The organism is Mesorhizobium sp. C277A (assembly GCF_040324395.1).
In the GTDB taxonomy this organism is placed as follows: domain Bacteria; phylum Pseudomonadota; class Alphaproteobacteria; order Rhizobiales; family Rhizobiaceae; genus Mesorhizobium.
In genome coordinates, this window is sequence record NZ_JAMYVW010000002.1 from 2,694,468 (window position 1) to 2,750,244 (window position 55,777).

Consider the following 55,777-nt stretch of genomic DNA (forward strand, 5'->3'; position numbering starts at 1 on the left):
CGGCGGCGGAAGAGGTCGTGCGCGGCTATATGCAGTCACATGGCGACTGGCCGCGTTCTCTGGTCATCGACCTCTGGGGCTCGGCCTCGCTGCGCACCGGGGGCGAGGAGATCGCGCAAGGCCTGGCGCTGATGGGCTGCCGGCCGCAATGGGACAGTGCCACCGGCCGCATCACCGGCATCGAGGTGCTGCCGCCGGCCACGCTCGGCCGTCCGCGCATCGATGTCACCTGGCGGATTTCGGGCCTGTTCCGCGACATGTTCCCGACCCAGATCGCGCTGATCGACGCCGCTGCCAACGCCGTTGCCGCGCGCGACGAGGACGATTCGGAAAACCCGCTCGCCGCCAGAACCCGTGCCGATGGCAAGATCGGCCCGCGCATCTTCGGCACCTCGCCCGGCACCTATGGCGCCGGCGTCGAGGACCTGTTGTCGAGTGGCGACTGGGCCGCGCGCGAAGAAATCGGCCGCGCCTATCTCGATGCGACATCGCATGCCTATGGCGGCGCCGAGGGCGAAGGCATTGCCTCCCCCGGCGCTTTCGAGACCCGCATCGCCGAGGCCGATCTGCTCGTCCACACCGGCGACGATCCCGGCCGCGATATTCTCGAGGGCTCCGCCGATGTCGCCTTCATCGGCGGCTTTTCGGCCGCCCTTGCGGCATTGGGCCGAAATGCCGACGTCATCGTGCTCGACACCACCGACCCGCAAAAGCCGAAGCCGCGCTCGGTCGGCGAGGCTGTGTCGCGGGTTGTGCGGGCGCGAGCCGTCAATGCGCGTTTCATCGCCGGCCAGATGCGGCACGGCCCGCGCGGCGCATCGGAATTCGCCGAGACGGTCGATCGCCTCATCGGCTTTGCCGAAACCACGCACGCCATTTCAGGCGCGCTGATCGAGGCCGTGCATGATGCCTATGTCGGTGCTCCCGATGCCCGCGCCTTCATCCTGCGCGAAAACCCGGCCGCAGCCAAAGTCATCGCCGAACGCTTCCTGTCGGCGCGCCGGCGTGGGCTGTGGCATCCCTTGCGCAACTCGATCGACGACGATCTCGCGGCGTTGATCGCCGAGGCCGAGGCGCTCGGGGTCGCGGTATGAACGCCTTCTCGCGCCGCGGCGCCTGTCCGGCTTTGTCGGCGCCGATGCAGACCGGCGACGGCCTGCTGGTGAGGCTCAACCCGGTTGCTGGAGGGCTTTCCCCCAAGTCGCTGATCGGACTCTGCGAATCCGCCTTGCGCCACGGCAACGGCATCATGGAAGTGACCGCGCGCGGCAGCCTGCAGATACGCGGGCTGACAGCGGAGAGTGCGGTGCTGTTGGCGGCGGAGGTCGATGCACTGGGGATTGCAGTGCGTACCGGCGTGCCGGTCGAGACCGGGCCGCTGGCCGGCATCGATCCGCGGGAGATTGCCGATCCGCGAGCTTTGGCTGAGCGGATCAGGGCTGCGGTCGAGGAAGCTGGGCTGACGCCAAGGCTCGGACCGAAGGTTTCGGTGGTTGTCGATGGCGGCGGGCAGTTGACGATGGATGGGGTGACGGCTGATGTCAGGCTGAAGGCGGTGCGGGTGGGCGGCAACGTTATGTGGTCTTTGTCTGTTGCCGGCGACGGTCAAAGCGCGAGGCCGCTTGCGACGGCCGATGAGGATGCGGCGCGCGATATTGCGGTTGCTGTGCTGAGGATGACCGCGGAGAAAGGCCGGGAGGCACATGCGAGGGATTTGTCGGAGAGGCAGCTAGCGTCTCTCGCAGGTTGGCATTCCTTCGCGCCCCCCTCTGTCCTGCCGGACATCTCCCCCACAAGGGGGGAGATCAGCAGGGTCGCCGGCGGCTCTCCACTTTCGACGCTGAAAATTGGCGAAATCGCCCACGAAGACGCAATCTCCCCCCTTGAGGGGGAGATGTCCGGCAGGACAGAGGGGGGTGTGCAGGATCGCTGGCCTATCGGTCTTTTCCCCTTATCCAACGACACCACCGCTCTCGGCATAGCCCTCCCCTATGGCAGCATGCCGGCCGAAAAACTCATCGCCCTCGCCCAAAGCGCCCTGTCCCTCGGCGTCGCCGAAATCCGCCTCGCCCCCGGCCGCGCCTTGCTTTTCCTCGGCCAACCATCGTCCGCAAACCACCTCCTGCAAGCCACCGCCACCGCGCTCGGCTTCGTCACCACCGCCGCCGACCCGCGCACCCGCATCGCCGCCTGCCCCGGCACCCCTGCGTGTGCCTCCGGCCGCATCGCCACGCGCGACATCGCCGAGACAATCGCCGCCGAAATGACCGATAGTCTCGACTTCACACTGCACATTTCCGGCTGCGCCAAGGGCTGCGCGCACCCCGGTCCGGCGGCGCTGACATTGGTCGGCGGCGAAAACGGAGCCGGACTTGTCGTGAACGCGACGGCAAAGGCCCTTCCTGCGGGCTACAGGCCGGGCTATGACGCCGCACGCGGCGTCAGTCGCGTCGCGGCGATGGTCCGCAGCGCACGATTTCAGGGCGAAACCGCCGCCGCTTGCCTGACAAGGCTCGGGCCGGCGGCAATCGCCGAAAGCTACCGACAGGAATAAGCATGGCCGCCTACGACTACATCCATGACGGCAACGCCATCTATGAGCGCTCCTTCGCCATCATCCGCGCCGAGGCCGATCTGTCGCGCTTTTCGGAAGCCGAGGCCGATGTCGCCATCCGCATGATCCATGCCTGCGGCCAGGTCGAAGCATCAAGTCATTTTGTTTTCTCCAGCGATTTCGTCGCCGCCGCCCGCAGCGCCTTGGCGGCCGGCGCGCCGATCTTCTGCGATGCCGAAATGGTCTCGCATGGCGTCACCCGCGCCAGGCTGCCGGCCGGCAATGAGGTGATCTGCACCTTGCGCGACCCGCGCACGCACGACATCGCCAAGGAGATCGGCAACACCCGCTCGGCCGCCGCGATCGACCTCTGGGGCGAGCGCATGGCCGGTTCGGTGGTCGCCATAGGCAATGCGCCGACGGCACTGTTCTATCTCCTGGAAAAGTTGCGCGACGGCGCGCCGAAGCCGGCAGCCATCATCGGCATGCCGGTCGGCTTCGTCGGTGCCGCCGAATCCAAGGATGCGCTGGCCGAGAATTCCTATGGCGTACCCTACGCCATCGTGCGCGGCAGGCTTGGCGGCAGCGCCATGACTGCAGCCGCCCTCAATTCGCTGGCGAGGCCCGGCCTGTGAACGCAGCCGTCAAAGAAGATCTGGCAAAAGGCCGTCTTGTCGGCGTCGGCACGGGGCCTGGCGACCCCGAGCTGCTGACGCTGAAGGCCGCGCGCGTTCTGGCCGAGGCCGATGTCGTCGCCTATTTCGCCAAGCGCGGCAACAACAGCAATGCGCGCGCCATCGTCGAGGCGCGTTTCCGGCCGGATATGCTGGAACTGCCCCTGCTCTACCCCGTCACCACCGAGATCGACAAGGATCACGACGACTACCGTTCGCAGATCACCGATTTCTACGAGGAGTCGGCCGAGAAGGTCGCAGAACACCTCGAAGCCGGCCGCATGGTCGCCGTGCTCTCCGAAGGCGACCCGCTGTTCTACGGCTCCTACATGCACCTGCATGTCCGCCTCGCCCATCGCTTCCAGACCGAGGTCATCCCCGGCGTCACCGCCATGTCCGGCTGCTGGTCGCAGACCGGCGTGCCGATCGTCCAGGGCGACGATGTCCTGACGGTTTTGCCCGGCACGATGAGCGAGTTCGAGCTGACGCGCCGTCTCGCCGACACGGATGCCGCCGTCATCATGAAGGTCGGCCGCAATCTGCCCAAGATCAGGCGGGCGCTGGAGGCCACCGGCAAGCTCGCCCGCGCCGTTTATGTCGAGCGCGGCACCATGGCCGGCAGCATCTCGATGAAGCTTGCCGACAAGCCGGACGACAAGGCCCCCTATTTCGCCATCGTGCTGGTCGCCGGCTGGTCCGGCCGGCCTGGCGTTATGGGAGCCAAGCCATGAGCGGCCGCCTCACCGTCATCGGCCTTGGGCCCGGCAATGCCGATCAGGTGACGCCGCAAGCCAGCCGCGCCGTCGCCGAGGCAAAGTTCTTCTATGGCTACAAGCCTTATCTCGACCGGCTGGAGCTGCGCCCGGACCAGACCCGCGTCGCCTCGGATAATCGCGAGGAACTCGCCCGCTCCAAGGACGCGCTGGTCAAGGCCGCCGAGGGCCATGACGTCGCCGTCGTTTCCGGCGGCGATCCCGGCGTCTTTGCCATGGCCGCCGCGGTCTGTGAGGCGATCGAGGCCGGTCCGGCCGAGTGGCGCGCGGTCGATGTCGCCGTCGTGCCGGGCATCACTGCGATGCTGGCTGTCGCCGCCCGCATCGGCGCCCCGCTCGGCCATGATTTCTGCGCCATCTCGCTATCCGACAATCTCAAACCGTGGGAGCTGATCGAACTGCGCCTGCTCGCTGCCGCCGGCGCCGGCTTCGTCATCGCGCTCTACAATCCGATCAGCAAGGCGCGCCCTTGGCAGCTCGGCCGTGCCTTCGAATGCCTGCGCGCCATCCTGCCCGGCACCACGCCGGTCATCTTCGGCCGCGCCGCCGGCCGCCCGGACGAGCGCATCGAGGTTTTTCTGTTGGCCGATGTCGAGGCGGAAAGGGCCGACATGGCGACCTGCATCATCATCGGCTCGCCGGAGACAAGGATCATCAAGCGCGGTGACAAACCGGCGCTGGTCTACACACCGCGTTCCGCGACGGGGTCGAGACCATGATCGATCATCGCGGCCAATGCTTCGACAGTTTCGGCCGACGGCACCTCCGGCAGGATGGGCCTGCGCACCATCACCACCTCGATACCGAGCGCCCGCGCCGCCGCGATCTTGCCGTAGGTGGCCTCGCCGCCGCTGTTCTTGGATACGACGACATCGATGCGGTGCTCCTCGAGCAGCGCGCGTTCATCCGCCTCGCGAAACGGCCCACGCGCCAGCAGGTAGGTCGCATCAGGCACCGCCAGTTTCGGCTCGACCGGATCGACGCTGCGGACAAGGTAATGATGCTGCGGCGCCGCCTCGAAAGCCGCGACCTCCTGCCGGCCGAGCGCCAGGAAGGCACGGCGCGGCGGCGACCCAAGCGCGTGCACCGCATCGCCTGTCGTATCGATCTGCGTCCAGCGGTCGCCATCTATTGGCTCCCAGCCAGGGCGGCGCAAAGCAAGGATCGGCACAACCGAAGTGCGCGCGGCTTGCGCCGCATTGGCGGAAATTCGCGCGGCATAGGGATGCGTCGCGTCGATCAGCAGATCGGTTCGCGTCTCCTTGAGATAGGCCGCCAGCCCGTCGGCGCCGCCAAAGCCGCCGCTGCGCACCGGCACGCCTTGCGCGACCGGGCTTTCGGTACGGCCGGCCAGCGACAGAGTGACGAGGAAATCTTCCACCAGTTTTCCGGCCAATTGGCGCGCTTCTGTCGTGCCGCCAAGGATCAGAATCTTCTTCATGAGCACCATGTTGAACAGCGTCTGCGCTGCCCCTCACCCCTACCCTCTCCCCCTGAAGAACGGGGAGAGGGAGGCGTCAGCGCCGGAGCGTCTCCCTTCTCCCCGTCACTACACGGGGAGAAGGTGCCGGCAGGCGGATGAGGGGCGCCGCGACATGTCAAAAAAACAGCCCACGCCAAAATGGCTTACAATCGTCGGCATCGGCGAGGACGGTTTAGCGAGTCTCGGCGACGAGGCCAAGCGGCAGATCGCTGACGCCGAGACCGTCTTCGGCGGCAAGCGGCATCTGGCGCTGGTGGCTTCGCTCATCAAGGGTGAGCAGCGCCCATGGCCGGTGCCATTCGATGCCGGCATGGCAGACGTGCTGGCGCTGGCCGGCCGGCGCGTCTGCGTGCTCGCCTCCGGTGATCCATTCTTCCACGGGGTCGGCGCCACCCTTGCCCGCAAGGTCAAGCCTGAAGAGATGCATGTCATCCCCGCGCCATCGGCGATTTCGCTGGCTGCCGCCCGGCTCGGCTGGGCGTTGCAGGACATCGAGACGATCTCGCTGCATGGAAGGCCGCTCGACCTGATCCGGCCGCTGCTGCATCCCAGGGCGCGCATCCTGGCGCTGACATCGGACGGCGACGCACCAGCGACAATAGCGCGCCTGCTTGTAGAGCTCGACTTCGGCGGTTCGCGGCTGACCGTTCTGGAAGCGCTGGGCGGACCGAACGAGAAGCTTCGCTCGGCACGTGCCGACGCTTTCGATCTCAGAGACATCAATCCGCTCAACGTGCTGGCGCTTGAGCTTGAATCGACACAAGAGGCCCGCATCCTGCCGCTGACCGTTGGCCGCGCCGACCATCTGTTCGAGCACGACGGCCAGATCACCAAGCACGACATCCGCGCCATCACGCTTGCGGCGCTGGCGCCGAGGCGTGGCGAATTGCTGTGGGACATCGGCGCCGGTTCCGGCTCCATCGGCATCGAATGGATGCTCGCTCACCCCTCGATGCGCGCCATCGCCATCGAGGCCAACAGCGACCGCGCCGCCCGCATCGTCCGCAACGCCGCGCATTGCGGCGTGCCCGGTCTTGTCGTGGTGGAAGGGTCGGCGCCCAAGGCACTGGCCGGGCTGGACACGCCGGATGCGATCTTCATCGGCGGAGGTGGCAGCGACGCCGGCGTACTGAACGCCGCCATCAAGGCGCTGCCATCCCGTGGCCGTCTCGTTGCCAATGCGGTGACGCTGGAGATGGAGGCGCTGCTTCTCGCGGAGCACATCAAGCGCGGCGGCGACCTTACCCGCATCACCATTTCCCGCGCTTCTCCTGTCGGTTCGATGCAGGCCTGGCGCCCGGCCATGCCGGTCACCCAGTGGAGCTGGGTGAAGCCATGATGGTGGCGGGCATCGGCAGCCGGAAGGGCGTGAGCGTCGAAGACGTGCTCGCGGCGATCGAAACCGCCCTCGAAGCGCACGGGCTGGCGATAACGGCGCTGTCGGCCTTGGCGACCGCCGCGCTCAAGAAAGACGAAGAAGCGATCTCTGCCGCTGGCCGCACGCTCAACCTTCCCGTCATCATCGTTGATGACGCAGCACTTCAGGCCGTCTCGTCGGAGGCACTCAGCAAATCCGATCTCTCGCAGGATCTCGCCGGCACACCCTCCGTCTCAGAAGCCTCCGCCCTTACCGTTGCCGGCCCCGGTGCAAAGCTGCTTGGTCCACGCACCGTGCTCGGCCCGGTCACCTGCGCCATCGCCATCAGCGGAGACGCGCCATGACCGTGCATTTCATCGGCGCCGGTCCCGGCGCCGCCGACCTCATCACACTGCGCGGCGCCAAGCTGCTGGCAAGCTGCCCGGTCTGTCTGCATGCCGGCTCGATCGTCGCGCCGGAATTGCTGCAACACTGCGCACCGGGGACCAAACTGATCGATACGGCGCCGATGTCACTCGACGAAATCGAGGTCGAATATGTGACAGCCCACCAGGCCGGCCACGATGTCGCCCGCCTGCATTCCGGCGACCTCTCGGTGTGGAGCGCCGTGGCCGAGCAGATCCGCCGGCTGGAAAAACACGGCATTCCTTACACGCTGACGCCGGGCGTTCCCTCTTTCGCCGCCGCAGCCGCAGCCCTTCGCCGCGAACTGACCATTCCCGAGGTGGCGCAAAGCCTGGTGCTGACCCGCGTCTCCGGCCGCGCCTCGAAAATGCCGCCGGGCGAAACGCTGGCCGGCTTCGGCCGCACCGGCGCCACACTGGCCATTCATCTCGCCATCCACGCCATCGACCGAGTCGTCGCCGAATTGTCGCCGCATTATGGCGGCGATTGCCCGGTGGCGATCGTCTTTCGCGCTTCATGGCCGGACGAGCACGTGCTGACCGGCACGCTCGCCACGATCGAGGCACTGCTCGCCGCCGACCCGATGGAGCGCACGGCGATCATCTTCGTCGGCCGCTCGCTGGCAGCGGAAGGTTTTGGCGAGAGTTCATTGTACGACGCCCACTACCAGCGGCGTTTCCGGGGACGGGACGGATTGTGAGCGGCAAGACCAAAAGCGAAAACACCACGCTCGAACAGGCCCTTGCCCGGCTGAACTTCAAGCCGCGCCGGCTTGAGCCGGGCCATGTCTGGCTGGCCGGCGCCGGCCCCGGCGATCCCGGCTGCCTGACGCTGGAAGTGCTGGCGGCATTGGCCGAGGCCGACGCTGTGGTCTATGACGCGCTGGTCTCCTCTGACGTTGTCGCCGTTGCGGACAATGCCCAGCTGTTCTTTGCAGGAAAACGCGGCGGCAAACCGTCCATGAGGCAGGACGATATCACCGCTTTGCTGGTGCGGCTGGCACGCGAGGGCCGCCGCGTCGTCCGGCTGAAGGGCGGCGATCCCTATATTTTCGGCCGCGGCGGCGAAGAGGCGCTGGCGCTGGCGCGCGAAAAAATCCCTTTCCGCGTCATGCCCGGCCTGACATCGGGGCTGAGCGCGCTGGCCGCCACCGGCATTCCCGCAACCATGCGCGGCATCAACAAGGCGATCATCCTGGCGACAGGTCATGCCGCCGGCACAGATGACGATCTCGACTGGGGCGCGATCGCCCGCACCGGCCAGCCGGTGGTCATCTATATGGGCATGGCCAATCTGCCTGTTATCGCCGCGTCGCTGCTCGAAGGCGGGCTGGCGCCGTCGACGCCGGCGGCTGTCGTCGTTTCGGCGACGACACCGCAGGAGCGGACCGTCGTCGCGACACTCGCCACCATTTCCGAAGCGGCCGCCGCGGCGGAATTGGCCTCGCCGGCCCTCATTGTCGTCGGCGGCATCGTCGCCATGCGCGCGGCACTGGCGGGTAACGCATGACCCGCGCCATCATCATCGGCGCGCCGCGTTCCGGCTCCGGCAAGACCAGCGTCACCATCGGCATTTTGCGCGCACTCGCCCGGCGCGGCATCAAGGTGCGCGGCGCCAAGTCCGGCCCCGACTATATCGATCCGGGTTTTCATACCGCCGCCACCGGCCTGTCCGGCGTCAACCTGGACAGCTGGGCGATGTCGCCTGACCTGCTCAACGCGTTGGCCGGCAATGCCACCGAGGACGCCGATTTTATCTTCCTCGAAAGCGCCATGGGCCTGTTCGACGGCATCCCGGCCGGACAAGGCCGCACCGGCTCGGCCGCCGATCTGGCGCGGCTCTACCACCTGCCGGTGCTTTTGGTGCTCGACGTCTCGGGACAGTCGACGACGGCGGCCGCCGTCGCCAAGGGCTTTGCCACCTATGATCCCGATGTGCGCATGGCCGGAATCGTGCTCAACCGCCTCGGCAGCGAGCGCCACCGCAAGCTGTGCAGCGAGGCGATCGAAGCGCTCGGCCTGCCGGTCGTCGGCGCCATCCTGCGCGATCCCACGCTCAATTTGCCGGAGCGCCATCTCGGCCTCGTCCAAGCCGGCGAATATGCCGACCTGATGACGCATCTCGACCGCCTCGCCGACATGGTCGAGAAATCCCTCGACCTTGACGCCATCATGGCGCTGGCCGCGCCGTTTTCGCCGTCACCGGGCAGTTTCGAAAATGCCTTGCAGCCGCCCGGCCAGCGCATCGCACTCGCCGAAGATGCCGCTTTCACCTTCCTCTATCCGCACGTTGCCGCCCACTGGCGTCAGGCCGGCGCCGAGATCGTGCCGTTCTCGCCGCTCGCCGACGAAGCACCGGCGCAGGATTGCGATGTCTGCTGGCTGCCCGGCGGCTATCCCGAGCTTCACGCCGGCCGCCTCGCGGCGGCGACCAATTTCCGAGCTGTCATGGCAAGGTTTGCCGAGACCAAACCCATCCATGGCGAGTGCGGCGGCTTCATGGTGCTGGGCGAAGCGCTGGAGGACGCGGCCGGCGAGACGCACGCCATGCTTGGCCTGCTCGGCCATTCCACCAGCTTTGCCAAGCGCAAGATGAACCTCGGCTACCGCGAGGCACGCCTGCGCGCCGCCTGTCCGCTGGGGCCGCAAGGCGCGCTGATCCGTGGCCATGAATTCCACTATGCGCAGATGATCGCCACCGGCAATGACGAGCCGCTGGCCGACCTAGCCGATGGCCAGGGCAATCCGCTCGGCGCCTCCGGCTATCGCCGCGGCCTTGTCAGCGGCACCTTCTTCCACGCCATTGCGAGGAGTGCATGACCGCCGTGCCCTCACCCCGGCAAGCGCTCGACGACGTCGCGCTTTGCCTCGTCTTCTTCACCCGGCTGCCGCTGCCGGTCTTCGACTTTCGTGGCCGCAGCCTGGCCGATGCGATCTGGGCGGCGCCTGCCGCCGGCCTCGCGGTCGCTTTGGTCGGCGCCGTCGTCTACGCCATCGGGGTAAAGCTCGGTCTCGCCGCTGGGCCGGCGGCCGCACTTGCGCTTGCAGCAACCCTGCTCGCCACCGGCTGCCTGCATGAGGATGGGCTGTCGGATGTCGCAGATGGCTTTGGCGGCGGCAAGACGCGCGATAAAAAACTCGAGATCATGCGCGACAGCCGTATCGGCGCCTATGGCGCTTCGGCGCTTGGCCTGTCGATGCTCATTCGCTGGAGCGCGCTGTCGCAACTGGCCGATCCGACAAGCGTTCTCTTCGCGCTGATCGCCGCCCATGCCGCCTCGCGAGGCCTGCTCGGCGCGTTCATGCATCTGGCGCCGGCGGCGCGCAGTGACGGCCTGTCTGCCGGCGCCGGGACCGTCTCGACCCAGACAGCTGTTCTCGGCGCCGTGCTCGGGGCCATCCCGCTTCTGACTCTGGGGCTCGGCGGCGCCTTTGCCGCACTGATCCTGCTCGCTCTCGTGTTCAGCGCCTTGCGCGCGCTCTGCCTCAACCAGATTGGCGGCCACACCGGTGACACGATCGGCGCCCTGCAGCAGCTGGGCGAGATCACTGTCCTGCTCGTCGCTTCCGTTTCCCTGTCCTGATTCTTCCCCGGAGATTCCTTCCCCATGCCATTCAAATCATTCGACGAACTGCGCGCCGCCTGTCTCGATCTGCCTGCCGGCAGCGATACCGCCGCCAACGCCGTCGCCCGCCGCCAGGACACGCTGACCAAGCCTCAAGGCAGCCTGGGCCGGCTGGAAACTCTCGCCGCCTGGCTGGGGCGCTGGCAGGGTCGCGACATGCCGAAACTCGACCGCGTCAAAGTCTTCGTGTTCGCCGGCAACCACGGTGTGACGGCGCAAGGCGTTTCAGCCTTTCCCTCGGAAGTGACGGTGCAGATGGTGGCGAATTTCGCCGGCGGCGGCGCCGCCATCAACCAGCTTGCCCGCATCGCCGGCGCGGAACTCGACGTCATCCCGCTCGATCTCGATCATCCGACCGGCGACTTCACTGACGTGCCGGCAATGGACGAAAAAAACTTCCTCGCCGCCGTCTCGGCTGGCTATGACGCGGTGACGAAAGACCTGGACCTCGTCTGTTTCGGCGAGATGGGCATCGGCAACACCACGCCGGCGGCCGCCATCTCGACCGCCCTGTTCGGCGGCGGCGCTGAAAAATGGACCGGGCGCGGCACCGGCGTCGACGATGCCGGGCTGAAGCGCAAGGTCATCGCCATTGAATCCGGCCTCAAGCGCCATGCCGACGCGCTGTCCGACCCGCTGAAGATCGCCGCCGCCCTTGGCGGACGAGAACTCGCCGCCACCTTCGGCGCCACGCTCGCCGCCCGCCGCAACAATGTCCCGGTGCTGCTCGATGGCTTCGTCTGCACGGCGGCGGCAGCGCCCTTGGCGCGGCTGCACCCGTCTGGCCTCGCCCACACCATCGCCGCCCATGTCTCGGCCGAATCCGGCCACCGCCGCCTGCTCGAAGTGCTCGGCCTGCCGCCGCTACTCGACCTCGGCATGCGGCTCGGCGAAGGCTCCGGCGCCTGCCTAGCCGTCAACATCGTCCGCTCGGCGCTGGAGTGCCACACGGGCATGGCGAGCTTTGCCGAGGCTGGTGTTTCGGAGAAGTAGCTAGAGCGATTTGACGGGAGGGCGCCGGCCCGAACCTTCACTGACCATCGTCGGGCCGATCACTGGCATTCCGGGCTGGTGGCTCGAACAGCACGGCCGCTGAAAGATTCCCCACCTGGGGGTTGGCCCGCTGCTTCTGTGGTGGGCTCTTTTTACTGGCACTATTCGCCGCCGTTGCCGACAAAATGTGATTGACGTAACGGTGACCAGGCGCAATCATTACGGATTGGGCAGGGTGAGGGCGTTTTCAATGAAACTCGTTGTCTTTGGCGTAGCAATAGTATTGGCCGCTACCGGAGCAGCTGCTGCGAAAGAGAAGAAAAAGGTGGCCACCGCTCAGGCTACAACCTCGTGTTCTACAGCTCATAAGAAGGCTGGCAGCAAGCCGACCGCGAAACCGGATTGCAAATCGACAGGCACCGTGGTTGCGCGACCGTCAAATAGGGCCGAAAACTTCCTGGATCATTATAATCCGCGCTTAGGGTATGACACCAGTCCGTGGTTTCAAACTGGCTTTAATTGATGGCGGCTTCGGCTTCCGGGCTTTTCTTAATCCAGCGCGGCCTTCACTCCTTCGCCAAATAGCGCACCGGCTTACCGGCCGCCGAGTTTAAGGCAAACCTGCCCCAGCATGTCGAGGCGCGTCAACGCGTCCGGCATTCCAAGGTCTTCCACCAACTCTTCTAGAAATTTGGTGGGTGCGCACAGGATTGAACTGTGGACCCGCTGATTAAGAGTCAGCTGCTCTACCAACTGAGCTACGCACCCACTCGACCGGTAAAACCGGCGTTGGCGGGCATATAGCCGCCGATACCGGTCCTGTCCAGCCCTGCCGGAATCATTTCCCGACAAATCGCTGAACTGCCGCAGGCGGTCACACGAACAGCCTGCCTTCCGCCACCTTGATGGCATGGCCGCCGATGCGCGCGGAGGCCAGTTTTCCGCCTTCGACAGTGAGTTCCAAGCGGATACGTGACGGGCGGCCCATCTCCAGCCCCTGCTCGATCCACAGCTGCGAAATGCCGTCGGTGGGCGCATCGAAATGCATGATGGCGCCGGCAAAGGCCGCCGCCGCCGACCCGGTCGCCGGGTCTTCATAGGACGGCGTGCCCGGCACGATCATGCGGACATGGAAAGCGCTGTCATGGTTCACCGTCTGGCGGCAATAGACATACGGGCTGGCGAAGGCCCATTCGCTCTTGCGCGGCGCCAGTTCCGACCAGGCCTGGTTGTCGAGCTTGATCCGGCCGGCAGCCTCCAGATTGGCAACCGGAATGGTGACGTAAGGCACGCCTGCCGACCAGAACGACACCAGGTGATTCTCGAAGCCGATCTCGTGCGGCGCCAGCCCGAGGGCGGCGCCGATCGCCTCCGGGTCGGCATCGAGCTTCAGCGGCTCCGGCAGCTTCGCCAGGTCGAACTCGGCAAAGGTGGCGCCATCGTGCCGGCTGACGGCGCAGCGCACCGGGCCGATATTCTCCTCCAGCACGAAGATGCCGGCTTCGCCCTCGCCTGTCAGTTCGGCCAGCGCGATCGCGGCGCCAACTGTCGGATGTCCGGCGAACGGCATCTCATAGTCGGGCGTGAAAATGCGGATGCGGTTGCGATGTTTTGGATTGTCCGGCGGCAGTACGAAGACCGATTCGGACAGGTTGAACTCGCGCGCAATGGCCTGCATGGCGGCTGTATCCAGCCCTTGGCTGTCGAGCACGACAGCCAGCGGATTGCCGGCCAGCCGCTCCGTCGTAAACACATCGTAGAGCAAGTAATTGCGGGTCTGCATCTTGAAAAACCTTCCGCCTCAATCCGAACATGGCCGAAATTTAATTTGATATTCGAACCACCAAGCCTGATCTGTGCACAACTAGGGACATTACGCTTTCATAGGGGTCCGGCGTGGACCAGCTTGTCAATCTGCCAAAGACGGAATCGGATTCCGCCATCGAGGCGGCGCTTGGGCTTGACCAGAGTGGTGTGCGCAAGACGCGCCGTCGTGGCTGGCTTTACGCGCTGCTGGCGCTGATCGCACTTGCCGCCGGGTTGGCTGGCTACCAGTGGTTTGCCGGCTCCCCGGCCAAGATCGACTACACCACCACGCCGGCTACCATTGCCGACCTCACCGTCGCGGTTTCGGCGACCGGCACGCTGCAGCCCCTCACCCAGGTCGACATTTCAAGCGAGCTGTCCGGTATCATCCGCTCGGTCTCGGCCGAAGAGAACCAGCAGGTCAAGAAGGGCGACGTGCTGGGGACGCTCGACACGGTGAAACTCGAGGTCCAGATCGAACGCGCCGAAGCCTCGGCCAAGGCCGCTGCCGCCAATGTCGAGGACGCCACGGTAACCCTGAAGGAGAACGAAAGCGCCCTCACCCGCGCGGCCGAACTGACCAGGCGTGGCATGGCGACCGATCAGTCGCTCGAGGCGGCGACTGCCACGCGCGACCGCTCCAAGGCGGCGCTCGATAGTGCGCAGGCCAATCTCGCCATCGCCCAGGCCGATCTCAAGGCGCAGCAGACCGACCTTGCCAAGAGCACCATCTATGCGCCGATCGACGGCATCGTCTTGACGCGTTCCGTCGACCCCGGCCAGACGGTCGCCTCCTCGCTGCAGGCGCCGGTTCTGTTCATCATCGCCGCCGATTTGAGGAACATGGAATTGGTGGCGGCGGTCGACGAGGCCGATATCGGCGCGGTCAAACCAGGCCAGCATGCACGCTTCACCGTCGATGCCTTTCCCGAGCGGCCGTTCGACGCCGAGATCCGCGACATCTCCTACGCCTCGGTCACCACCGACGGCGTCGTCACCTACAATGCACGGTTGGAAGTCAACAATAACGAGCTTTTGCTGCGGCCCGGCATGACCGCCACGGTTTCGGTCGTCACCAGGCAGGCCAAGAGCGTGCTCACCGTGCCTTCAACAGCGTTTCGCTATCGGCCATCGGCACCTGCTGCCCGCGCGTGGAGCCTCAGCGATCTGTTCACCGGCCGCATGGGCCGTGGCGGCAACCGCCGCCAGCCGGTGAAGGCGCCCACCGACGGCTCACGCACGCTCTATGTGCTGGAGAACGGCCGGCCGCACCCGGTCAACGTGAAGATCGGCTCCACCGACGGCGAACTGACCGAGATCACCTCCGGGCTGGATGCAGGTGCAGAGGTTATCACGACCTCGCAGCTGCGGAGCTGACGCCATGGCCGCGGGCCTCATCGGTTTCGACACGGTCTGGAAGAGCTATGGCCAGGGCGAAGCCAAGGTCCATGCGCTGGCCGGCGTCGACCTCGCCATCCAGCGTGGCGAATTCGTCGCCATCATGGGCCCGTCCGGTTCGGGCAAATCGACCGCGATGAACATCATCGGTTGCCTCGACACGCCGACGGCCGGAACCTACTCCTTCATGGGCATCGACGCCGGGCGGCTCGACCGCAACCGCCGGGCGCTTCTGCGCAATCTCTATATCGGCTTCGTCTTCCAGGGTTACAATCTGTTGCCGCGCACCACGGCGGCGGAAAATGTCGAGCTGCCGCTGATCTATCGCGGCGCGCCGGCCCGCGAGCGCCGCGATCTTGCCATGCAGGCGCTGGCGGAGGTCGGCCTGGTCGGGCGCGAACACCACACGCCGGCCGAACTCTCCGGCGGCCAGCAGCAGCGCGTGGCGATCGCGCGCGCCATCGTCACCAGGCCTACGCTGCTCGTCGCCGACGAGCCGACCGGCAATCTCGACACCGCCCGCACGCATGAGATCATGGAGTTGTTGACGCGGCTGAACCGGGAGCTCGGCTTGACCATCGCCATGGTCACCCACGAGGCCGATGTCGCCGATTATGCCGAGCGCACCATCCGCTTCCTCGACGGCCACGTCGCGTCCGACACGGCCAAGTCGGAGTTGGCGTCATGATCTGGGAAACCGTCCGCCTCTCTCTGCGCTCCATCCGCCGCAATGTGCTGCGCTCGTTCCTGACGCTGCTCGGCATCGTCATCGGTGTCGCCGCCGTCATCGCCATGCTGACCATCGGTTCGGGCACCACGGCCAAGGTCAAGTCGGACATCGCCAAGCTCGGCTCGAACCTGCTCGTCGTCCGTTCCGGCCGCCCGGCAGGCACCGGCGGACCAGGCGGGCTCGACCAGGCGGTACGGCCTCTGGCCGACAAGGATGTAGCCGCCCTCGTAGCCCACCTGACCGGAGCGCGCGCCATTGCGCCGGCGTCGCAGAAACAAGTCCGCGTCATTTTCGGCACCGAGAGCTTGACCTCGGGCGTCACCGGCACCGACAGCGCCTATCTCGACGCCCGCGACTGGAAGCTGGTGTCGGGCCGCCCGTTCTCGGATTCGGAAACACGCTCCGGCACCGGCGTCTGCCTGATCGGCGAAACGGTGCGCCAGCAATTCTTCGGCGCCGGCGAACCCGAGGGCGAGATCATCCGCGTCAACCGCACCTCGTGCAAGATCATCGGCCTGCTCGAACCCAAGGGCTATACCGGCTTCGGCCAGGACCAGGACAATGTCGTCTTGATGCCGCTTGCCGCCTATCAGCGCCGCATCGCCGGCAACCGCGACATCGACAACATCTACGTCGCCGCCGACGACCGCACCCCGACCACCGAATTGCAGCCGCGAGTCGAGGACATTTTGCGCGACACCCGCCGCATCACGCCGGACCGCGAAGACGATTTCTCGATCCGCGACATGACCCAGATCGCCGACGCCATGGCCAGCGCCACCACCACCATGACCGGCATGCTGGGCGCCGTCGCGGGCGTCAGCCTGCTGGTCGGCGGCATCGGGATCATGAACATCATGCTGGTCTCGGTCACTGAGCGCACCCGCGAGATCGGCATCAGGCTCGCCATCGGCGCGCATGAAAAGCACATCCTCATCCAGTTCCTGGTCGAGGCGACGGTGCTGTCGCTGCTCGGCGGCATTATCGGTATCCTGATCGGCCTGGCGCTGGCCGGCCTCGCCTCGGCAACGCTGGCCATACCGTTTGCGCCGAGCCCGGCGGTCATCCTGCTCGCCGTCGGTTTTTCGGCGCTGATCGGCATGGTGTTCGGCTTCTTCCCGGCGCTGCGCGGCGCCAGGCTCGACCCGATCGACGCGCTGCGCCACGAATAAGCGCCAGATCAGCTCCACCGCAACCAACCGCTATCCACAAGGATGGGTGCTTGTCGACATCGGCAATACTTGTTGTCGTCCGGTCTGCGATGCTAATTTTAGAGCAAAGCATCTGGTCAAGGAGTGGCAATGAGCAAGAAGGCGCGGCTGATTCTGACGATGGTGATCATCGAAGGCGCCCTTGCAGGACTTTGGTGGTATCTCGCCCGCTACGGCATGGCCAATCCCGATCGTGTCACCGCCGATTTTCAGGCAGTCGTCGGCCAGACGATGGGCATGGTCATGGGTGGATTGCTGGGCATCGGCGTTATCCTGTTCCTCGTCGCCGCCCGCAACGACCGCAAGGCGGCGCAGAACAGCCCCCGCCACCGCCAAAATGCCACTCGACCAGCGGCTTCATATGCGGTGCCAGCCCTTCCGGCAGGTCGGCGGCGTGGCGGATGATCACCGGCCCCTCGATCTCCGGCTCGGTCTCGGTCGCGACGAAGGCGCCGATGCGCCGCGCAATCTCGTCGGCCGGCGCATCGACGTGGTAGCGGCGGAAGAGGACCGTGCCGGTCGAAGTCGACAGCGCATGGTAGCGCTTGCCGCGCGCAGCGCCTGTCAGGTCAAGCCCGGTCTCCTCGCGCACTTCACGGATCATGTTGAAATCGACATCGACGCGGCCATCGCGAAAATCGATCGGCTCGAACGAGCCGGCAGCGAAGTAGACACTGCCGGCCGGGACCGTGTGCGCGCCCATGCGGATCGCCACCAGGGCGTTGTCGCCGGCGACCAGCATGGCGTGACCATAGGCATGCTCGGCGCCCGTCCCCTGCCGGTTCTTTCGCCACAGCAGGAAGGTAGAGTACTTCACCGCGTGACAACGCCCGACGATCCGGTTGTCGCGCCAGGCGAGCGCCGAGAGCAGCACCACCGTGCCGTCGAACAGCGCCGGATTGGCCGTAACCTCACGCCGCCAGTTGTCAGTGATCGCCTGCGCGTTGTCGCGCTCGAACGGATGCGGGCCGGGGTCGAGCCGGACGTCGATTTCGTCGACGGGCAGGATGACGTTGCGCGGCAGGTCGAAGCTCACCGTGCTCAAGCCATGTCCAGGGTAATTGCGACGGGACAATGGTCCGACGCCTTCGGCCGGTCCCAGCCGGCGCGCGGAAAGCGCTCCACCGCCTGTCCCGCCGGAAAGATGGTGCGCCAGGGCTGGCCGTTGCGGATGATGTCGGGAACCGCCGTCGCATTCTTCGCCGCCAGCCCTTTCGACAGCAGGATGTAGTCGAGCTGGCACAGATGCCGCTCCTTCGGCCCGCGCGTGTGGTAGAAACTCCAGCGGTCCATCTCCGGCCGCCGCTCGACGACATTCTCGCAAAAGCCGCCGGCGGTGAGCACATCGATACAGGACTGGCTCTCGTCGATCACCTGGAAGCGGTAGCCGTCGATAGCGTCGCCCTCGATCTTCACCCGCTGGCGGTAGTCGTTCATGTCGCCGCAGATCGCCCAGTTTTTATCGGCTGCGTGCTCTTTGCCGAAGCGCTCCTCGATGATGCGGCGCACGGCTTGCGCCTCGGCGATGCGCACCGGCATCGTCGCCTCGCGGCCGTCGAGCCCATTGCGCGGCGAGCCCATCGATTTGAAATGGACGAGGTAAAGCGTCAGCGGCACGCCGCCGACCTTGATGTCGACCTCCAGGCAATCGCGCCGGAAGATGCGTTCATTGGCCAGGTTGCCGAGCGCCTCGAGTTCAGGCGTGTGCAATCCGAACTGCTCGAACGTGACATAGGCATGGCTGGTCATGCGCACGAATTCGATCGGCTGACCTTGCGCTGTCTCGTTGCGCATCATCAGGGCAACGTCGATGCCGCGCGAATCATTGCCGGCGGTGGTGTATTTCTGCCGGTAACCCTCGCCCACCATCTTGAAGAGATAGCCATACTCGAACGCCTTCAGCGCCTCGATGTTGTCAACCTCCTGCATGCAGATGATGTCGGCGCGGGTGGCGGCGATGGCGAGCGCGGTCAACTGGCGCGTATCGTCGGACTGTGCGATGGCGCGCGCCTGCTCCAGCATCCGGTATTCGGCTTCGCTCTGGATGCCGAAAAGCGCCAGCGTGCGGTCTTCGTTGAGCTGGTTGCGGAAGCCCGAGAAATCGAACCTGTTCATCAGGTTTTCGACATTGAAAGTGGCGAGGCGCAGCGACATGGACTGACCTTTGCCTGCAAGCGCCAATGAAAACAAGGGCTGCTCGTCATGGCTGATGGAACCTTTCTGTTCATCCTCCGTTCAGACGCCAAGGTCCATCAATAGGCCACTTCCCTGGGGTATCCGGGCGTGGGGCCTGTATCACTTGGAGAGTGCAATGAGCTCGCTCTTTTCGTCCACAGTCAAATCCGGGCTGTTAGCGCTCGGTCTTTTCTCGGGTCTCACGGCGCCATCCGCCGCGGGCCCGATCCTGCAGCCGGACTTGTCGGTGCCGGCAAGCACCGCATTGTCTGACATCACACCGGTTCGCGACAGCTGGGCGGGCGGCAATGACCGCCGCTCCTTCAACGATTGGCAGTGGCGCCGCCACGACGGCCGTCGCTTTGCCCGGTCAGGCAACTGGAATGGCGGCAACTGGAACGGCGGCGACAACTGGCGCTGGCGCCATCACCGCCACCATCGCGGCCGTGATTTTGACACCGGCGCCGCAGCAGTTCTCGGCCTCGGCCTGGGTCTCGGCCTCGGCAGCATCTACAACAACGGCTACTACAACAACGGCTATTACAATGACGGCTATTACGTGCAGCCGGCGCCCCGCCGCTATTACCGCACGCAGCGTCTGTCCAGCGCCCATGTACAGTGGTGCTACGACCGCTATCGGTCCTACCGGGCCTGGGACAACACGTTCCAGCCCTATGGTGGCCCGCGCCAGCAATGCTGGTCGCCCTACAGCTGAACTATAAACGACAATACACGACGGCGCCGCCCCAACGCGGCGCCGTTTTCATTTGGGAAAGACGGCTGGTCTCGGTCACCGCTAACCATATGTTTATCGGCTCAGCCTATCCGTGATATCGTGCCCCATCTGACGATCGCGCCGATCCGGTCGCGAAGGACGTGCCGTCATGGCCGACAACGAATTGCGAAACAAACACCGGCAGCGCGTGCTGAAAGGCGCGACGATTCTGACCGGCCTCACCAATTCCGAGGTCAAGTGCACGGTGCGCAACATGCACGCCGGCGGCGCCGAGCTGAAAGTGTCTATAGACGCGCGCGTGCCGGACGAGTTCCTGCTCTATGTGCCGGTCGACGGCATCGGCTACAAGGCCATCGTGCGCTGGCGCCGCGACGACCGCATCGGCGTCGAGTTCACCGGCACCGAGCCGAAGCCGCATTGGCACTATGGCTGAGTATCCTGATCGATAAACCGGCATGAAAAAGCCGGCGGATCGCTCCGCCGGCTCTTTGCTCCCAATCCCGACGACTGCGGGTTAGTTCTTGGCCTTGTCGACCAGCTTGTTCTTGGAAATCCAGGGCATCATGGCGCGCAGCTTGGCGCCGACTTCCTCGATCTGGTGGCTGTCATTGTTGCGGCGGATGCCCTTGAAGCGCGACATGCCGGCGCGGTATTCCTGCATCCACTCCGAGGTGAATTTTCCGGTCTGGATGTCCTTCAGCACGCGCTTCATCTCGGCCTTGGTCTCGGCGGTGATAATGCGCGGGCCAGAGACATATTCGCCCCATTCGGCCGTGTTCGAGATCGAGTAGTTCATGTTGGCGATGCCCCCTTCATAGATCAGGTCGACGATCAGCTTGACCTCGTGCAGGCACTCGAAATAGGCCATTTCGGGCGCATAGCCGGCTTCCACCAGCGTCTCAAAACCGGCGCGGATCAGTTCGACCAGGCCGCCGCAGAGCACGACCTGCTCGCCGAACAGATCGGTCTCGCATTCCTCGCGGAAATTGGTCTCGATGATGCCCGAACGGCCGCCGCCGACGCCGCAGGCGTAGGACAGAGCGAGATCGAGCGCGTTGCCGGAAGCATCCTGGTTGACGGCGACCAGGCACGGCACGCCGCCGCCCTTCTGGTATTCGCCGCGCACCGTGTGGCCGGGGCCTTTCGGCGCGATCATGACGACATCGACGGTCGACTTCGGCTCGATGAGGCCGAAATGCACGTTGAGGCCGTGCGCGAAGGCAATCGCGGCGCCGTCACGAATGTTTGGCGCGATTTCGTTTTTGTAGATGTCGGCCTGCAATTCGTCAGGCGTCGCCATCATCATCAAATCGGCCCATTTGGCAGCGTCCGCCACGCTCATCACCTTGAGCCCGTCGGCCTCGACCTTCTTGGCCGTCGCCGATCCCGCCTTGAGGCCGATGGCGATTTCCTTGGCGCCCGAATCCTTGAGGTTGAGCGCATGCGCCCGGCCTTGGCTGCCATAGCCGATGATGGCGACCTTCTTGCCCTTGATCAGATTGAGATCGGCGTCGCGATCGTAATAGACACGCATCTTTTGCTTCCTTCCCGTAGAGATTAGAGGCCTTGCGGCCCGGTTTTTGCTCCATAAAGAGCGAGAAACTGCTGCGTTGCCCGGACGGCATCGCCGCCGATCGCCGCTTCAGTCAATTCCAGCCTGTCGCCGAGCAGGAGACGGATCTGCACGTCGCGGGCGACCAGCCCGAAAAAGGTCCGGAACGCCATTTCGGCATCCGTAAAGTCGAGCAGCCCGGCCTGCTTGCCGGCAAGCAGCACCGGCTTCAGCCGTCTGGCCAGCGCGAAACGGCCATTCTCCAGCACGATGGCGCCGAGATCGTCCTTTCCGGATCCGGCATGGCCGACCGCGACGCGGTTCAGCGCGATCGAGGTATCGCTCGAAATCACCTTCAGCCAGTCCGAGGCGAAGCCTTCCAGGCTTGCCGTCAGCGAGGCAAGATCGAGCCGCTCACCGTCGACCGGCACCACGCGCACTTTCGATGCCTGCCACTGCACGGTCGCCGTCAGCAGTCCGTCGCGGTCGCCGAACCATTTGTAGAGCGTTTCCTTCGAGCAGCTGGCGCGGCGCGCCACCGCCGTCATGGTCAGATTGTCGCCCTCCTCGACCAGCAGCCGCAAAGCCGCGTCCAGGACGGCCTTTTGCCGCTCTGTCAGCACTTCGCTGGTATCGATGTCGGCGCTTGCCTGCAACAATTTCCGCCCATTCGATGAGGTCGCCGGGTCGCCTCAAACGGCGTACCGTACGTTACGGTTCGGCATATTGCGCAATCCTATGCTCGACGCAAGGGGCCAGTTAGAAAAATCGTCGACGTGAGAGCCGCCGAGCAAACCACGAGATTCTGACGGATCAATCATCGGCGGGCGGATGGCGCAACTCTCCAAGCAGGCTCGCCAGTATCTTCAGCTCCTCAGCGGAGAGTTTTGCGCCGACCAATTCCGCAATCGACCGTCCATAGACAGCCCACATCCATCGCCGCGTCTGACGGCCCTTGGCCGAGATGCGGATGGTCTGGCCGCGGCCGTCATCGGCAGCCCTGAGCTTCTCGACCAGTCCGTCTGCCTCGAGGCGCGCCAGAAGCCGCGAGATGTTATACTGCGCAAACAGTGTGCGCTCGGTCAGCTGGAATGGCCGCAGCCCGCCCTCACCCGCCTCGGCGAGTTCATGCAGCACGTCATACCAGTCGAGCGGCGGCAAGCCGCTAGTCTTCAAAGCCTCTTCCGCCTTTTCGATGAGCTGGCGCGAAACCCGCATCAGGCGGGCCCAGGCCTTGACGGCTTCGGGCGAAGGCGTGGTTGTTTTGGTCATGACCCATCCTAGGCGGTAGATGCAGTTGCATCAAGCTTGACGGTCAATGCATATGCATCTATATGCATGCAATTGCATCAATCTGGGAAAAATCCATGAAACACGAAATCTGCAAAGTCGCCGACGTCCCGCAGACGGGCAGCCTGATCGCACCGTTCTTCGGCCGCGAGGTCCATGTCTGGCGCAGCGGCGAGCGTGTCCGTGCCGCCGCCAATGTCTGCCTGCATTTCGGCGGGCCGCTCGACTGCAAGGACGGCAAGCTGGTCTGCCAATGGCACGGTGCCGCCTTCGATATGGAAAGCGGCGATCGGCTTGAAGGTCCGGCGCCAAAAGCGTCGCGACTGATGTTCCTGTCGACGCGCGTAGAGGACGGCGCGTTGAACTATGTCTGGGGAGAGTGACATGCCTGAGAAGAATGAAATGACTGGCAAGCTCATTCTGGTCAGCCATCATCTGTGCCCCTATGTCCAGCGCGCCGCGATCTCGCTGACTGAGAAGGGCGTGCCGTTCGAACGCGTCACCATCGACCTCGCCAACAAGCCGGACTGGTTCAAGGCGATCTCGCCGCTGGGCAAGGTGCCGCTGCTGATCGTCCAGGCAAATGGCGAGGAGACGGTGATCTTCGAATCCGCCGTCATTCTCGAATTCCTCGAGGAGACGCAAGCCAATCCTCTGCATCCGGCCGACGCCTACGCCCGTGCCCGGCATCGCGCCTGGATCGAGTTCGGCTCGGCGACATTGAACACCATCGGCCGGTTCTACTCGGCTTCGACGGAGGCCGCCTTCCTGGCAGAGTCCACGGCACTTTCGGCCATGTTCGATCGTCTGGAGGACGAACTGGCCGACCAGGCCGGACCGTGGTTCAGCGGCCAGCGCTTTTGCCTCGTCGATGCCGTCTACGGCCCGGTCTTCCGCTATCTCGACGCCTTCGACCGGATCGGCAATTTCGGCATTCTGGACGGCAAGCCATTGGTCCAGGCCTGGCGCAAGGCGTTGAGCGAACGCGCCTCGATCAAGGGTGCCGTGGCGCCGGACTATCCGCAGCGGCTGCGTCTATTCCTGCGTGCGAGAAATTCGTTTCTCTCGACCCTGATCTCGCCGGATGATCTGGCCAGTGCACCTCCTCTAGCCCGATCCGCCTGAACGGATCGATCAAAGTGCCGGCCACCATCGAGGCGAGCACGCTTGGCAGTGGCGGCACCTTTGCGATGGTTGCCACCAGCCTGTCGCGGAAGAAGGGCAGCATCGTGCCGTCCGACTGGTAGAACGGCGTCAGCGCCAGCGACAGCAGCTGGAAGATTCGGACATGCCATCGCCGCGCCCGGGCGTAGCTTTCCAGCGCTGCCTCGACGTTGCCCGTTTGTGCCAAGGCATGGCTGAGTGCTGCCGCGTCGAGCAGCGCCATGTTGGCGCCTTGCCCGAGCTGCGGGCTGGTCGAATGCGCGGCATCGCCGATGACGGCCAGCCTGCGGCCGGCCGGCAGCTTCATCGTGTGGTGGCCGTAGCGCGCCAGCGACAGCTGGTCGAAGCTGTCGATCTGGCTGGTGAACGCCTCGCACTGTGGCCACAGCGAGACCAGTCTCGCCTTCCAGGCGTCGAGCCCTGCCGCGCGCACGTTTTCGGCATCCGCCGGCTTCAGGCTCCAGAAGAACGCCGCCATCTTTTCCCCGCCCGGCTCCGGTCGGCCGATCGGCAGGACGCCGATCATCACGCTGGCCTTGTCGTAGCGCTGCAGCAGCGCATTTTCGTCGAAGCCTTCGCGCCAGCCGAGCGAGGCCCAGAACGCGCCGTAAGTGAGCTGCCGCGGCTGGGCCGGATCGTTGAGGCACCGGCGCAGCTTCGAACGCGAGCCGCTGGCGTCGACCACGAGGTCGAACGGCCCTGCCCTGCGGCCCCCCACCGTTCGGCTCTTGTCGAAGATCAGGATCGCCCGCTCACCGACGTCCAGCGCCTCGATCTCGACACTGGTTTCGATGGCGATACCTTGGCGCTGCGCGGCGCGAAACAACACGTTGAACAATGCCGCCCGGTGCACCGCCAGCCCGAAACGGCCGCCAGGCTGCGCATCGTAGCGCACGGCGAGCACGGTGCGGCCGGTCGAGGCATCGGCGCCATGCAGACGCTCGATGCGGCTCCCCAGCGCCAGAATGTCGTCGAGCAGGCCGAGATCGGCGAGCACGCTCAGCCCGGTCGGCTGCAGGATCAGTCCGGAACCGACGGGCTTGGGTTCCTCGAAACGTTCGAAGATGGTGACGTTGTGGCCCGCGCGCTTGAGATAGAGCGCGGTGGCGAGCCCCGCCGGGCCGGCGCCCGCAATCGCGATGTCGAGAGATTTTTCCATTGCCCGCCCAACCACTGGCCGGACAATCCTTCAGCGCCATTGTCAAATCAAGCCTTTGCTGCATGGACCAAAATATCAGCCACCGGCGTCGAAGGAAGCGCGCGCCGTGCGCACCGCACCATGGTTGAGTTCGGCCCACAGGATCAATTGATGCAAGGCGCCGAACATCGAACGGCCGAGATCGGTCAGGCTGTATTCGACGCTTGGCGGCTTGGTCGGGAACACTTCGCGATGAACAAAGCCGTCGCGCTGCAGATCGTGGAGCGTCTGAGTGAGCATGCGCTGCGAGATGTCGGGCACCAGGCGCCGCAACTCGCCGAAACGATAGGGCTGCTCTGCGAGCGCCGCCATCAGCAGCGAACTCCATTTGCCGTTCACGCCCTGCATCACGTCGCGAACCGGGCAATCGGCAATGTTTGCGCCATCGCTGGTGGCTTTGAATATATTGAGCTTGGTTCTCAGATTGACGACCTTGCCGTCCATGGCTGCTGGTTCCCTGGCGGTGCCTACCTCCCTAAAAACTGCCTTCTTTACGGTGGCCGGTCAATTCTTATTTTAGTGCTGGTCTCTTTTTGAGACTGTCAGAAGCACCCGCCACCCGGCGCAATTTCAGGATCCCCCATGACCGCAACCCTTCTCGTCACCGGCGCTTCCGGCCAGCTTGGCCGCGGCGTCATCAACCACCTGCTGGACACATTAAAGGTCCCCGCAAACCGCATCATCGCCACCACCCGTACACCCGCCAACCTTGCCGATCTGGCGGTGCGCGGCGTCGTCGTCAGAGCCGCTGACTTCAACGACCCGCAATCGCTTGCCGAGGCCTTCGCGGGAGCCGACCGGGCACTCGTCATCTCGACCAACGAACTTGAGGTACAGGGGAAGCGGCGCGAGCAGCAGCTTGCGGCGGTGACGGCGGCCAAACAGGCTGGCGTCGGCCACCTGCTGTACACCTCGATGCCCAACCCCGAGCCTGGTTCGCCGGTTGTTTTCGCGCCCGACCACTACGACACCGAACAGGCGATCAAGGCGAGCGGGATCCCCTACACGATATTCCGCAACGGCTGGTATAACGAGAACCTGTTCATGGCGTTGCCGCAGGTTCTGGCGTCGGGTCATTGGTACACCTCCGCCGGCGACGGCGCCATTTCCTACGGCACGCGCGACGATTTCGCGGCGGCGATCGCAGCGGGGCTCGCCTCGGACAGCAGCGAAAGCGCGACTTACACGCTCACCGGCCCCAGTGCGTATACGGCTGCCGAAGTGGCGGCGTTGGTCACCGAGGTCACCAGCAAGCCGATCAAGGTCATCCAGCTTTCCGACGAAGCCCTGACCGAGGGAATGAAGTCGGCCGGCCTGCCTGAACCCTTCGCCAAGGTGCTGGTTTCATTCGACGCCGCCGCCCGCGCCGGTGACCTCGGCATGGTGACCGACGCGGTCGAAAAACTCTCCGGCCGAAAGTCGGTGCCGCTGAAGCAGTTTCTGGAGACGAACAAGGCTGCACTGGCCGGCTGAAAGCTGCCGTTGCGGGACGCCGAGCCCTTAAGGTTCGGCCTCCCGCACAATTACTTACGTCGCTTGACCAGTCCCAGCCGGATCAGGCTTTCGCCCGTGGCAGTCAACGCATCTTCGCGCGAGCGTGGCGCCCAGCCGAGCACGCGCACCGCCTTGGCGTTGGTGGCGTTCTTGATCTTGCCCAGTTCCGTTGCGAGTTGTGCCGCTTCCGGATTGAACAGCCCGATGATGCGCACCAGCCAATCGGGAAACTCCCGCGTCGAGACGCGCGACGCCGCCGGCCCGAGCCGCGTCTTCAGGGTCTGCGCGATCTCGCGCACTGTCATGAAATCGCCGGCGACAGCGAGGAACCGTTCGCCCTTGGCGGCGGGGTGGGTCATGGCGCGAACATGCAGATCCGCCACGTCGCGCGCGTCGACGACGCCGAAGGACAGGCGCGGCAGCCCAGGCACGGCGCCGTTCAGCATGCGCTGGACAAATTCGGTCGAGGTCGAATGGTCCGCGCCGAGCACCGGTCCAAAGATGCCAACGGGATTGACGACCGCAAGCTCCAGCGCGCCGCCCTGCTCGGCGATGAAATCCCAGGCCGCGCGCTCGGCGAGCGTCTTGGACTTCACATAGGCGCTGACCTTGCCTGCCGGATCGGTCCAGTTTTCCTCGTTGAAAGGCTGCCCATCCGCGCGCATCTTGCCATAGCCGACGGCCGCGAAGGATGAGGTGAGCACGACGCGCCTGACCCCGGCATCCCGCGCCGCCCGCAGCACGCGCAACGCGCCCTCGCGCGCCGGAAGGATCAGGTCATCCTCATGCGTGGGCACGCCGGGCGGAAAAGGCGATGCGACATGCAGCACGTAATCGCAGCCGGCCACCGCCGCCGGCCAGCCTGCGTCGGCCATCAGATCGGCATGGGCGAATGAAAGGGCGTCACCGGGCTCCGTGCCACCTGCCTTGAGCATGGCGAGCACATCGGCTTCGCGCCTGGCCGATCGCACGGAGGTGCGGACGCGGTAGCGGGCCTTCAACAGTTCGAGGATGCAGTGAGCGCCGAGGAAGCCGGACCCGCCGGTGACCAGCACCAATTCGCCGCTCATATTAGCCTCCTCGACGATTTATCCCTTCGAGACCCCTTAGATCGCCACCTGCGTGCCGATCTCGACCACACGTCCGGTCGGGATCTGGAAATACTCCGTCGCATCGGCCGCCGAGCGGGCGAGCCCGATGAACAGCTTGTCCTGCCACACCGGCATGCCGGAATTGGGCGATGCTTTGAGCGAGCGCCGCGACAGGAAGAACGACGTCGTCATGATGTCGAACTTCCAGCCCTGCTTGCGGCAGATCGCCAGCGCGCGCGGAATGTTGGGCTGCTCCATATAGCCGAAGGTCAGCGTCACCCGCATGAACAACTCGTTGACTGTCTCCATCTTGACCCGCTCGCTGTCGGGCACCAGCGGCTGCGGTGCGGTGACCACCGACAGAATGACGTTCTGCTCGTGCAGCACCTTGTAGTGCTTCAGGCTGTGCATCAGCGCTGTCGGCGCGCTTTGCGGATCGCTGGTCAGGAACACGGCGGTGCCGGACACCAGCTGCGGCTTCTTCTTCAGCAGATTGCCGGCGAGGAAATCGAGCGGGATTTCGTTGCGCCGGGTCTTGTCGAACAGATAGCGGCTGCCGCGCAGCCAGGTCCACATCGCCAGAACGATGGTGAAGGCCACCGCAAGCGACGCCCAGCCGCCCTCGAACACCTTCACGATGTTGGAGGCGAAGAAGCCGATGTCGATGAAGCCGAACAGCGCCGTCATGGCGACCGCCACCCACAGCCGCCATTTCCAGATGCGGGTCATGACGACGAACAGCAGCACCGTCGTCACCAACATGTTGCCGGTCACCGAGATGCCATAGGCGGAGGCGAGCTTGCTCGATTCGCCGAAACCGACGACCAGCAACATCACCGCCAACGCCAGCAAAACATTGACGCGCGGCATGTAGATCTGGCCCGACTGCCGTTCCGACGTGTGCAGGATTTCGAGGCGCGGCAGCATATTGAGCTGCACCGCCTGCCTGGTCAGCGAGAAGGCGCCCGATATGACCGCCTGGCTGGCGATGACCGTCGCCGCGGTTGCCAATACCACCATCGGGATCAGCGTCCAGCCTTCGTTCATCTCGAAGAATGGATGGCCGACGTGACCGTTCTTCGCCAGCACGAAAGCGCCCTGCCCGGCATAGTTTAGCAGCAGGCAGGGAAACACGATGGCCAGCCAGGCGAGCACGATGGGCTTGCGGCCGAAATGGCCGAGATCGGCATAAAGCGCTTCGGCGCCGGTGACGGCGAGGAAGATGGCGCCGATGGTGACGAAGGCGACATCGGGCGAATTGATCAGGAAGGCGACGATGTAGTGCGGGCTGACCGCCCACAGGATTTCGGGATCGGCGATGATGTGGTTCAAGCCCGAAAGACCGATAGCCAGGAACCAGACCGCCGTGATCGGCCCGAAGATCAGCGCCACACCGCCGGTCCCGAAGCGCTGCACCGAAAACAGGATCGCAAGGATGACCAGCGTCAGCGGCACGACGTAGGGCTGGAAGGTCGGGGTAACGACATTCATGCCTTCAACCGCCGAAAGCACCGAGATTGCCGGCGTGATGACGGCGTCACCGAAGAACAATGACGCGCCGACAATACCGATGGCCAGGATGATCGCCGAGCGGGTCGGGAAACTGCCGCGCGCCAGCGCCATCAGCGACAGCACGCCGCCCTCGCCTCGGTTGTCGGCTCTGAGCACAAACATGATGTATTTGATGGTGACGATAATCGTCAACGACCAGATGATCAGCGACAGCACGCCCAGAATATCGCCGCGCTCGGCGATTTCGCCGCCGGAGGACGCAACAAGCGCTTCCCGGAAGGCGTAGATCGGGCTGGTGCCGATGTCGCCATAGACCACGCCGAGCGCGCCCAGCATCAGAACTTTGGTGCTGTGCTGTTCGATTTCGGGATGGCTCGATTGTTCGACGGGTTCTGCCTCAATACCAGCATTGGTAAGGGCCATGGACGACACTCCGATAAGCGCGCGGTGCTCTACGCTTGCTGCGATGCAATATCAAGTGCCGTGACGGTAGGGCTACCATGTTCCCAGCGCAGGGCTTGCCCCGCAATGACCGGTGCGTGGCGTCAAAGGCTGCCGGAACCTAGATCGCCACCTGCGTGCCGATCTCGACCACACGTCCGGTCGGGATCTGGAAATACTCCGTCGCATCGGCCGCCGAGCGGGCGAGCCCGATGAACAGCTTGTCCTGCCACACCGGCATGCCGGAATTGGGCGATGCCTTGAGCGAGCGCCGCGACAGGAAGAACGAAGTCGTCATGATGTCGAACTTCCAGCCCTGCTTGCGGCAGATCGCCAGCGCGCGCGGAATGTTGGGCTGCTCCATATAGCCGAAGGTCAGCGTCACCCGCATGAACAACTCGTTGACTGTCTCCATCTTGACCCGCTCGCTGTCGGGCACCAGCGGCTGCGGTGCGGTGACCACCGACAGAATGACGTTCTGCTCGTGCAGCACCTTGTAGTGCTTCAGGCTGTGCATCAGCGCTGTCGGCGCGCTTTGCGGATCGCTGGTCAGGAACACGGCGGTGCCGGACACCAGCTGCGGCTTCTTCTTCAGCAGATTGCCGGCGAGGAAATCGAGCGGGATTTCGTTGCGCCGGGTCTTGTCGAACAGATAGCGGCTGCCGCGTATCCAGGTGGTCATGATCAGCCCCATGAGGCAGGCAACGGATATTGACACCCATCCGCCTTCCACGATCTTGACGACATTCGCCAGGAAGAAACCCATGTCGATGGTGCCGAACAGCAGCGCCAATGCCAGGGCGAGCCCAAGCTGCCATTTCCACAAATTGCGCATGACAACGAACAGCAGAATGGTTGTCATCAGCATCTCGCCGGTTACCGAAATTCCGTAAGCGGAAGCCAGCGAACTCGAGCTGCCGAAGCCGACAACCAGCAGCATCACTCCCAGGGCGATGAGCAGGTTGACGCGCGGCATATAAATCTGGCCGCTCTGCATTTCGGACGTGTGCTGCACCTCGATGCGGGGCAGCAGGTTGAGTTGCACTGCCTGACGTGCCAGCGAAAAAGCACCCGAGATCACCGCCTGACTGGCGATCACGGTGGCGGCCGTTGCCAAGCCGACCATTGGCATCAGCGCCCAATCCGGCAACATCTCGAAGAATGGATTGGTCGGCCTGCCGCCATTCGCCAATACAAAGGCGCCCTGGCCGAAGTAGTTGAGCAGCAGGCAAGGAAACACCACGGAAAACCACGCGAGCACGATCGGCTTGCGCCCGAAATGTCCAAGGTCGACATAAAGCGCCTCGGCCCCCGTTACCGCCAGGAACACTGCACCAACGGTCACGAAAGCGGCGGTCGGCGTGCCGGCTAAGTAGGCGATCGCATAGTACGGGTTGATCGCCAACAGCACCGAAGGATCATCCATCAGGTGGTAGAGCCCGGAAACGCCGATGGCCAGGAACCATAGCGCCGTCACCGGCCCGAATACTGCCGCCACCTTCCCCGTGCCGAAGCGCTGCACGGAGAACAGAAATGCCAGGATGACCAAGGTGATCGGAACGACATAGGCCTCCAGCGTCGGTGTCACCACTTCCAGGCCCTCAACTGCCGACAGCACGGAAATGGCCGGAGTTATGATAGCGTCTCCGAAAAAAAGCGACGCCCCGCAAAGTCCGATGCCGAGGATAAGCTTGGCGCCTTTTGGATAGGCGCTGCGCGCCAGCGCCATCAGGGACAGCGTGCCGCCCTCGCCCTTGTTGTCGGCGCGAAGCACGAAAGCGACGTATTTTATGGTGACGATAATCGTCAGCGCCCAGACGATCAGCGACAGCACGCCCAGGACATCTATGCGCGTGTCGGTACCAGGCGAAGCGTGAAGCGCCTCGCGGAAGGCATAGATCGGGCTGGTGCCGATATCGCCATAGACGACGCCAAGCGCGCCCAGCATCAGAACTTTGGTGCTGTGCTGTTCAGTGTGGGAGTGGTTCGGTTGTTCGACGGGTTCAGCCTCGCTGACCGATGCTGGAAAGAGCCATCGACTACTCCCCGATATCGTGCGGTGCGCCTTGCTTGCTGTCATGCGATATCACCTTCGACACGAGCCTTCCACCGCTACCAACCGCAAGCCTTCAGAAACCGCCCCACCGTGCCGGCCATGCCATACTCCAACGCATCGGCTGTCAACCCGTGTCCGATAGACACTTCGGCCAATGCCGGAATGCGCTTTGCCAATGCCGGAAGGTTGTTCACCACCAGATCGTGCCCGGCATTGACCTGGAGCCCGGCGGCGAGTGCGGCATCCGCGGTTTTTCCCAATCTTTCCAGCTCCTTCCGCGCCTTGGCGGAATCGGAATGGTAGCTGCCGTAGGGCCCGGTATAGAGCTCGATGCGGTCGGCGCCGGTGTCGCGCGCGGCATTGACGCCGGTGGGATCCGGATCGGAAAACAGCGACACGCGGAAGCCCCCTTTTTTCAGACGCTTGACGATCGGGTTAAGGAACGCCGCCTCGGCGGCAAAGTTCCAGCCATGGTCCGATGTCGCCTGCGCCGGATCGTCGGGCACGAGCGTCACCTGCTCCGGCTGATGCCTTTCCACAAGCGCCAGAAAATCCTCGGTCGGGTAGCCCTCGATGTTGAATTCCGCCTTGGGAAACTCGTCGTCGATCAGCGCCCGGATCTCCGGCAGGTCGGAATGCCTGGTGTGGCGCTCGTCGGGCCGCGGATGAACCGTCAGCCCGTGCGCGCCGGCCGCCAACGCCAGGCGGCCGAGCCCGGTGACGCTGGGCCACGGCAGGTTGCGGCGGTTGCGCAGCATGGCGATGGCGTTGAGATTGACCGAGAGTTTCGCGGGCATGGTGTGAGGTCCGGCTGTTTGTGCAGCGCATCTATACTGCCTTTGATGGGAACAGACAGGGGCTTTCGGGTGTTCCAGTGATGACATCTGCTCGCAAGGGGGAACCCAGCCAATGAATTTTCTCCAATCCGTGCCCGCGATCCGCCGCCTCGAAACCGACCGTGAGGACCTTTTCGCCATTGACGTCGTCGGCCATGTATCGGCAGCCGACGGCGAAAATCTGTTCGGATTGCTGGAGGCTGCCTACGCGCTGCACCCGAGGATCGACGTCTTGGTGCGGCTGGTCGACCATGAGGGCGTCGACTGGATCGATATGGACGACGAGACGCTGAAACAAGGTACGGTTCATGCGCTAGAGCATATCGCCCGGTGCGCGACGATCGGTGAGCCCGACTGGATAGCGGATGCGCGGAACTTCCTTCCGGCTTCGCCACCCATCGAGTTCAGGCACTTCGCGGCCGAGGACGAAGCGGATGCCTGGCAATGGCTGGGTGCGACGCCACTCAGCCCTGCTGCGCCGGCTGCTACCTGACGCCGGCTATCTAACGCCAGCTATCCAACGCCAGTTATCTAACAATCGTCAGCCGCTCTGCCGCCCGCGTGATGGCGGTATAAAGCCAGCGCTGGCGGGTTTCCTTGAACGCCCAGCTCTCGTCGAACAGCACGACGTCGTTCCACTGCGAACCCTGCGCCTTGTGCACGGTCAGCGCGTAGCCATAGTCGAAATCGTCAAAGCGCTTCTTCTGCTGCCAGGGGATATCGGCGTCCGGATCCTCGAAAGCCGACTTGAGCAGCTTGATCTTGGCGACGCCGCGGTCGGGATCGTCCTCCTCGGGCGAGACCAGAAGGTTGATGCCCGGCTTCACCGTCTCGCGCGACGAGGTCATCACCTTCCACAGCGAACCGTTGAGCAGGCCCTTGGCGGGGTCGTTGCGCAGGCAGACCAGCTTGTCTCCGGCCTGCGGATAATCGGCATTGAAACCCTTCAGCTCGCGCAGGCGCTGATTGTAGCGGCGGCGTGTTCGGTTGGTGCCGACCAACACCTGGTCCGCCTTCAGCACCAACTCCTGGGTGACGTCCTCCTTGCCGATGACCTGCGCGCTGCCGTAGTCGCCGCGCATGAACTCGCGGCCCTCGCGCACGTCGAGCGCCAGCTGGATGATCGGATTGTCGCGCGCCTGGCGATGGATTTCGGTCAAGAGCACATCCGGCTCATGCTCGGTGAAAAAGCCGCCGCCCGAGATCGGCGGCAGCTGCGCCGGATCGCCAAGCACCAGGATCGGCGTGCCAAAACTCAGAAGGTCGCGGCCAAGCTGCTCGTCGACCATCGAGCATTCGTCGATGACCACCAGCTTCGCCCGTGAAATAGGGCTTTGCCGGTTGAGCGAGAAGGTCGGCGACATCGAGGTCTTGCCGGTCACCTCGTCCGACACCGATTCCTCGCCCTTCGGCCGGTAGATCAGCGAATGGATGGTGCGGGCATTGACCGCGCCCTTGGAACGCAGCACCTGCGCCGCCTTGCCGGTGAAGGCGGCAAACTGCACCTGCCCGTCGACATGCTCGGCAAAATAGCGCGCCAGCGTGGTCTTGCCGGTGCCGGCATAGCCGAACAGCCGGAAGACCTGCGGCCGGCCCTCTTTCAGCCAGCGCGCCACCGCCTTCAACGCCTCATCCTGTTGGGGAGAGAATTCCATCAGCGCGAGAGACCGGATTCGCAAGGGAAAGACAAGGCCGCCACCATCAATGCCGAGGGCGCAGCCTATCAGGCTCGAACCGGAACGTAAAGGGAACAAGCATTGAGAACGGAGGGCAATCGCTTCAGATAATGACAAACCGCCAGCGCTGCCCCTCATTGCCCTGCCGGGCATTTCTCCCCGTATACTGACCGGGAGAAAAAGGCTGGCCGCAGCCTCGGCGCCATCATGAGATGCTTAAGATTGGCGAAACCATCGACGCGAGCGACCCCTCTCCCCGTCGCTATACAGCGAGAGGATGCCGGCAGGCAGGTGAGGGGCGGCGCAAACATCGCGAGGACTTCATCCCTCACCAATCCCCGGATCGTTCTCCAACAAAATCGGCTTGCCGTGCGGGGTTGCATGCGCGGCGCGTTCCCAGGCGGCGGCGAGCGTGTCGACGTCACTTTTTCCCGCGACGCCCTTGGCCGCCAGCAGCGTCTCCAGCGCCGCCAGCCAATGCTCGTAGTAGTCGTGGCCGTCGCTTGCGGCGCCCGGCTTCTTCACTTGCGCCGACAGCGCATCGGCCCATTCGCTCCACGAAAACAGGCCCTTGTCATGCAGCGCCACCGTCATGGCGAAGGCTTCGGCCTGCCAGGGTTCGGCGAATACCGGTTCGTCCAGACCCGCCGGCAATGCACCTTCAGGCCGGCTCAAGATAGCTCTCCCAGGCATCGATCGAGACGGTCAGCGTCGAGTCGGCGCCCTCGCCCCAGATTTCCGAGCCATCGAAGACCACGGTATAGACCCATTGCGGGTTTTCACCGTTGCCATGCGCGTTGCTGTCGGGGAACACAAAACCGTCACGCACGGCCTCGATAACTCCGTGCTTGCCGCGCGCATAACGCGGTAGCCTTGTGTGGCCGGTGGGATTGAAATTCTTTGTCCGCACCGGGTCGCCGGCCTTGAAGCGCGGCGCCGTCTCAACCGGCCGGTCGCAGGGACTGCCCTTGGCCAGTACCGCCGGCACGTTTTCGGCCTTCAACACCCTTTTGGGCGTCGCCGCCGGATCGACCGCCCGACCCTCCGTCAGATCGCGCTCGCTGACGAAGCCATGGCGCTTCAGCAGCACCTCGAGCGCTTTGATCCAGATCTGGTAGTAGCTCGACGAATAATACACGGCCGGATGCAGCGATTCCCTGGCGTGTCGGCTCTCGTCGATGTTCCACGCGCCCATGGCGCCGGCAGTCAGCGTGACGCCGAGCGCCCGCCTCTCCCAATCCGCATGAAAATACGGTTCGTCCTTTTCGGGCGCGACCGGCCCGAAACCCATCTGCCCACCGAGATCCTGCGGCCCGTTCATGCCGGTACCTTCTTTGTCCCGGGTTCTTTGGCCACCGCCGTGCCGATCATCGCATCGCGGCTGACCAGTTCGGCGAGTTGGTCCTCACTCCAGCCTTCGGTACCGTCAGGCCGCATCGGCACCACGAGATAGCGCAGTTCGGCAGTCGAATCCCAGACGCGGATCTTTTTCTCCGCCGGCAAGGTCAGCCCGAACTCCTCCAGCACGCCGCGCGGATCGATAACCGCCCGCGACCGATAGGGCGGCGCCTTGTACCAGACCGGCGGCAGCCCAAGTACCGACCACGGATAGCAGGAGCACAGCGTGCAGACGACGAGGTTGTGCGTCTCGTCCGTGTTGAACACCGCCTGCATGTGCTCGCCCTGGCGGCCGCTATAGCTCAGCGACGCGATCGCTTTCGTCGCATCGCGCTTCAGCCACTCGGCATAGGCCGGATCGCTCCAGGCTTTCGCCACCACCCTGGCGCCGTTGCGCGGTCCGATCTTGGTCTCATAGGTGTCGACGATGACGTCGATTGCGGCCGGATCGATCAGGCCTTTTTCGGTGAGGATGGTCTCCAGCGCGCGCACGCGCGCCGCAAACGGGTCGAGCTCATTGTCGTGGTCATGATCATGGGACATGATCTCAGATTAGGATCGGCGGCCCATGGCCGCAAGCATGACAGCTTGGGCCACGGGCTATCCCCTATTCGGCGGCGGCCTTCTGGGGTTCGATGAGCCGGTCCTCGGGGCCGAACAGCGACGCCTGCTCGCCGCTCTCGACCGCATGCAGCGCCGGCTTGTTCTTCTTCGAAGAGAAGAAGCTCACCAGCCACCCGGAGAAATTCTCGAAATAGACATAGATGACAGGGGTGACGAACAGCGTCAGCGCCTGGGAAGCGAGCAGCCCGCCGACGACCGCGACACCGAGCGGCTGGCGCAGCTCAGCACTGGCGCCGGTGCCGAGCGCGATCGGGAACGTGCCCATCAGCGCCGCCAACGTCGTCATCATGATCGGCCTGAAACGCATCAGGCACGCCTTGTGTATGGACTCCTTGGCCGACATGCCTTCTCGTCGCAGCTCCAGCGCGACGTCGACCATCATGATGCCGTTCTTCTTGACGATGCCGATCAGCATCAGGATGCCGATCACCGCGATCACCGACAGGTCCATGCCGGCAAAGCGCAGCGCGACCACGGCGCCCAGCACCGCCGAAGGCAGGCCGGTCAGAATGGTCAGCGGATGGATGAAGCTCTCATAGAGGATGCCGAGTACGATATAGATGGTCAGAATGGCGCCGCCGATCAGCAGGCCCTGATTGGCCAGCGAGTCCTGGAAGGTCTTGGCGGTGCCGGCAAAGCTGGTCGAAATCGCCGGCGGCATGCCGATCTGCTCCTTCAGCGCGGCGATGCGGGCCGTGCTGTCGCCCAGCGCCACGCCTTGCGGCAGGTTGTAGGAGATGGTCACCGCCGGCAGCTGGCCGAGCTGGTTGACCGTCAGCGCGCCGGCGGTGCGGTCGACGCGGGCAAAGGCGCCGAGCGGCACCAGGCTGCCGCTTGCCGTCCTGACCTGGATGGCCAGCATGCGCTCGGGCGACCATTCGATGTTGGGATCGAGCTCCATGATGACTTCGTAGCTGTCGGCCGAGCCGAAGATCGTCGAGACCTGCTCCGTGCCGAAGCCGCCATAGAGACTGGAGCGCAGCGTGTCGGTGTCGATGCCGAGCGACGCCGCCTTGTCGCGATCGACCACCAGCGTCGCCTGCAATGAATTGTTCTGCAGATCGCTGGTGACGTCGGTGAAATTCGCATGATCGGCCGCCATCGCATCGTTGAGCTTTTGCGCCCATGTGTCGGTCAGGCCGGTATCGAGGCCCTGAACGACGAGCTGGTAGGCGCTGGCGGAAGAACGCGCGCCAAGTCGCAGGTTCTGCACCGGCTGCATATAGGCATCGATCCCCGGCACGACGGCCAGCTGCCGCCGCAGATCCGACAGCACCTTGTCGATGTCGGGGCGCTGGCTCTTGTCCTTCAGCTGCACATAGAGCTGGCCCTGGTTCAGCGCATTGTTGCCGCCGCCGGCTGACCAGGCGACATGCGAGACATAGGGCGAATGCGAGAAGACGCTTGCCGCCTGGTTCTGCAGCTTGACCATGGCGTCGTAGGAGATGTCCTGGCGGGCGATCGTCGTCACCGAGATCTGGCCGATATCCTCTTGTGGGAAGAAGCCTTTCGGCGAGACTTCGATCAGCCACACCGACCCTGCCGCCGTGCCGACAAAAACGAGGAACACCAGGAAAGTGTGGCGCAGGCAGAATGTCAGAAGCCGATCATAGCCGCGGGTGACGAAGTCCTGCTTGTGGCCGGGGGCGTGCTTGTCGCGATCGGCCTTGGTCACCGACAGCAGCCTTGAGCACAGCATCGGCGTCAGTGTCAGCGACACGAACATCGAAGCCAGGATGGCGACCGTCACCACGACGGCGAATTCGTTGAAGATGCGGCCGATGACGCCGCCCATTAGAAGCACGGGGATGAACACCGCCACCAGCGAGATCGAGATCGAGATGATGGTGAAGCCGATTTCGCGCGCGCCCTTCAGCGAGGCATCGAAAGCCGACAGCCCATCCTCCTCCATGTGTCGAAAAATGTTTTCCAGCATGACGATGGCGTCGTCGACGACGAGGCCGACTGCGAGCGTCAGGCCCATCAGCGAGATGTTGTCGATGGAAAAGCCGAACAGGAACATGGCGCCCAGCGTCGCGATCAGCGAAATCGGCACCGCCACGGCCGGAATGATGGTTGCGGTCACCCGGCGCAGGAAGACGAAGATCACCATCACCACCAAAGCGATGGTCAACAGCAGCGTGAACTGGACGTCGTCGACGGCCTGGCGGATCGAGGTCGAACGGTCGTTGAGCAGCTTGATGTCGGCGGCGGCCGGCATTTGGTCCTTGAACGACGGCAGCATCGCCTTGACCTTGTCGACGACGTCGACCGTGTTGGCGTCGGGCTGGCGCTGCACCGCCAGGATGATGGCGCGCGTGCCGTCATACCAGCTTGCAGTCGTCGTGGTCTCGACCGAGTCGATGACGCGCGTCACCTCGCCCAGCCGCACCGGATGGCCGTTCTTGGTGGCGATGATGAGGTTGGAGAACCCGGCGGCATCGGTGAGCTGCGTATTGGCCGTGATGGTCAGCTGCTGCTTGTCGTTCTGCAAGACGCCGAGCGGCGTGTTGGAGTTGGCCGACGCGATTGCCGTCTGCAGCTGGTCGATCGAAATGCCGCGCGCCGCCAGCGCCGTCGGGTCGATCTGCACGCGCACCGCATATTTCTGCTGGCCGAAGATCGACACCTGCGCCACGCCGTCGATGGTCGACAGCGAGGGCGAGATGACGTTTTCGGCGAAGGCGTCGAGGTCGGTGAGCGGAACCGTGTCGCTGACCAGCGACATCAGAAGGATCGGCGCGTCGGCCGGATTGACCTTGCGATAGCTCGGCGGCGCTGTCATCTCGGGCGGCAGTTGCCGCTGCGTGCGTGCGATCGCCGCCTGCACGTCGGCGGCCGCCGCGTCGATATCCCGGTTGAGCACGAACTGGATGGCAATGGACGTGCGTCCCAGCGAATTGCTGGTCGAGATCGAATCGATGCCGGCAATGGTGGCGAACTGCTTGATCAGCGGCGTCGCCACCGAAGTGGCCATGGTTTCGGGTGACGCGCCGGCCAGGTTGGCCGAGACGTTGACGACCGGGAATTCGGCGCTCGGCAATGCCGCCACCGGCAGGAACTTGTAGGCAAACAGCCCGCCCAGCACGAGGGCGAACGACATCAGCAGCGTGGCGACAGGCCTGCGTATGCAGAATTCGGAAATCATTGGGCGGCCCCACCGGCCTTAGCCGCTTCGGCGACCTTGGGCGCGGCCTGGTCACCGCCGGCCGCCTTGCCTTCATGCACGCTGGCGCCGTCCTTCAGCCTGGTTTGGCCCTCGACGACAACCTTCTCGCCTGACTTGACGCCCTCGCTGATGGCGCTGTTTTCGCCTTCGGTCAGCGCCACCTGCACAGGCCGCATCTCGACCGTGTTGTCGGGCTTGACGACATAGACGAATGGCCCCTTCTGGCTGGGTTGCACGGCAACGGTCGGGATGGATGTCATCTGCGGCATGATGCCGGCGTCGAGCACGACATTCACATACTGGCCGGGCCACAGTGAAAGATCGGCATTGGGAATGCTCGCCCGTGTCGCGATCGTACCGGACGCGGTGTCGACGCTGGAATCGACGAAGTCGAGCGTGCCCTTGCCGATCGGCATCGGATCGCCATCCTTGGTCAGCGTCACCGCGCCTTGCTGCGGGTTGGCCAGCGCCTTGTGCAGCAGCGCCAGGTTGCTCTCCGGCAGGTTGAAGTTGACTTGCAGCGGATCCATCTCGGTGATCGTCACCAGCGGCGTGGCCGTGCTCGAGTTGCCGTTGCTCAAGGTAACCAGGTCACCGACCGAAACGTTGACCGCGCCCAGCCGGCCGGCAATCGGCGCCTTGATGCTGGCAAAGCCGAGCTGGACATTGTCGGCGTCGATCGTCGCCTTGTCGGCATCGACCGTCGCCGCGGCAGCCTTTTGCGCCGCCACCGCCTGGTCGTAGGTCTGCTGCGTGCCGGCCTGCTTGGCGACGAGATCCTTGGCGCGCTGGAGGTCGGAGCCCGAACTGGTTAGCAGCGCCTGGTCCTTGGCGAGCGTCGCCTGATCCTTGGCAAGCTGCGCCTTGAGCGCCCTGTCGTCGAGCGAGAACAGCAGGTCGCCGGCCTTCACCATCTGGCCGTCCTTGACGTCGATCGATACGATCTGGCTGGACACGCGGGCGTTGATGTTGACCACGGCCGGCGAAGACACGAAGCCGATGGCGTAACGGCGGATCGGAAAATCGGCCATTGTCGCGGTGGCCGAGACGATCGAGGCCGAACGGGCGGCATTGCCGCCGGCGCCGGATTTGCCCCCAGCCTTGTCGGCCGAAGCCTTGTCCGATCCAGCCGGCTTGTCCGCTGCTGCCGTCTGCCTGGCGCCCGGCAGCATCTGCTGCAGACTGCTCATTGCCGCCGGCGAAAAATAGACCCATGCCGCGGCGACACAGGCCGCCGCCACCACCACCGCCAGAACGACTTTTCCGCGCATCGACTAAAAGCCCTATGATCCGACACGCCGAACCCGGTGGTCTCATTCTACCCAATCACGGCGCCTTGCCGCGATCTCGCCGAAGTAGATAGGACGCTCATTTGTCGGAAAAGGGCCAAAACACGGCATTACGAAGATTTAATGTGCACTGCACAATGACTATGCAGTGCGGTTGAGATTTCAGGCCGGATGCGTCTATTTCAGCATCGGCCAGAGCGTCGCCGCCAGGAGCACGCCCATGGCGATGTTGAACCATTTCAGCCGCACCGGATCCGACAGGAATCCGCGCAGCGCCGTGCCGAAGCCGGCCCACACCGAGACGCTCGGCAGGTTGACGACGGTGAAGGCGATCGCGATCAGCGCCACCGACAGGAACGGGTGGTCCGGATTGGAGTAGACGGCCATGGCGGTGATCGCCATCACCCAGGCTTTCGCATTGACCCACTGGAATGCGGCTGCCTCGATGAAGCGCATCGGCCGTGCCTCCGTCTCACCCTTGCTGGACAGCGAGCGCGACATGGCGATCTTCCAGGCGAGATAGAGCAGATAGGCAGCGCCGGCGATCTTCAATCCGGTGTGCAAGGCCGGAAACGCCGTAAGCACCGCGCCCAGGCCAAAGCCGACAGCAAGCAACAGCACCAGGAAACCCATGCTGATGCCCAGCATATGCGGAATGGTTCTGACCAGGCCGAAATTCACGCCCGACGCCAAGAGCATGAGGTTGTTCGGCCCCGGCGTGATCGAGGTCACGAAGGCGTAGACCAAAAGGGCAAGGAAAGCGTCGAGGGTCATGACGGCTCACAAAGGTCAGCAATGCTGACTTAAATCGACAGAGCGCTGGACGCAACCTCATTCCATTGGTCCAAAGCGCTCCGCCGTGATCCGTCTATCCCGAGCCAGCCAGGCCGGCACAGTCTACCTGCCGTGGGCCCGCGCCGACAACAGGCTGGGAGCGGCGGCCGCCTCCTGACGGCCAGCCACACGCCGCAGGCCTTTGCGCCTCGGCGTGTTCCCGGGAAGCTTCACGCCATGCGCGAGGCCGAGGGCAGCCAGGATGCGGATGAAGAGCCAGCCGAGATCGATCTGCCCGCGTTCCAGGCCGAGCTTTGCGGATTCGGGAAACGCATGGTGATTGCCGTGGAAACTCTCGCCAAAGGTCACCAGGCCGAAACGCGGCAGGTTGTAGCCCTGCACGGCAACGCCATCGACGCGCCAGCCCTGCTGCCCGCTGCGATGTGCGAAATGCCCGACCAGCCAATGCCCGGTCAGCGACACGGAGATACGCACCGCAATGCCCCAGACCACCCAGCTCCACCCGCCGAGGAGCAAGAAAAGGATCGCCCACGGCAGTTGCTGCAGCATCCAGGTCCGCTCGACGAATTTGTAGAAGCGGTCGTTTCTGATCGACGGCTCGATGACGAAGTCAGGCGGATTGCGCAACGCTACGGCGCAATGCATTTGCCAGAAAGCGTCGGTGAAGAAAGGCCGGCGGTGGGCGTGCAGGTCGTGACAAGCCGTCTGGCGCTGCGCCCAGTCTCGTATGTCATGCGCATAGATCATGCCGAACGGACCGGCCATGCCGACGAGCGTCCCGAGATAGACCAGCGCGTGTTCGAGCCAGATGTGAACCTTGAACGAGCGATGGATGAGCAGGCGATGCATGCCGACCGAGTGTCCGGCGCAGATCGTCACCGCCGTCGTCGCTACGAACAGGGCGAAAGCGCTCCAGCTGAAGGTCAGCGGCCCGAACACCAACGCAATCAGCGTCATCGCACCGACCCAGATCGACTTGGCCGGCATCCAGACGACCTCGCCATCTTCGGCATCGCTCAAGGGCTGCGAGATCATTCTGCCTGTGGATATGGTCTTCATCGGCACCCCTCCTCTGCAGGAAACATTTCCGGACCAAAGAGCCTTGCCTTCCGGCGCGCCGGCGCTTATTTAGGCAATAAGCTAACTATCTACTATTCCGATTTAGGTATTTAGGCAATAGACTAAATACCGGAAGCGAAACGACAGAGGCAGGCGGTGATCGAAGACAATGCAGCGGATGCCGACACGGCTATCGGGGCAAGCAGCGCCATACAGCGCGTGTTCGAGGCGCTCTCATCGCAGCCGAGGCGCAAGATCCTCGCCTATCTCGCCCACTCCTCGCTGACCGCGGGCGAGATCGCGGCGCGCTTCGACATGTCGAAGCCGTCGATCTCGCAGCATCTGAGCATCCTGGAGACGGCCGGCCTCATCGCCAGGGAGCGGCAGGGACAATTCATCCGCTACTCGCTGGTCCAGAACAATCTGGTTAACACGCTGAACGGCTTCGTCCAGGACGTCTGTCCGGTATCGCGCCCGATCAAAAGGGAGAGTAAGAATCTGGCGAGCGGCAAGGTCGATCCCAAGCCGGTAAAATAGTTGGACTGAGACTACATCCCTTGCGGGCCGCGGTTCATCGCCGCCACGCCGGTGCGGCAGATCTCGACCAGGCCGAGCGGCTTCATGATGGCGATGAACTGGTCGAGCTTCGAACCCTTGCCGGTAATCTCGAAGATGAAGTGCTCGGTGTTGGCGTCGATGACCGAAGCGCGAAAAGCGTCCGCCAGACGCAGCGCCTCGACGCGGGCTTCGCCGGTGCCGGCGACCTTGACCAGCGCCAACTCGCGTTCCAGCGGCCGCTCCTGGCCGAACTCGTGCGAGCGCACGGTGAGATCGACGACGCGATGCACCGGTACGATGCGTTCGAGCTGGTGCTTGATCTGCTCCAGCACATGCGGCGTGCCGCGCGTCACGATGGTGATGCGCGACAGGTGCTTCTCGTGTTCGGTCTCGGAGACGGTGAGGCTCTCGATGTTATAACCGCGGCCGGAAAAGAGGCCGATGACCCGGGCAAGCACACCGGGCTCATTGTCGACCAGCACGGAGAGCGTGTGGTTCTCCGGCTTTTCCGTTTCCTTGGCGATGAAATAGGCGGAGCCGGTCGGTTGAAGCTGTGCGTTCATGACATGAATCTCGATTTCAGACTTTGAGCTAATTCTCTGTTTGCGCACGGCTTCTCGCGACAGCCCTGCCCCGGCTTGGACCTAGACCAGTTCCCTGCCCTTGGCGTCGATGGCGTTGGCCACGGCTTCGTCGGTCGCCTCGTCGGGCAGGAGCATTTCATTATGCGCCTTGCCCGACGGGATCATCGGGAAGCAGTTGGCGAGCGTCGCCACCCGGCAATCGAACAGCACCGGCTTCTTCACCGCGATCATCTCCTTGATCGCATCGTCCAGCTCGTCCGGTTTCTCGCAGCGAATGCCATGACCGCCATATGCGTCGGCCAGCTTGACGAAGTCGGGCATCGCTTCGGTGTAGGAATGCGACAGACGGTTGCCGTGCAGCAATTGCTGCCACTGGCGCACCATGCCCATATACTGGTTGTTGAGGATGAAGATCTTGATCGGCGCATTGTGCTGCACCGCCGCGCTCATCTCCTGCATCGTCATCTGCACCGAGGCATCGCCTGCGATGTCGATGACCAGCGCATCCGGGTGCGCGATCTGCACGCCGAGCGCCGCCGGCAGGCCGTATCCCATCGTGCCCAACCCGCCCGACGTCATCCAGCGGTTCGGCTTCTCGAAATGATAGTGCTGCGCCGCCCACATCTGGTGCTGGCCGACCTCGGTGGTGATGTAGGTGTCCATGTCCTTGGTCAGTTCGTAGAGCCGCTGGATGGCATATTGCGGCATGATCACATCGTGGTTCATCTTGAACGCGAGCGAGTCACGCGCGCGCCATTTGGCGATCTGCTCCCACCAGGGATGGAGCGCCTTCTTGTCGGCCTTGGCGCTCGCCCGCCACAGCCGCACCATGTCCTCCAGCACCCGGCCGACATCGCCGATGATGGGCACTTCCGTGTGCACGTTCTTGTTGATCGACGATGGATCGATGTCGATGTGGATCTTCTTCGAGTTGGGCGAGAAGGCGGTCAGCCGTCCGGTGATGCGGTCGTCGAAGCGCGCGCCGATGCAGATCATCACGTCGCAATCATGCATCGCCATATTGGCTTCATAAGTGCCGTGCATGCCCAGCATGCCCATCCAGTTCTTGCCCGATGCCGGATACGCGCCGAGGCCCATCAGCGTCGAGGTGATCGGGAAGCCGGTGAGGTCGACCAGTTCGCGCAGAAGATGGCTGGCCTCCGGACCGGAGTTGATGACGCCGCCGCCCGAATAGATGATCGGCTTCTTGGCGCTGGCCATCAGTTCGACGGCGGCCTTGATCTTTTCCAGGTCGCCCTGGACCTTCGGCTGGTAGCTGGTGCGCGGCGCCGCCTGCGGCGGCACATAGATGCCTTTGGCGAACTGCACATCCTTCGGAATGTCGACCACCACCGGGCCGGGGCGGCCGGTCGTCGCGACATGGAAGGCCTCATGGATGGTGGCGGCCAATTCGTTGACGTCCTTCACCAGCCAGTTGTGCTTGGTGCAGGGGCGCGTGATGCCGACCGTGTCGCACTCCTGGAACGCGTCGGAGCCGATCAGCGAAGTCGGCACCTGCCCGGTCAGGCAGACCAGCGGGATCGAATCCATCAGCGCATCCTGCAGCGGCGTCACCGCATTGGTGGCGCCCGGGCCGGAGGTCACCAGCATGACGCCGGCCTTGCCGGTCGAGCGGGCATAGCCTTCGGCCGCATGCCCTGCGCCTTGCTCGTGGCGGACGAGGATGTGCTCGACCTCGTCCTGCTGGAAGATTTCGTCATAGATCGGAAGCACCGCGCCGCCGGGATAGCCGAAGACATGCTTGACGCCATTGTCCTTCAGCGCCTGCACCACCATTTCGGCGCCAGTCATTTCCCTGTTTGGCATTTCGCGCCGTTCGTTCTGTCCGTTGCTCATCGGTCTGGTCCCGTACTTCTAGCCATGAGGCGATTGCTGGTCGTTTAGTCGTGTTTCGGGCAATAAAAAAGGCCCCCGATGGGAGCCTGTGTGTTGCGCATGGGAGGTTTTCGCCCGGCGGTTACACCGCCTTGCCCACGCGCTTTCCTACGAGAATGAGTGCCTTTTTCATCGTGGCGGACACTACGAGGGTGAAAGGCAAGGTGTCAACGGGAAAAACGCGCGATGCGAGCAAGTGGCCCGCCGCCTCTGGTCGGCGGGCCACCGCGGCGCATACGATACCCCTCAATCGCACCGCGCCGGGAACAAGAGCCACTGCCGTGTCACGTCAGGATCAGCACGATCTTGTACGTATCCGGGTCGACGATGACGATGCGCCCGTCGGCCAGCACGAAGTACTCATAGGATTCGTAGGCCGGGACGATCTTGACAATGCGCGCCGGCAGACGGTGCAGGCGCACTTTGTGCCGCGGCACCTCGATGCCGACCGAAATGTCGAAGTCGACGTTCTTCACCGGCTCAACCCTGGTCTCGTGGATGATCTGCGTGACCTGCGTCTTCTGCTCGACGGTCACGTTGTTGATCGAGGCCGTATTGCCCTGGTCGGTCTGGACGTTTGTGTTGCCCTGAGCGTTCTGCTCGGTGGTGGTCCCGGCCTTGCCCTGGGCCTGCTGGTCCGTGCTGGTGCCGGTCTGGCCCTGAGCGTTCTGCTCGGTGCTGGTCCCGGCTTTGCCCTGAGCCTGCTTCTCGGTGCTGGTGCCGGTCTGGCCCTGAGCATTCTGCTCGGTGCTGGTCCCAGCCTTGCCTTGGGCCTGTTCATCGGTCTTGAGCTTGGCCTTGCCCTGAGCCTGCTGACCAGTCGTGGCGCCGGCCTGACCCTGAGCATTCTGCTCGGTACTGGTCCCGGCCTTGCCCTGTGCCTGTTCATCCGTCTTGAGCTTGGCTTTGCCCTGAGCCTGCTGATCGGTCGTGGCGCCGGCCTGACCCTGAGCATTCTGCTCGGTACTGGTCCCGGCCTTGCCCTGTGCCTGTTCACCCGTCTTGAGCTTGGCTTTGCCCTGAGCCTGCTGATCGGTCGTGGCGCCAGCCTGGCCCTGTGCATTCTGATCGGTCTGTGACTTCATCTTGCCTTGCGCCTGTTCGCCGGCCTTGCCGCCGTTCTGGCAATCTGCCGCGCCGGCGGCGCAGTTATCGCCACCGCTCGGCTGCACGGCCTGGGTCTGGGCGATCGCGGCGCCGCACCCGACGCCAAGCGCAATCATGCTCGTGATCAACACATGTTTCATCTGCTTTCTCCTTAAAGAGTCGGTCCCTCAGCCTAGCCAACTCTGCCAAAAATACTTTGTTCCACATTTTGTGAATAAAATCTGGCTTCTAAGAAGACCAATGAATGTAGGCAGTAATTTTGCAACAATCATCTACAAATTGCATCAAACAATTAATGCAACGCAACATTTGCTGAGCTTGTGATCCCATAGCGATGACACCAGCCTCACAAGCTTAGAAGTACTCCCGTCGTCATGACCAGGATGGCTACCCCGAAAACAGGCAAGAGCAACCATCGTGCCTGATGGACGCTGTTGTCCATTAACGCCTCCCACAAGTGCTGATCTCAACGATGCCGAGAACCCTGTGTTCCGCCCTGAGGAGGCTCTAGGACCTCTACAGCCTGGCACCAGACTTTGGACCCTCTCCCTATAGTCCATTGGCCCGATGACGCCCGGACCGAAGCCCCACGCGGGAACGCAGCCGCGAAAAGCCCGTTCGGCTTGCGGTGTGCATCAACCTCACCAACAACCACCGTATCGGAATCGAGCTCGCGCAAGATGCATGAGCGTTGATGAAGGAGAGAATCATGACGACCATGTACCAGTCGACCGCAATTGCCGGATTCTTGCTGCTCGCGAGCGCGGGCGTAGTTGCCGCTCAAGACGTCATCATCGCGCCGGAGCAGGAAACGGTTGTGCGCGAATACGTGAAAAAGCAGCCCCTTGCGTCGGTGAAGATTCCAGGTGTCGAATTGAACGTGGGGACCGCCATTCCCGACACGGTGGAACTGCATGAAGTGCCGAGCGTCAAGTATCGCTACGTTGTGGTCGACGGGCGAACCGTGCTGGTCGACCCCGGCACGCGGAAGATCGTCAAGATCATACAGTAACGCTGATCCCACCGCCGTTCCCCGCGGGTGGCGGTGGGATCATGCCCTGAAATTGCGGTTTCCCCAGCAATTCAACCTAGCGCTTGCTCGCACCATCGACCGTTCTAGATGTAGGATGGCTTAGGCATTTTGGCACGGCCAAAGCTCGCGGGGTCGGTTGAGACGTGCGCTACATTGATAGTCTCTATCAAAACTGGAACAGGCTATCGTTGGCTTGGCAGTTCATCATAGTCGGAAGCATTGGGCTACTGTCGCTGATGCTGGTCGTCGGCCTATGGGTCACCTCCCAAATACGAGATGGAGTGATCCGCAACTCTGCAAGCACGACCGCGCTTTACGTCGACAGTGTCATCGCGCCAATCCTGCCCGATATGCGCAAAAGCCAGCAGCTCAGCGACACCGTTAAACGGGCACTCGATGAAACCCTGGACCAGGGTGCTCTCGGAAAAAAACTGGCGTCGTTCGTGCTTTGGCGGCGTGATGGCAAGGTCCTGTACGCCAAAGACGCGGCTCTTATCGGCCAGACCTTCGAGCCAAATGCGAACTTGCTGCATGCGTTCGGTGGAAACGTGGTGGCGCAATTCAATGATCTGGACGAAAATGAAAGGAAGGAACGCAAGAGCCCCACCGCCTCGCTGCTCGAGATCTACAATCCGGTTCGAGAGCCGTGGTCGGGCGATGTTGTGGCCGTTTCCGAGTTCTACGAGATAGCCGACGATCTTCAGGGCACTTTAAACTCGGCACTATGGTCGAGCTGGCTGCTCGTGGCTGGCGCGACCGCGGTCGCCTTGGCGATGCTCTCGGGAATCGTGCTTCGCGGCAGCAGCACTATCGAAACGCAGCGTTCAGCGCTTGAGACACAAGTGGCGGAACTTCAGTTGCTTTTGGAGCAGAATTCCGCTTTGCGGGAGCGCGTCCAGCAGGCGTCGCGCCGCGCAACGGCAATCAACGAGCGTTACTTGCGTCGCATTGGGTCTGATTTGCATGACGGTCCAGCTCAGCTCGTCGCACTGGCTGCGCTGCGCATGGACAGCCCTCTGCTGCTCGATCCCGCCGCATCCCCAAGCCACCGCAAGACCGAGATCGCCGATATCCATCATACGTTGGACGAGGCGATGCGGGAGATCCGCGCCATCTGCACCGGCCTCGTACTGCCACAGATCGAAGCTTCGACAGTCGCGGAGATATTGCGGCTTGCGGTTGCCGAACATGAACGCCGGACGGCCTCTTCCGTATCGCTTTCACTGCCATCTCGCCTGCCCGACCTGGGGACGTCCGAGAAAATAAGCATCTTTCGCTTCGCGCAGGAGGGGCTGAACAATGCCTGGCGACACGGTCTGGGCAAGGGGCAGGCTGTCAAGGCGCGAGTGACGCAGGGCAAGCTCCTCATTCAAGTGCTTGATCGCGGCCCTGGATTCCAGTCGGGATCGTGTGAAGGACTTGGACTCGCCGGTATGAGGGAACGTATCGAGAGTATCGGAGGTCACTTCGAGACCTTTTCGAGCCCCAGGGGGACCCGGCTGACCATAACGCTCAACATCGAGGACCAGAAATGACCGCTCCCATAAGGATTGCCATTGTTGATGATCATCCGCTGTTTCGCGAGGGTGTGGCTCGCAGCCTCGCCGAAATCGGCGGCTTCGAAGTCGTTGGTGCGGGCGAAACCGCGGCGGATGCCGAACAGCTTGCGGCCTTGGCAAATCCCGACATATTGCTGCTCGACATCAGTTTGCCGGGAGGGGGCCTAGCGGCAGCGGAAAATATTCTTGCAACTCAGCCTGACTGCAAGATCGTCATGCTCACCGTCTCGGAGGCGAACGCCGATTTGGCAACGGCGCTCAGGCTGGGCGTACGCGGATATGTGTTGAAAGGGATTGGGGCGGCATCGCTGGCCGAGGTGCTGACTTATATAGCCGCAGGAAAAAAATATGTTTCGCCGACCCTGTCAGCGCAGCTTTTGAATGAACTGATCCGGCCGGAAAAGCGCACAACCGATCTCGTTGCCAATCTCTCGGGACGCGAGCTTGGGATAATCTCCTTGGTAGGCGAAGGACTGAGCAATAAAGAAGTCGCCAAACGTCTCAACCTGCAGGAGAAAACGGTAAAACACCACATGACTCGGATATTTCAAAAGCTAAAGGTGCGAAACCGCACCGAAGCAGCCATTCTTATGCACGCGCCCAAAACGGGTCTTGTATAGGGAGATCGGGGCTTGTCTGAAGGTCGGATGCTGGTTGGCGAACCAACAGTTACAGCCCTTTCAGACGAGCAATGTCGGAGGCCCTTACGGCGCGTTCGACAATTGTCCTTCCAAGCGGATCCTTCATAGTGAAGCGGCCGGCCTCGATGCTTTCGCTGAATCCATCGCGATGCACGACCTGGATTTTGGCGCCCTGTACCGTCACCGTGTCGCCAGCGGCATTGACTTGGCTACTGGGAGCTTGGCTACCGGGGGCGTTGTCGCCGGCACCATTTTTTCCCTTTCCGTTGGCGTTGCCATTCCCGGCGTTGCCGCCTGAGCCATTACCGTTACCACTACCGTTGCCACCACCGTTACCATTGCCATTGTTTCCGCTCTTGGCGCTGGCAGCGGCGAATTCGATCTTGTAGCCGTCGACATGGCTCAACCGCAGACCAAGCACCGGCATCGTCACCGCAACCGCCGCGAATACGCGCAAGCTAAAGTACGCCCAGCGACGCACGGATGAAAACAGGGGCTGCCTTTCTCCATTCATGCCACCATCACATCATGATGTGTCACGGTATTCAAGAATGAACAGCCCAAAATTGCGGCTCACAAACGCTGAGGAAACTCTCCTTTCGTGCTTGCAGCTCGATTCTCAGACCTTCGTCTGAGTCAAATATACACCGAAGTCTGACCTACTGATCTTGGGCCGCGCCGACGGATGTCGCAATAAAATCCGCAGTGACAAGGCTCGTCACCGGTAGGGATCGGCAGCGAGGCGCGAGCGCCTGCGGCACGCAGATGCTTGCGGCAGATCTCCGGCATACAGTTTGCGCATGCTCGCCGTCGAAGCGGTAGCACATGCCGTTCCTTCCCCGGATTAATGATCAGGCGCGATTGGCGAATTCGCGGACAACCCGTTGCAGCAGCGGCATGTAGTCGCGAAATGCCCGGGTCTTCATGTTGGCGATCTTGCCGGCCTCGTCCCAGACGCGAACCCGCACCGCTTCCTCGTGGAACGGGTTCTTGCGGAACTCTGCCACCTCTTCGGCATTCATCGGCCCGCCTTGCAGCGACAGCGTGTGGACCGAGGCCTGCGACAGCCTGCCGAAATAGGTGGGGTCGGTGGCGCAAAGGTAGCGCTTGGCCGCGACATGCAGCCTGACGCATTCGACGATCACCGGTGGAAAGAACGGCGCCAGCACCTCGCCGCCGGCTTCGTCATGATGCTTGTCCTCGACATCGTCGGGCGAATAGGTGCCGAACTCGCTGGTGTAGTGGCCGATATCGTGCAGCAGTGCTGCCGCCACCAGCACATCGGGCGCGCCGTCCTTTTCGGCGAACCAGGCGCCCTGCAACATGTGCTCCGACATGGTGACGGGTTCGCCGAGATAGGATTCCGCCCCTCGGCGTTCGAAAATATCGGCGATGAATTCGACGATGTTGCCCGCGTTCAAATCCTGGCTGCTCATTCCGCTGCTTCCTTGAATTCGTGTTCGATCGCCGACAGCGTCGACAAAAGGCCATCCTTGTCGGCGTAGCAGCCCTGCAGCCAGCGCTTGCCGGCGCCGGAGAACTGCTTGCGGGCATGCATGACGCGGGTGTTGTCGACGATGAAGGCCTGGCCCGCCTCGAGCTTGAAGGTCACTTCGAAGGACGGATCCTCGATCAGTTCGGCAAACCGGCGATAGGCGGCGTAGTAGGCCTCCATCTCCGCGAACGGCACATCGACGGTCGGCGCCAGCGAGCGGTTGTTGAAGCGGATGGCGATGAGTTCGCCATCCGGCCCGAGCTCGATCATCGGCCGCTTGGCCTGCAATCGCACGCCCGACGAGCCGGCATATTCGAAGCGCGCCGGGTATGAACTCAACAGCCGGAAGCCTTCGGGGTTTTCGGCCTGCAGCGCGGCCGCCACGGCAAAACCATCGACGACGCTGGATTCGCCGCCCTCGACCGTGTTTTCGATACACGACAGGATCTGCAAGGTCGGCACCGGATCACGATAGGGGTTGTCGGTATGCGCCTGCAGGCCAAGATTGGTGTAGGCCAGATTGGTTGGATTGACCTCGGCGCGCACCTCGAACCAGCGGCCGTAATTGGTCTCCCTGATATAGCCGAACAGATCGGACACTTTGCACAGCGCCCCGGATTCGGCCGGCAGATCGTCCATCACCGCGAAGCCGTAGGTCTTCACCGCCGACAGCCATTGCCGCAAGACGGCGCGGTCGCGGCTGGCCGCGACATAGCCGGCGCGCGGCACCGAATTCTGCATAGAGGCCCTGGTCCATCGCACGGTGCCCTCGCCTGTCCAGCCGGGCTGTCGGGCGGCATCGCGGTCATAGGCATTGGCGCTCAGCCATGCCGCAGGAAAGCGCACCGTCTTTCCCTCCGGTTCGAAACTGACTTCAAGCGCATCGCCCTTGATCGCGGCTGCGCCGATCCGCGTTTGCGCCGGAATGTCGAGAATGGTGATCAGCCGCTGGCCGTTGCCGGCGCTGCGCGTCTTGTCGTCGAGCGCATTGTCGCGCAACCACATGGCGTGAAAGCGAGTGCGCGCGCCGTCCTTCCAACCGAGGTCGATCGTTCTTCCTTCGTCGCCGATCAGCGCCTGGGTAAGCATGGAGATCCGTTCCTGTCCGCTGCGCCCCGCAGCCAACTCCGCAGGGTTTCCGGTTGCATCGTGATGATGTCGAAGGCATAACTCAAATTATCATTTTGCGGCCAAAGGCCATAAACGGTTTATGCCTCAAACAACCCTGCCCTTGCCGCCGCTCGACTGGCTGCGGAGTTTCGAGGCCGCCGCGCGGCTGTCGAATTTCACCGCCGCCGCGGCCGAGCTTGGCCTGACCCAGGCTGCGGTCAGCCAGCACATCCGTTCTCTCGAAGAGCGGTTGAAGCAGCCGCTGTTCATCCGCCTGGCGCGCGGCGTCGAATTGACGCCGGAGGGTGCCGCCTACCTGCCGCATCTGCAATCGGCCTTTGCCGTGATCGCCAACAGCACGCGCGAGTTGTTCGAACCCAAGACCGTCCAGAGCGTGACGATACGCTCGCCGATCTCGTTTGCCGTGCTGATGATCGCGCCGAAGCTGCCGCAAATGGCCAAGGACCTGCCCTTCGTCCAGCTGCAGATCGAGACCATCCACACACCGGCCGATTACGGCGAGCGCTTTGTGGGTCTCGACATCCGATTCGGCATTGGCTCCGGCTCCTTTGCCGGACGGCAGGCCGACCGCCTCACCCGCGAAACCTTAACGCCGATGGCGTCGCCAAATGTCGCCAAGGCCAAGGATTGGACAGGATTGCCGAGACTTACAGTGGTCGGCGCGCGGGAAATGTGGGGCGAGTGGTTCGCCGTCGCCCGGATGAAGCCGGCGCTCGGGCCCACGCACAAATTCGACAGTTTCGTTACCGCGTTGGAGGCGGCGAAGCACGGCGCCGGCATGGTGCTGGGATCGCGACCGTTGGCCGACGCGGCACTGCGCGAAGGATCTCTCGTTACCCTGTCCGGCTTTACGCTGTCGAGCGGTGCCGGCCACTATCTGACCGCACCTTCGGGCGCGCATCTGAGCCCGGCCGAAGAAGCGGTCCGCCGCTGGTTCGCAACGGTCTTCGGCGTCCCGATTTCCCGATAAGCCCCTGAATACGCGGCAAACTATTGGACGACGTGACGCGGCGCATAATTTGTCGCGATACTGCGCCAGGCCGGACGTCAAGCTTCGGCAGGGTTCCGCTCGCTACAGGCGGCCAAGAAAAATCGCGGAGGAAATTCAATGCTCGACAAGGCCCCCAACAAGAAGCTTTCCGACCTGCTCGATCGCTTCGGCGCGGCACTCGCCGCCGGTGACATCGACAAGGCGGTCGCCTGCTTTCAGGAGGATTGTTTTTGGCGCGATCTCGTCAGCTTCACCTGGAACATCAAGACCATGGAAGGCCGTGACCAGGTGCGCGACATGCTGGTGAGCCAGCTGGCCAAAACCAACCCATCGAACTGGGCGATCGCCAGGGGCGAGGACGCCACTGAAAACGATGGCCTGCTCGACGGCTGGATCAGTTTCGAAACGTCTGTGGCGCGCGGCTTCGGCCACATCCGGCTGAAGGACGGCAAGATCTGGACGTTGCTCACCACCATGGTCGAGCTGAAGGGCCATGAGGAGCCGGCCGGTTTCGACCGCCCGCTCGGCGCCAAGCACGGCCATGGCAAGAACCGCCCGACCTGGAAGGAGGAGCGCGAGAAGGAGGCCGCCGAGCTCGGCTTCAAGACGCAGCCCTATACGCTCATCATTGGCGGCGGCCAGGGCGGCATCGCGCTCGGCGCGCGGCTGCGGCAGCTCGGCGTGCCGACCATCATCGTCGAGAAGAACGAACGGGCCGGCGACAGCTGGCGCAAGCGCTACAAATCGCTCTGCCTGCACGATCCGGTCTGGTACGACCATCTGCCCTATATCGACTTTCCCAGGAACTGGCCGGTCTTCGCGCCCAAGGACAAGATCGGCGACTGGCTGGAAATGTACGCCAAGGTAATGGAGCTGAACTACTGGTCGTCGACCGAGGCCATGAGCGCTGTCTATGACGACAGCAAGAAGGAATGGACGGTGGTGGTGCGCCGCGACGGCAAGGACATCACGCTGAAGCCGAAACAATTGGTGCTGGCCACGGGGCAATCCGGCAAGGCCAACATGCCGAACTTCAAGGGCATGGACACATTCAAGGGCGACCAGCATCACTCCTCGAAGCATCCGGGACCCGATGCCTATGTCGGCAGACAAGCTGTCGTCATCGGCTCGAACAACTCCGCCCACGACATTGCAGCAGCCCTTTGGGAGGCCGGCGCCGACGTCACCATGGTGCAGCGCTCGACCACGCACATCGTCAAGTCGGACACGCTGATGGAGATCGGCCTGGGCTCGCTCTATTCGGAAAAGGCGGTTGCGAGCGGCATGACCACAGCCAAGGCCGACCTCGTCTTCGCCTCCCTGCCCTACAAGATCCTGCACGAATTCCAGATTCCGGCCTATGCCGAGATGAAGAAGCGCGACGCCAACTTCTACAAAGGCCTGGAGAAGGCCGGCTTCATGCTCGACTGGGGCGACGACGGCTCCGGCCTTTTCATGAAATATCTGCGACGCGGCTCGGGCTATTACATCGATGTCGGCGCCTCCGACCTGATCATCGACGGGTCGATCAAGCTGAAAAGCGGTGTCGACGTGAAGGAGATCAAGGAGCATTCGGTCCTGCTCAGCGATGGATCGGAACTGCCGGCCGATCTCATCGTCTACGCCACCGGCTACGGTTCGATGAATGGCTGGGCGGCCGATTTGATCTCACGGGAGGTCGCCGACAAGGTCGGCAAATGCTGGGGCCTCGGCTCCAACACCACGAAGGACCCAGGCCCCTGGGAAGGCGAGCTGCGCAACATGTGGAAGCCGACGCAGCAGGAGGCGCTGTGGTTCCATGGCGGCAATTTGCACCAGTCGCGCCATTACTCCCAGTTCCTGGCGCTGCAGCTGAAGGCGCGCATGGAAGGCATCGCGACGCCGGTCTACGCGCTGCAAGAGGTTCACCACAAGGCTTAGGCAGCGCCGCCGATGCGCTTCCAGTAGATGAGCGTGCCGGTCAGCCCGCCATGCGGTTTCAGGGCAAAGTCCGGTATTTCGCCAGTGAGCGTGAAGCCGAGTTTTTCGTAAAGGCCGGAAGCGCCCTCCTCGGTTGCGGTGTCCAGCACCAGAAGCGTGCGGCCTTTCTCGACGGCGAGCGTTTCGGCCGCCCGCATCAGCCGGCTCGCTATGCCCTTGCCGCGGTGTTCGACGCGGGTCATGAGCTTGGCGATCTCGGCCCGGTGCGGCTGATTGA

The 55,777-nt window shown here is 63.6% G+C and carries 55 protein-coding genes, 1 tRNA gene and 2 pseudogenes (2 of these 58 only partly in view); 29 read left to right on the top strand and 29 right to left on the bottom strand.

Annotated features, from left to right (window positions below):
- The 5 genes in view from cobN to NKK52_RS13485 are tightly spaced (at most 2 nt apart) and all read left to right on the top strand, a layout consistent with a single transcriptional unit that may run on beyond the window.
- Positions 1-1,094, top strand: the 3' end of a protein-coding gene (gene cobN, locus NKK52_RS13465; protein WP_352629122.1) for a cobaltochelatase subunit CobN. It extends 2,578 nt beyond the left edge of the window; 1,094 of the gene's 3,672 nt are visible here — the last part of the coding sequence; its start codon lies beyond the left edge, outside the window; the stop codon is at positions 1,092-1,094.
- Positions 1,091-2,554 carry a precorrin-3B synthase gene (gene cobG / locus NKK52_RS13470; protein ID WP_023685189.1) on the top strand — a complete coding sequence of 488 codons (1,464 nt, stop codon included), beginning with the start codon at positions 1,091-1,093 and terminating at the stop codon, positions 2,552-2,554. The genes cobN and cobG overlap by 4 nt, the downstream gene beginning before the upstream one ends.
- A 2-nt stretch (positions 2,555-2,556) precedes the next feature.
- Positions 2,557-3,189 carry a precorrin-8X methylmutase gene (locus tag NKK52_RS13475; RefSeq protein ID WP_023685188.1) on the top strand — a complete coding sequence of 211 codons (633 nt, stop codon included), beginning with the start codon at positions 2,557-2,559 and terminating at the stop codon, positions 3,187-3,189.
- Positions 3,186-3,959 carry a precorrin-2 C(20)-methyltransferase gene (locus tag NKK52_RS13480; protein WP_031204327.1) on the top strand — a complete coding sequence of 258 codons (774 nt, stop codon included), beginning with the start codon at positions 3,186-3,188 and terminating at the stop codon, positions 3,957-3,959. Before NKK52_RS13475 ends, NKK52_RS13480 begins: the two co-directional genes overlap by 4 nt.
- A complete protein-coding gene (locus tag NKK52_RS13485; RefSeq protein ID WP_023685186.1) occupies positions 3,956-4,720 on the top strand; it encodes a precorrin-3B C(17)-methyltransferase in 765 nt (254 codons plus the stop codon). The genes NKK52_RS13480 and NKK52_RS13485 overlap by 4 nt, the downstream gene beginning before the upstream one ends.
- Here the strand turns inward: NKK52_RS13485 and NKK52_RS13490 are convergent.
- Positions 4,684-5,442 (bottom strand): cobalt-precorrin-6A reductase, encoded by a 759-nt coding sequence (locus tag NKK52_RS13490; RefSeq protein ID WP_031247073.1) that lies wholly within the window; start codon positions 5,440-5,442, stop codon positions 4,684-4,686. The two genes, NKK52_RS13485 and NKK52_RS13490, sit on opposite strands and share 37 nt — an antisense overlap.
- Positions 5,443-5,596: 154 nt before the next feature.
- On the opposite strand from NKK52_RS13490, the gene NKK52_RS13495 reads away from it, so the two are divergent.
- From NKK52_RS13495 to NKK52_RS13530, 8 genes are all read left to right on the top strand, one after another.
- Positions 5,597-6,823, top strand: coding sequence for a bifunctional cobalt-precorrin-7 (C(5))-methyltransferase/cobalt-precorrin-6B (C(15))-methyltransferase (locus NKK52_RS13495; RefSeq protein ID WP_023685184.1), 1,227 nt, complete (start codon positions 5,597-5,599; stop codon positions 6,821-6,823).
- Positions 6,820-7,206, top strand: coding sequence for a cobalamin biosynthesis protein (locus tag NKK52_RS13500; RefSeq protein ID WP_023685183.1), 387 nt, complete (start codon positions 6,820-6,822; stop codon positions 7,204-7,206). The genes NKK52_RS13495 and NKK52_RS13500 overlap by 4 nt, the downstream gene beginning before the upstream one ends.
- Positions 7,203-7,967, top strand: coding sequence for a precorrin-4 C(11)-methyltransferase (cobM, locus tag NKK52_RS13505; protein WP_023685182.1), 765 nt, complete (start codon positions 7,203-7,205; stop codon positions 7,965-7,967). The genes NKK52_RS13500 and cobM overlap by 4 nt, the downstream gene beginning before the upstream one ends.
- Positions 7,964-8,776: a uroporphyrinogen-III C-methyltransferase gene (gene cobA / locus NKK52_RS13510; protein ID WP_023685181.1), complete on the top strand. Its 813-nt coding sequence runs from the start codon at positions 7,964-7,966 to the stop codon at positions 8,774-8,776. The genes cobM and cobA overlap by 4 nt, the downstream gene beginning before the upstream one ends.
- A complete protein-coding gene (locus NKK52_RS13515; protein ID WP_023685180.1) occupies positions 8,773-10,086 on the top strand; it encodes a cobyrinic acid a,c-diamide synthase CobB in 1,314 nt (437 codons plus the stop codon). The genes cobA and NKK52_RS13515 overlap by 4 nt, the downstream gene beginning before the upstream one ends.
- On the top strand, positions 10,083-10,850 hold the full coding sequence (gene cobS, locus NKK52_RS13520) for an adenosylcobinamide-GDP ribazoletransferase (RefSeq protein ID WP_031194701.1): 768 nt from the start codon (positions 10,083-10,085) through the stop codon (positions 10,848-10,850). The genes NKK52_RS13515 and cobS overlap by 4 nt, the downstream gene beginning before the upstream one ends.
- A 24-nt stretch (positions 10,851-10,874) precedes the next feature.
- Complete coding sequence (gene cobT / locus NKK52_RS13525) at positions 10,875-11,885, top strand: nicotinate-nucleotide--dimethylbenzimidazole phosphoribosyltransferase (RefSeq protein ID WP_023685178.1); 1,011 nt, start codon at positions 10,875-10,877, stop codon at positions 11,883-11,885.
- 250 nt (positions 11,886-12,135) lie between these two features.
- A complete protein-coding gene (locus NKK52_RS13530; protein ID WP_155923538.1) occupies positions 12,136-12,408 on the top strand; it encodes a hypothetical protein in 273 nt (90 codons plus the stop codon).
- Between the two features lie 169 nt (positions 12,409-12,577).
- Here NKK52_RS13530 and NKK52_RS13535 read toward each other — a convergent pair.
- Positions 12,578-12,653 (bottom strand) — tRNA-Lys (locus NKK52_RS13535).
- A 106-nt stretch (positions 12,654-12,759) separates the two neighbouring features.
- The gene (locus NKK52_RS13540; protein ID WP_023685176.1) at positions 12,760-13,668 is read right to left on the bottom strand and encodes a PhzF family phenazine biosynthesis protein; all 909 of its coding nucleotides are present in this window, start codon (positions 13,666-13,668) and stop codon (positions 12,760-12,762) included.
- 113 nt (positions 13,669-13,781) lie between these two features.
- Here NKK52_RS13540 and NKK52_RS13545 point away from each other — a divergent pair, with 113 nt between their 5' ends.
- The 4 genes and pseudogenes from NKK52_RS13545 to NKK52_RS13560 all read left to right on the top strand — a co-directional run.
- Positions 13,782-15,068, top strand: coding sequence for an efflux RND transporter periplasmic adaptor subunit (locus tag NKK52_RS13545; RefSeq protein WP_023685175.1), 1,287 nt, complete (start codon positions 13,782-13,784; stop codon positions 15,066-15,068).
- A 4-nt stretch (positions 15,069-15,072) separates the two neighbouring features.
- Positions 15,073-15,777, top strand: coding sequence for an ABC transporter ATP-binding protein (locus NKK52_RS13550; protein WP_023685174.1), 705 nt, complete (start codon positions 15,073-15,075; stop codon positions 15,775-15,777).
- The gene (locus tag NKK52_RS13555) at positions 15,774-16,991 is read left to right on the top strand and encodes an ABC transporter permease (RefSeq protein ID WP_023685173.1); all 1,218 of its coding nucleotides are present in this window, start codon (positions 15,774-15,776) and stop codon (positions 16,989-16,991) included. The genes NKK52_RS13550 and NKK52_RS13555 overlap by 4 nt, the downstream gene beginning before the upstream one ends.
- Positions 16,992-17,120: 129 nt before the next feature.
- Positions 17,121-17,357 (top strand): annotated as a pseudogene (locus tag NKK52_RS13560) (hypothetical protein); the annotation flags it as partial.
- Here NKK52_RS13560 and NKK52_RS13565 read toward each other — a convergent pair.
- Together NKK52_RS13565 and NKK52_RS13570 are read right to left on the bottom strand one after the other, a co-directional pair.
- Positions 17,299-18,066, bottom strand: coding sequence for an NUDIX hydrolase (locus tag NKK52_RS13565; protein WP_023685172.1), 768 nt, complete (start codon positions 18,064-18,066; stop codon positions 17,299-17,301). The pseudogene NKK52_RS13560 and the gene NKK52_RS13565 sit on opposite strands and share 59 nt — an antisense overlap.
- Before the next feature lie 5 nt (positions 18,067-18,071).
- Positions 18,072-19,184: an endonuclease/exonuclease/phosphatase family protein gene (locus tag NKK52_RS13570; RefSeq protein ID WP_023685171.1), complete on the bottom strand. Its 1,113-nt coding sequence runs from the start codon at positions 19,182-19,184 to the stop codon at positions 18,072-18,074.
- A 157-nt stretch (positions 19,185-19,341) separates the two neighbouring features.
- Between NKK52_RS13570 and NKK52_RS13575 the strand changes: the two genes are divergently transcribed.
- Positions 19,342-19,920, top strand: coding sequence for a BA14K family protein (locus tag NKK52_RS13575; protein WP_023685170.1), 579 nt, complete (start codon positions 19,342-19,344; stop codon positions 19,918-19,920).
- 169 nt (positions 19,921-20,089) lie between these two features.
- On the top strand, positions 20,090-20,374 hold the full coding sequence (locus NKK52_RS13580) for a PilZ domain-containing protein (protein WP_023685169.1): 285 nt from the start codon (positions 20,090-20,092) through the stop codon (positions 20,372-20,374).
- 81 nt (positions 20,375-20,455) lie between these two features.
- Here the strand turns inward: NKK52_RS13580 and ilvC are convergent, their stop codons facing one another.
- The 3 genes from ilvC to NKK52_RS13595 all read right to left on the bottom strand — a co-directional run bounded on the left by ilvC (position 20,456) and on the right by NKK52_RS13595 (position 22,765).
- A complete protein-coding gene (ilvC, locus tag NKK52_RS13585; RefSeq protein ID WP_013531065.1) occupies positions 20,456-21,475 on the bottom strand; it encodes a ketol-acid reductoisomerase in 1,020 nt (339 codons plus the stop codon).
- 23 nt (positions 21,476-21,498) lie between these two features.
- Positions 21,499-22,149 carry a TetR/AcrR family transcriptional regulator gene (locus NKK52_RS13590; RefSeq protein ID WP_460222075.1) on the bottom strand — a complete coding sequence of 217 codons (651 nt, stop codon included), beginning with the start codon at positions 22,147-22,149 and terminating at the stop codon, positions 21,499-21,501.
- A 157-nt stretch (positions 22,150-22,306) separates the two neighbouring features.
- Complete coding sequence (locus NKK52_RS13595; protein WP_023685168.1) at positions 22,307-22,765, bottom strand: MarR family winged helix-turn-helix transcriptional regulator; 459 nt, start codon at positions 22,763-22,765, stop codon at positions 22,307-22,309.
- 95 nt (positions 22,766-22,860) lie between these two features.
- Between NKK52_RS13595 and NKK52_RS13600 the strand changes: the two genes are divergently transcribed.
- Positions 22,861-23,166, top strand: a complete 306-nt coding sequence (locus tag NKK52_RS13600; RefSeq protein WP_023668375.1) for a Rieske (2Fe-2S) protein — start codon at positions 22,861-22,863, stop codon at positions 23,164-23,166.
- A gap of 1 nt (position 23,167) precedes the next feature.
- Entirely contained in the window at positions 23,168-23,908 is a 741-nt protein-coding gene (locus tag NKK52_RS13605; RefSeq protein WP_023746878.1) for a glutathione S-transferase family protein, read from the top strand.
- On the opposite strand, the pseudogene NKK52_RS13610 reads toward NKK52_RS13605, so the two are convergent.
- A pseudogene (locus NKK52_RS13610) lies at positions 23,871-25,106 on the bottom strand (FAD-dependent oxidoreductase); the annotation flags it as partial. The gene NKK52_RS13605 and the pseudogene NKK52_RS13610 overlap by 38 nt on opposite strands.
- A 75-nt stretch (positions 25,107-25,181) precedes the next feature.
- The gene (locus NKK52_RS13615; RefSeq protein WP_023668372.1) at positions 25,182-25,589 is read right to left on the bottom strand and encodes a winged helix-turn-helix transcriptional regulator; all 408 of its coding nucleotides are present in this window, start codon (positions 25,587-25,589) and stop codon (positions 25,182-25,184) included.
- 138 nt (positions 25,590-25,727) lie between these two features.
- Between NKK52_RS13615 and NKK52_RS13620 the strand changes: the two genes are divergently transcribed.
- Positions 25,728-26,618, top strand: a complete 891-nt coding sequence (locus NKK52_RS13620) for an SDR family oxidoreductase (protein ID WP_023685166.1) — start codon at positions 25,728-25,730, stop codon at positions 26,616-26,618.
- 50 nt (positions 26,619-26,668) lie between these two features.
- Here the strand turns inward: NKK52_RS13620 and NKK52_RS13625 are convergent, their stop codons facing one another.
- The 4 genes from NKK52_RS13625 to NKK52_RS13640 all read right to left on the bottom strand — a co-directional run bounded on the left by NKK52_RS13625 (position 26,669) and on the right by NKK52_RS13640 (position 32,536).
- Positions 26,669-27,709: an SDR family oxidoreductase gene (locus NKK52_RS13625; protein WP_023685165.1), complete on the bottom strand. Its 1,041-nt coding sequence runs from the start codon at positions 27,707-27,709 to the stop codon at positions 26,669-26,671.
- Between the two features lie 36 nt (positions 27,710-27,745).
- Positions 27,746-29,665 (bottom strand): potassium transporter Kup, encoded by a 1,920-nt coding sequence (locus NKK52_RS13630; RefSeq protein WP_352629138.1) that lies wholly within the window; start codon positions 29,663-29,665, stop codon positions 27,746-27,748.
- 139 nt (positions 29,666-29,804) lie between these two features.
- Positions 29,805-31,763: a potassium transporter Kup gene (locus tag NKK52_RS13635; RefSeq protein ID WP_460222022.1), complete on the bottom strand. Its 1,959-nt coding sequence runs from the start codon at positions 31,761-31,763 to the stop codon at positions 29,805-29,807.
- A 32-nt stretch (positions 31,764-31,795) separates the two neighbouring features.
- A complete protein-coding gene (locus tag NKK52_RS13640) occupies positions 31,796-32,536 on the bottom strand; it encodes a pyridoxine 5'-phosphate synthase (RefSeq protein ID WP_023668363.1) in 741 nt (246 codons plus the stop codon).
- Between the two features lie 112 nt (positions 32,537-32,648).
- Here NKK52_RS13640 and NKK52_RS13645 point away from each other — a divergent pair, with 112 nt between their 5' ends.
- Positions 32,649-33,068, top strand: coding sequence for a SpoIIAA family protein (locus NKK52_RS13645; protein ID WP_023682069.1), 420 nt, complete (start codon positions 32,649-32,651; stop codon positions 33,066-33,068).
- A 34-nt stretch (positions 33,069-33,102) separates the two neighbouring features.
- On the opposite strand, the gene NKK52_RS13650 is transcribed toward NKK52_RS13645, so the two are convergent.
- From NKK52_RS13650 to NKK52_RS13685, 8 genes are all read right to left on the bottom strand, one after another.
- A complete protein-coding gene (locus NKK52_RS13650) occupies positions 33,103-34,230 on the bottom strand; it encodes an ATP-dependent DNA helicase (RefSeq protein ID WP_023682070.1) in 1,128 nt (375 codons plus the stop codon).
- Between the two features lie 342 nt (positions 34,231-34,572).
- Positions 34,573-34,926: a nitrile hydratase accessory protein gene (locus NKK52_RS13655; RefSeq protein ID WP_023682071.1), complete on the bottom strand. Its 354-nt coding sequence runs from the start codon at positions 34,924-34,926 to the stop codon at positions 34,573-34,575.
- Positions 34,913-35,572: a nitrile hydratase subunit beta gene (nthB, locus tag NKK52_RS13660; RefSeq protein ID WP_023682072.1), complete on the bottom strand. Its 660-nt coding sequence runs from the start codon at positions 35,570-35,572 to the stop codon at positions 34,913-34,915. Before nthB ends, NKK52_RS13655 begins: the two co-directional genes overlap by 14 nt.
- Positions 35,569-36,192 carry a nitrile hydratase subunit alpha gene (nthA, locus tag NKK52_RS13665; protein ID WP_023682073.1) on the bottom strand — a complete coding sequence of 208 codons (624 nt, stop codon included), beginning with the start codon at positions 36,190-36,192 and terminating at the stop codon, positions 35,569-35,571. The genes nthB and nthA overlap by 4 nt, the downstream gene beginning before the upstream one ends.
- A 64-nt stretch (positions 36,193-36,256) precedes the next feature.
- Entirely contained in the window at positions 36,257-39,421 is a 3,165-nt protein-coding gene (locus NKK52_RS13670) for an efflux RND transporter permease subunit (RefSeq protein WP_023682074.1), read from the bottom strand.
- Positions 39,418-40,713: an efflux RND transporter periplasmic adaptor subunit gene (locus NKK52_RS13675; RefSeq protein WP_023682075.1), complete on the bottom strand. Its 1,296-nt coding sequence runs from the start codon at positions 40,711-40,713 to the stop codon at positions 39,418-39,420. The genes NKK52_RS13670 and NKK52_RS13675 overlap by 4 nt, the downstream gene beginning before the upstream one ends.
- A gap of 195 nt (positions 40,714-40,908) precedes the next feature.
- Positions 40,909-41,505 carry a LysE family translocator gene (locus tag NKK52_RS13680; protein ID WP_023682076.1) on the bottom strand — a complete coding sequence of 199 codons (597 nt, stop codon included), beginning with the start codon at positions 41,503-41,505 and terminating at the stop codon, positions 40,909-40,911.
- Between the two features lie 123 nt (positions 41,506-41,628).
- Positions 41,629-42,585 carry an acyl-CoA desaturase gene (locus NKK52_RS13685; protein WP_023682077.1) on the bottom strand — a complete coding sequence of 319 codons (957 nt, stop codon included), beginning with the start codon at positions 42,583-42,585 and terminating at the stop codon, positions 41,629-41,631.
- Between the two features lie 156 nt (positions 42,586-42,741).
- Between NKK52_RS13685 and NKK52_RS13690 the strand changes: the two genes are divergently transcribed.
- Positions 42,742-43,122 (top strand): metalloregulator ArsR/SmtB family transcription factor, encoded by a 381-nt coding sequence (locus NKK52_RS13690; protein WP_084633872.1) that lies wholly within the window; start codon positions 42,742-42,744, stop codon positions 43,120-43,122.
- Between the two features lie 11 nt (positions 43,123-43,133).
- Here the strand turns inward: NKK52_RS13690 and ilvN are convergent, their stop codons facing one another.
- From ilvN to NKK52_RS13705, 3 genes are all read right to left on the bottom strand, one after another.
- Complete coding sequence (gene ilvN, locus NKK52_RS13695; RefSeq protein ID WP_023668352.1) at positions 43,134-43,706, bottom strand: acetolactate synthase small subunit; 573 nt, start codon at positions 43,704-43,706, stop codon at positions 43,134-43,136.
- Between the two features lie 81 nt (positions 43,707-43,787).
- Entirely contained in the window at positions 43,788-45,584 is a 1,797-nt protein-coding gene (locus tag NKK52_RS13700; protein ID WP_023668351.1) for an acetolactate synthase 3 large subunit, read from the bottom strand.
- 323 nt (positions 45,585-45,907) lie between these two features.
- Positions 45,908-46,870 (bottom strand): DUF1236 domain-containing protein, encoded by a 963-nt coding sequence (locus tag NKK52_RS13705; RefSeq protein WP_023682078.1) that lies wholly within the window; start codon positions 46,868-46,870, stop codon positions 45,908-45,910.
- Positions 46,871-47,439: 569 nt separating this feature from the next.
- Here NKK52_RS13705 and NKK52_RS13710 point away from each other — a divergent pair.
- The 3 genes from NKK52_RS13710 (at position 47,440) to NKK52_RS13720 (ending at position 49,942) form a co-directional block, all read left to right on the top strand.
- Positions 47,440-47,742: a DUF1236 domain-containing protein gene (locus tag NKK52_RS13710; RefSeq protein WP_023731684.1), complete on the top strand. Its 303-nt coding sequence runs from the start codon at positions 47,440-47,442 to the stop codon at positions 47,740-47,742.
- A gap of 164 nt (positions 47,743-47,906) precedes the next feature.
- Positions 47,907-49,298, top strand: a complete 1,392-nt coding sequence (locus NKK52_RS13715; protein ID WP_023668348.1) for a sensor histidine kinase — start codon at positions 47,907-47,909, stop codon at positions 49,296-49,298.
- The gene (locus NKK52_RS13720; protein WP_023682079.1) at positions 49,295-49,942 is read left to right on the top strand and encodes a LuxR C-terminal-related transcriptional regulator; all 648 of its coding nucleotides are present in this window, start codon (positions 49,295-49,297) and stop codon (positions 49,940-49,942) included. Before NKK52_RS13715 ends, NKK52_RS13720 begins: the two co-directional genes overlap by 4 nt.
- Before the next feature lie 49 nt (positions 49,943-49,991).
- Here NKK52_RS13720 and NKK52_RS13725 read toward each other — a convergent pair whose 3' ends face one another.
- From NKK52_RS13725 to tmpA, 3 genes are all read right to left on the bottom strand, one after another.
- Positions 49,992-50,420: a hypothetical protein gene (locus tag NKK52_RS13725; RefSeq protein WP_023699032.1), complete on the bottom strand. Its 429-nt coding sequence runs from the start codon at positions 50,418-50,420 to the stop codon at positions 49,992-49,994.
- A 394-nt stretch (positions 50,421-50,814) separates the two neighbouring features.
- A complete protein-coding gene (gene tmpB, locus NKK52_RS13730; RefSeq protein WP_023682081.1) occupies positions 50,815-51,399 on the bottom strand; it encodes a (R)-1-hydroxy-2-trimethylaminoethylphosphonate oxygenase in 585 nt (194 codons plus the stop codon).
- Positions 51,396-52,547, bottom strand: coding sequence for a 2-trimethylaminoethylphosphonate dioxygenase (gene tmpA / locus NKK52_RS13735; RefSeq protein WP_023682082.1), 1,152 nt, complete (start codon positions 52,545-52,547; stop codon positions 51,396-51,398). The genes tmpB and tmpA overlap by 4 nt, the downstream gene beginning before the upstream one ends.
- Positions 52,548-52,668: 121 nt before the next feature.
- Between tmpA and NKK52_RS13740 the strand changes: the two genes are divergently transcribed.
- Both NKK52_RS13740 and NKK52_RS13745 read left to right on the top strand, forming a co-directional pair.
- Complete coding sequence (locus NKK52_RS13740) at positions 52,669-53,559, top strand: LysR family transcriptional regulator (RefSeq protein WP_023682083.1); 891 nt, start codon at positions 52,669-52,671, stop codon at positions 53,557-53,559.
- Positions 53,560-53,697: 138 nt separating this feature from the next.
- Positions 53,698-55,500 carry an NAD(P)/FAD-dependent oxidoreductase gene (locus tag NKK52_RS13745; RefSeq protein WP_023668342.1) on the top strand — a complete coding sequence of 601 codons (1,803 nt, stop codon included), beginning with the start codon at positions 53,698-53,700 and terminating at the stop codon, positions 55,498-55,500.
- On the opposite strand, the gene NKK52_RS13750 is transcribed toward NKK52_RS13745, so the two are convergent.
- Positions 55,497-55,777, bottom strand: partial view of a GNAT family N-acetyltransferase gene (locus NKK52_RS13750; RefSeq protein ID WP_023668341.1) — the 3' portion only. 241 nt of this gene lie beyond the right edge of the window; 281 of the gene's 522 nt are visible here — the last part of the coding sequence; its start codon lies beyond the right edge, outside the window — the gene reads right to left on this strand; its stop codon occupies positions 55,497-55,499. The two genes, NKK52_RS13745 and NKK52_RS13750, sit on opposite strands and share 4 nt — an antisense overlap.

Coding starts and splice junctions, on each gene's coding strand:
- NKK52_RS13640 (WP_023668363.1), bottom strand. CDS start 32,536: ATGCCCGCGAAACTCTCGGTCAATCTCAACGCCATCGCCATGCTGCGC.
- NKK52_RS13710 (WP_023731684.1), top strand. CDS start 47,440: ATGACGACCATGTACCAGTCGACCGCAATTGCCGGATTCTTGCTGCTC.
- NKK52_RS13745 (WP_023668342.1), top strand. CDS start 53,698: ATGCTCGACAAGGCCCCCAACAAGAAGCTTTCCGACCTGCTCGATCGC.
- NKK52_RS13595 (WP_023685168.1), bottom strand. CDS start 22,765: ATGACCAAAACAACCACGCCTTCGCCCGAAGCCGTCAAGGCCTGGGCC.
- NKK52_RS13700 (WP_023668351.1), bottom strand. CDS start 45,584: ATGAGCAACGGACAGAACGAACGGCGCGAAATGCCAAACAGGGAAATG.
- NKK52_RS13550 (WP_023685174.1), top strand. CDS start 15,073: ATGGCCGCGGGCCTCATCGGTTTCGACACGGTCTGGAAGAGCTATGGC.
- NKK52_RS13570 (WP_023685171.1), bottom strand. CDS start 19,184: ATGTCGCTGCGCCTCGCCACTTTCAATGTCGAAAACCTGATGAACAGG.
- NKK52_RS13540 (WP_023685176.1), bottom strand. CDS start 13,668: ATGCAGACCCGCAATTACTTGCTCTACGATGTGTTTACGACGGAGCGG.
- NKK52_RS13485 (WP_023685186.1), top strand. CDS start 3,956: ATGAGCGGCCGCCTCACCGTCATCGGCCTTGGGCCCGGCAATGCCGAT.
- NKK52_RS13670 (WP_023682074.1), bottom strand. CDS start 39,421: ATGATTTCCGAATTCTGCATACGCAGGCCTGTCGCCACGCTGCTGATG.
- NKK52_RS13685 (WP_023682077.1), bottom strand. CDS start 42,585: ATGAAGACCATATCCACAGGCAGAATGATCTCGCAGCCCTTGAGCGAT.
- NKK52_RS13500 (WP_023685183.1), top strand. CDS start 6,820: ATGATGGTGGCGGGCATCGGCAGCCGGAAGGGCGTGAGCGTCGAAGAC.
- NKK52_RS13495 (WP_023685184.1), top strand. CDS start 5,597: ATGTCAAAAAAACAGCCCACGCCAAAATGGCTTACAATCGTCGGCATC.
- cobM (WP_023685182.1), top strand. CDS start 7,203: ATGACCGTGCATTTCATCGGCGCCGGTCCCGGCGCCGCCGACCTCATC.
- NKK52_RS13600 (WP_023668375.1), top strand. CDS start 22,861: ATGAAACACGAAATCTGCAAAGTCGCCGACGTCCCGCAGACGGGCAGC.
- NKK52_RS13630 (WP_352629138.1), bottom strand. CDS start 29,665: ATGGCCCTTACCAATGCTGGTATTGAGGCAGAACCCGTCGAACAATCG.
- NKK52_RS13625 (WP_023685165.1), bottom strand. CDS start 27,709: ATGAGCGGCGAATTGGTGCTGGTCACCGGCGGGTCCGGCTTCCTCGGC.
- nthB (WP_023682072.1), bottom strand. CDS start 35,572: ATGAACGGGCCGCAGGATCTCGGTGGGCAGATGGGTTTCGGGCCGGTC.
- nthA (WP_023682073.1), bottom strand. CDS start 36,192: ATGTCCCATGATCATGACCACGACAATGAGCTCGACCCGTTTGCGGCG.
- tmpA (WP_023682082.1), bottom strand. CDS start 52,547: ATGCTTACCCAGGCGCTGATCGGCGACGAAGGAAGAACGATCGACCTC.
- NKK52_RS13490 (WP_031247073.1), bottom strand. CDS start 5,442: ATGAAGAAGATTCTGATCCTTGGCGGCACGACAGAAGCGCGCCAATTG.
- cobG (WP_023685189.1), top strand. CDS start 1,091: ATGAACGCCTTCTCGCGCCGCGGCGCCTGTCCGGCTTTGTCGGCGCCG.
- NKK52_RS13645 (WP_023682069.1), top strand. CDS start 32,649: ATGAATTTTCTCCAATCCGTGCCCGCGATCCGCCGCCTCGAAACCGAC.
- cobS (WP_031194701.1), top strand. CDS start 10,083: ATGACCGCCGTGCCCTCACCCCGGCAAGCGCTCGACGACGTCGCGCTT.
- NKK52_RS13740 (WP_023682083.1), top strand. CDS start 52,669: ATGCCTCAAACAACCCTGCCCTTGCCGCCGCTCGACTGGCTGCGGAGT.
- NKK52_RS13620 (WP_023685166.1), top strand. CDS start 25,728: ATGACCGCAACCCTTCTCGTCACCGGCGCTTCCGGCCAGCTTGGCCGC.
- NKK52_RS13475 (WP_023685188.1), top strand. CDS start 2,557: ATGGCCGCCTACGACTACATCCATGACGGCAACGCCATCTATGAGCGC.
- cobT (WP_023685178.1), top strand. CDS start 10,875: ATGCCATTCAAATCATTCGACGAACTGCGCGCCGCCTGTCTCGATCTG.
- NKK52_RS13675 (WP_023682075.1), bottom strand. CDS start 40,713: ATGCGCGGAAAAGTCGTTCTGGCGGTGGTGGTGGCGGCGGCCTGTGTC.
- NKK52_RS13555 (WP_023685173.1), top strand. CDS start 15,774: ATGATCTGGGAAACCGTCCGCCTCTCTCTGCGCTCCATCCGCCGCAAT.
- NKK52_RS13515 (WP_023685180.1), top strand. CDS start 8,773: ATGACCCGCGCCATCATCATCGGCGCGCCGCGTTCCGGCTCCGGCAAG.
- NKK52_RS13615 (WP_023668372.1), bottom strand. CDS start 25,589: ATGGACGGCAAGGTCGTCAATCTGAGAACCAAGCTCAATATATTCAAA.
- NKK52_RS13720 (WP_023682079.1), top strand. CDS start 49,295: ATGACCGCTCCCATAAGGATTGCCATTGTTGATGATCATCCGCTGTTT.
- NKK52_RS13605 (WP_023746878.1), top strand. CDS start 23,168: ATGCCTGAGAAGAATGAAATGACTGGCAAGCTCATTCTGGTCAGCCAT.
- NKK52_RS13705 (WP_023682078.1), bottom strand. CDS start 46,870: ATGAAACATGTGTTGATCACGAGCATGATTGCGCTTGGCGTCGGGTGC.
- NKK52_RS13680 (WP_023682076.1), bottom strand. CDS start 41,505: ATGACCCTCGACGCTTTCCTTGCCCTTTTGGTCTACGCCTTCGTGACC.
- ilvN (WP_023668352.1), bottom strand. CDS start 43,706: ATGAACGCACAGCTTCAACCGACCGGCTCCGCCTATTTCATCGCCAAG.
- NKK52_RS13650 (WP_023682070.1), bottom strand. CDS start 34,230: ATGGAATTCTCTCCCCAACAGGATGAGGCGTTGAAGGCGGTGGCGCGC.
- NKK52_RS13575 (WP_023685170.1), top strand. CDS start 19,342: ATGAGCTCGCTCTTTTCGTCCACAGTCAAATCCGGGCTGTTAGCGCTC.
- ilvC (WP_013531065.1), bottom strand. CDS start 21,475: ATGCGTGTCTATTACGATCGCGACGCCGATCTCAATCTGATCAAGGGC.
- NKK52_RS13635 (WP_460222022.1), bottom strand. CDS start 31,763: ATGACAGCAAGCAAGGCGCACCGCACGATATCGGGGAGTAGTCGATGG.
- tmpB (WP_023682081.1), bottom strand. CDS start 51,399: ATGAGCAGCCAGGATTTGAACGCGGGCAACATCGTCGAATTCATCGCC.
- NKK52_RS13580 (WP_023685169.1), top strand. CDS start 20,090: ATGGCCGACAACGAATTGCGAAACAAACACCGGCAGCGCGTGCTGAAA.
- NKK52_RS13530 (WP_155923538.1), top strand. CDS start 12,136: ATGAAACTCGTTGTCTTTGGCGTAGCAATAGTATTGGCCGCTACCGGA.